General features: G+C 62.4%; 47 protein-coding genes. 20 read left to right on the top strand and 27 right to left on the bottom strand.

Annotation, left to right across the window (positions count from 1 at the left end; translation table 11 throughout):
• The first annotated feature begins 24 nt into the window (after positions 1-24).
• The 3 genes from thiC to pta (KUV72_RS03010) all read left to right on the top strand — a co-directional run bounded on the left by thiC (position 25) and on the right by pta (KUV72_RS03010) (position 5,655).
• The gene (gene thiC, locus KUV72_RS03020; RefSeq protein WP_261317298.1) at positions 25-1,977 is read left to right on the top strand and encodes a phosphomethylpyrimidine synthase ThiC; all 1,953 of its coding nucleotides are present in this window, start codon (positions 25-27) and stop codon (positions 1,975-1,977) included.
• Positions 1,978-2,281: 304 nt separating this feature from the next.
• Complete coding sequence (locus KUV72_RS03015; protein WP_222237388.1) at positions 2,282-3,496, top strand: acetate/propionate family kinase; 1,215 nt, start codon at positions 2,282-2,284, stop codon at positions 3,494-3,496.
• Positions 3,493-5,655: a phosphate acetyltransferase gene (gene pta / locus KUV72_RS03010; protein ID WP_222237387.1), complete on the top strand. Its 2,163-nt coding sequence runs from the start codon at positions 3,493-3,495 to the stop codon at positions 5,653-5,655. Before KUV72_RS03015 ends, pta (KUV72_RS03010) begins: the two co-directional genes overlap by 4 nt.
• A gap of 126 nt (positions 5,656-5,781) precedes the next feature.
• Here pta (KUV72_RS03010) and KUV72_RS03005 read toward each other — a convergent pair whose 3' ends face one another.
• Positions 5,782-6,843: a YeiH family protein gene (locus tag KUV72_RS03005; RefSeq protein ID WP_261317297.1), complete on the bottom strand. Its 1,062-nt coding sequence runs from the start codon at positions 6,841-6,843 to the stop codon at positions 5,782-5,784.
• 182 nt (positions 6,844-7,025) lie between these two features.
• A complete protein-coding gene (locus KUV72_RS03000) occupies positions 7,026-8,657 on the bottom strand; it encodes a GMC family oxidoreductase (RefSeq protein WP_222237386.1) in 1,632 nt (543 codons plus the stop codon).
• A 212-nt stretch (positions 8,658-8,869) separates the two neighbouring features.
• Between KUV72_RS03000 and KUV72_RS02995 the strand changes: the two genes are divergently transcribed.
• From KUV72_RS02995 to KUV72_RS02980, 4 genes are all read left to right on the top strand, one after another.
• A complete protein-coding gene (locus KUV72_RS02995; protein WP_222237385.1) occupies positions 8,870-10,102 on the top strand; it encodes a TRAP transporter substrate-binding protein in 1,233 nt (410 codons plus the stop codon).
• Entirely contained in the window at positions 10,102-10,689 is a 588-nt protein-coding gene (locus KUV72_RS02990) for a TRAP transporter small permease (RefSeq protein ID WP_222237384.1), read from the top strand. The genes KUV72_RS02995 and KUV72_RS02990 overlap by 1 nt, the downstream gene beginning before the upstream one ends.
• Before the next feature lie 10 nt (positions 10,690-10,699).
• Positions 10,700-11,974, top strand: coding sequence for a TRAP transporter large permease (locus KUV72_RS02985; protein WP_222237383.1), 1,275 nt, complete (start codon positions 10,700-10,702; stop codon positions 11,972-11,974).
• A 101-nt stretch (positions 11,975-12,075) separates the two neighbouring features.
• Complete coding sequence (locus tag KUV72_RS02980) at positions 12,076-12,852, top strand: IclR family transcriptional regulator (RefSeq protein WP_206942781.1); 777 nt, start codon at positions 12,076-12,078, stop codon at positions 12,850-12,852.
• A 158-nt stretch (positions 12,853-13,010) separates the two neighbouring features.
• Here the strand turns inward: KUV72_RS02980 and KUV72_RS02975 are convergent, their stop codons facing one another.
• The 4 genes from KUV72_RS02975 to KUV72_RS02960 all read right to left on the bottom strand — a co-directional run bounded on the left by KUV72_RS02975 (position 13,011) and on the right by KUV72_RS02960 (position 16,760).
• A complete protein-coding gene (locus KUV72_RS02975) occupies positions 13,011-13,553 on the bottom strand; it encodes a universal stress protein (protein WP_222161996.1) in 543 nt (180 codons plus the stop codon).
• Positions 13,554-13,714: 161 nt separating this feature from the next.
• Positions 13,715-15,055, bottom strand: a complete 1,341-nt coding sequence (locus KUV72_RS02970; protein ID WP_222237382.1) for a TRAP transporter large permease — start codon at positions 15,053-15,055, stop codon at positions 13,715-13,717.
• Positions 15,056-15,057: 2 nt separating this feature from the next.
• Entirely contained in the window at positions 15,058-15,660 is a 603-nt protein-coding gene (locus KUV72_RS02965; protein WP_224908234.1) for a TRAP transporter small permease, read from the bottom strand.
• 56 nt (positions 15,661-15,716) lie between these two features.
• A complete protein-coding gene (locus tag KUV72_RS02960) occupies positions 15,717-16,760 on the bottom strand; it encodes a TRAP transporter substrate-binding protein (protein ID WP_222237381.1) in 1,044 nt (347 codons plus the stop codon).
• A 279-nt stretch (positions 16,761-17,039) separates the two neighbouring features.
• Between KUV72_RS02960 and KUV72_RS02955 the strand changes: the two genes are divergently transcribed.
• The gene (locus KUV72_RS02955; protein ID WP_222237380.1) at positions 17,040-18,548 is read left to right on the top strand and encodes a PLP-dependent aminotransferase family protein; all 1,509 of its coding nucleotides are present in this window, start codon (positions 17,040-17,042) and stop codon (positions 18,546-18,548) included.
• Positions 18,549-18,707: 159 nt separating this feature from the next.
• Here KUV72_RS02955 and KUV72_RS02950 read toward each other — a convergent pair whose 3' ends face one another.
• From KUV72_RS02950 to KUV72_RS02940, 3 genes are all read right to left on the bottom strand, one after another.
• On the bottom strand, positions 18,708-19,757 hold the full coding sequence (locus KUV72_RS02950; RefSeq protein WP_222237379.1) for a CobW family GTP-binding protein: 1,050 nt from the start codon (positions 19,755-19,757) through the stop codon (positions 18,708-18,710).
• 189 nt (positions 19,758-19,946) lie between these two features.
• On the bottom strand, positions 19,947-21,599 hold the full coding sequence (locus KUV72_RS02945) for an amidohydrolase (protein WP_222237378.1): 1,653 nt from the start codon (positions 21,597-21,599) through the stop codon (positions 19,947-19,949).
• On the bottom strand, positions 21,596-23,098 hold the full coding sequence (locus KUV72_RS02940; protein ID WP_222237377.1) for a sodium/glutamate symporter: 1,503 nt from the start codon (positions 23,096-23,098) through the stop codon (positions 21,596-21,598). Before KUV72_RS02940 ends, KUV72_RS02945 begins: the two co-directional genes overlap by 4 nt.
• Positions 23,099-23,212: 114 nt before the next feature.
• Between KUV72_RS02940 and KUV72_RS02935 the strand changes: the two genes are divergently transcribed.
• On the top strand, positions 23,213-24,109 hold the full coding sequence (locus KUV72_RS02935) for a LysR family transcriptional regulator (protein ID WP_206942799.1): 897 nt from the start codon (positions 23,213-23,215) through the stop codon (positions 24,107-24,109).
• A gap of 171 nt (positions 24,110-24,280) precedes the next feature.
• On the opposite strand, the gene KUV72_RS02930 is transcribed toward KUV72_RS02935, so the two are convergent.
• The 3 genes from KUV72_RS02930 to thiO form a co-directional block, all read right to left on the bottom strand.
• Positions 24,281-25,753, bottom strand: a complete 1,473-nt coding sequence (locus KUV72_RS02930) for an NAD(P)/FAD-dependent oxidoreductase (RefSeq protein ID WP_222237376.1) — start codon at positions 25,751-25,753, stop codon at positions 24,281-24,283.
• 32 nt (positions 25,754-25,785) lie between these two features.
• Entirely contained in the window at positions 25,786-26,178 is a 393-nt protein-coding gene (locus KUV72_RS02925) for a nuclear transport factor 2 family protein (RefSeq protein WP_222237375.1), read from the bottom strand.
• Between the two features lie 119 nt (positions 26,179-26,297).
• Complete coding sequence (thiO, locus tag KUV72_RS02920) at positions 26,298-27,473, bottom strand: glycine oxidase ThiO (protein WP_222237374.1); 1,176 nt, start codon at positions 27,471-27,473, stop codon at positions 26,298-26,300.
• Between the two features lie 148 nt (positions 27,474-27,621).
• On the opposite strand from thiO, the gene KUV72_RS02915 reads away from it, so the two are divergent.
• Both KUV72_RS02915 and KUV72_RS02910 read left to right on the top strand, forming a co-directional pair.
• Complete coding sequence (locus KUV72_RS02915) at positions 27,622-28,626, top strand: AAA family ATPase (RefSeq protein WP_222237373.1); 1,005 nt, start codon at positions 27,622-27,624, stop codon at positions 28,624-28,626.
• Positions 28,623-30,374, top strand: coding sequence for a cobaltochelatase CobT-related protein (locus KUV72_RS02910; RefSeq protein ID WP_222237372.1), 1,752 nt, complete (start codon positions 28,623-28,625; stop codon positions 30,372-30,374). Before KUV72_RS02915 ends, KUV72_RS02910 begins: the two co-directional genes overlap by 4 nt.
• 90 nt (positions 30,375-30,464) lie before the next feature.
• Here KUV72_RS02910 and KUV72_RS02905 read toward each other — a convergent pair whose 3' ends face one another.
• Together KUV72_RS02905 and KUV72_RS02900 are read right to left on the bottom strand one after the other, a co-directional pair.
• Positions 30,465-31,721 (bottom strand): NAD(P)/FAD-dependent oxidoreductase, encoded by a 1,257-nt coding sequence (locus KUV72_RS02905; RefSeq protein WP_222237371.1) that lies wholly within the window; start codon positions 31,719-31,721, stop codon positions 30,465-30,467.
• Positions 31,722-31,908: 187 nt separating this feature from the next.
• A complete protein-coding gene (locus KUV72_RS02900) occupies positions 31,909-33,321 on the bottom strand; it encodes a sodium:solute symporter (protein ID WP_222237370.1) in 1,413 nt (470 codons plus the stop codon).
• 273 nt (positions 33,322-33,594) lie between these two features.
• Between KUV72_RS02900 and KUV72_RS02895 the strand changes: the two genes are divergently transcribed.
• Positions 33,595-34,527 carry a LysR family transcriptional regulator gene (locus tag KUV72_RS02895; protein ID WP_206942817.1) on the top strand — a complete coding sequence of 311 codons (933 nt, stop codon included), beginning with the start codon at positions 33,595-33,597 and terminating at the stop codon, positions 34,525-34,527.
• Positions 34,528-34,576: 49 nt separating this feature from the next.
• Here the strand turns inward: KUV72_RS02895 and KUV72_RS02890 are convergent, their stop codons facing one another.
• From KUV72_RS02890 to xsc, 4 genes are all read right to left on the bottom strand, one after another.
• The gene (locus KUV72_RS02890; protein ID WP_222237369.1) at positions 34,577-35,275 is read right to left on the bottom strand and encodes an aspartate/glutamate racemase family protein; all 699 of its coding nucleotides are present in this window, start codon (positions 35,273-35,275) and stop codon (positions 34,577-34,579) included.
• A 69-nt stretch (positions 35,276-35,344) separates the two neighbouring features.
• Positions 35,345-36,130 (bottom strand): TSUP family transporter, encoded by a 786-nt coding sequence (locus tag KUV72_RS02885; protein ID WP_222237368.1) that lies wholly within the window; start codon positions 36,128-36,130, stop codon positions 35,345-35,347.
• Between the two features lie 28 nt (positions 36,131-36,158).
• Positions 36,159-37,166 (bottom strand): phosphate acetyltransferase, encoded by a 1,008-nt coding sequence (gene pta / locus KUV72_RS02880; protein WP_222237367.1) that lies wholly within the window; start codon positions 37,164-37,166, stop codon positions 36,159-36,161.
• A 157-nt stretch (positions 37,167-37,323) separates the two neighbouring features.
• Entirely contained in the window at positions 37,324-39,144 is a 1,821-nt protein-coding gene (gene xsc, locus KUV72_RS02875) for a sulfoacetaldehyde acetyltransferase (RefSeq protein ID WP_261317295.1), read from the bottom strand.
• 228 nt (positions 39,145-39,372) lie between these two features.
• Between xsc and KUV72_RS02870 the strand changes: the two genes are divergently transcribed.
• Positions 39,373-40,215 (top strand): IclR family transcriptional regulator, encoded by an 843-nt coding sequence (locus KUV72_RS02870; RefSeq protein WP_206942826.1) that lies wholly within the window; start codon positions 39,373-39,375, stop codon positions 40,213-40,215.
• A gap of 84 nt (positions 40,216-40,299) precedes the next feature.
• Here KUV72_RS02870 and KUV72_RS02865 read toward each other — a convergent pair whose 3' ends face one another.
• Complete coding sequence (locus KUV72_RS02865) at positions 40,300-41,274, bottom strand: hypothetical protein (RefSeq protein ID WP_222237366.1); 975 nt, start codon at positions 41,272-41,274, stop codon at positions 40,300-40,302.
• 547 nt (positions 41,275-41,821) lie between these two features.
• Between KUV72_RS02865 and KUV72_RS02860 the strand changes: the two genes are divergently transcribed.
• Positions 41,822-42,949, top strand: coding sequence for an aminotransferase class V-fold PLP-dependent enzyme (locus KUV72_RS02860; RefSeq protein ID WP_222237365.1), 1,128 nt, complete (start codon positions 41,822-41,824; stop codon positions 42,947-42,949).
• Positions 42,950-43,123: 174 nt separating this feature from the next.
• Here the strand turns inward: KUV72_RS02860 and KUV72_RS02855 are convergent, their stop codons facing one another.
• The 7 genes from KUV72_RS02855 to KUV72_RS02825 form a co-directional block, all read right to left on the bottom strand.
• Entirely contained in the window at positions 43,124-43,729 is a 606-nt protein-coding gene (locus KUV72_RS02855) for a Yip1 family protein (RefSeq protein WP_206942832.1), read from the bottom strand.
• A 260-nt stretch (positions 43,730-43,989) separates the two neighbouring features.
• Positions 43,990-44,949, bottom strand: coding sequence for a heme o synthase (gene cyoE, locus KUV72_RS02850; RefSeq protein WP_222237364.1), 960 nt, complete (start codon positions 44,947-44,949; stop codon positions 43,990-43,992).
• Positions 44,907-45,233 carry a cytochrome o ubiquinol oxidase subunit IV gene (cyoD, locus tag KUV72_RS02845; RefSeq protein ID WP_206942834.1) on the bottom strand — a complete coding sequence of 109 codons (327 nt, stop codon included), beginning with the start codon at positions 45,231-45,233 and terminating at the stop codon, positions 44,907-44,909. The genes cyoE and cyoD overlap by 43 nt, the downstream gene beginning before the upstream one ends.
• Before the next feature lies 1 nt (position 45,234).
• Positions 45,235-45,864, bottom strand: a complete 630-nt coding sequence (gene cyoC, locus KUV72_RS02840) for a cytochrome o ubiquinol oxidase subunit III (RefSeq protein WP_206942836.1) — start codon at positions 45,862-45,864, stop codon at positions 45,235-45,237.
• Positions 45,865-45,866: 2 nt separating this feature from the next.
• Positions 45,867-47,849: a cytochrome o ubiquinol oxidase subunit I gene (gene cyoB / locus KUV72_RS02835; protein WP_222237363.1), complete on the bottom strand. Its 1,983-nt coding sequence runs from the start codon at positions 47,847-47,849 to the stop codon at positions 45,867-45,869.
• A 3-nt stretch (positions 47,850-47,852) separates the two neighbouring features.
• On the bottom strand, positions 47,853-48,842 hold the full coding sequence (gene cyoA, locus KUV72_RS02830; RefSeq protein ID WP_206942840.1) for a ubiquinol oxidase subunit II: 990 nt from the start codon (positions 48,840-48,842) through the stop codon (positions 47,853-47,855).
• Positions 48,843-49,637: 795 nt separating this feature from the next.
• Positions 49,638-50,405, bottom strand: a complete 768-nt coding sequence (locus KUV72_RS02825) for a DeoR/GlpR family DNA-binding transcription regulator (protein ID WP_222237362.1) — start codon at positions 50,403-50,405, stop codon at positions 49,638-49,640.
• Between the two features lie 443 nt (positions 50,406-50,848).
• Here KUV72_RS02825 and KUV72_RS02820 point away from each other — a divergent pair, with 443 nt between their 5' ends.
• From KUV72_RS02820 to cdd, 6 genes are all read left to right on the top strand, one after another.
• Positions 50,849-52,114: a NupC/NupG family nucleoside CNT transporter gene (locus tag KUV72_RS02820; RefSeq protein WP_222237360.1), complete on the top strand. Its 1,266-nt coding sequence runs from the start codon at positions 50,849-50,851 to the stop codon at positions 52,112-52,114.
• A 78-nt stretch (positions 52,115-52,192) separates the two neighbouring features.
• The gene (gene deoC, locus KUV72_RS02815; protein WP_206942846.1) at positions 52,193-52,981 is read left to right on the top strand and encodes a deoxyribose-phosphate aldolase; all 789 of its coding nucleotides are present in this window, start codon (positions 52,193-52,195) and stop codon (positions 52,979-52,981) included.
• Positions 52,981-54,321, top strand: a complete 1,341-nt coding sequence (gene deoA / locus KUV72_RS02810) for a thymidine phosphorylase (RefSeq protein ID WP_222237358.1) — start codon at positions 52,981-52,983, stop codon at positions 54,319-54,321. The genes deoC and deoA overlap by 1 nt, the downstream gene beginning before the upstream one ends.
• Positions 54,318-55,550 carry a phosphopentomutase gene (locus KUV72_RS02805; protein ID WP_222237357.1) on the top strand — a complete coding sequence of 411 codons (1,233 nt, stop codon included), beginning with the start codon at positions 54,318-54,320 and terminating at the stop codon, positions 55,548-55,550. The genes deoA and KUV72_RS02805 overlap by 4 nt, the downstream gene beginning before the upstream one ends.
• Before the next feature lie 95 nt (positions 55,551-55,645).
• Positions 55,646-56,389 (top strand): purine-nucleoside phosphorylase, encoded by a 744-nt coding sequence (deoD, locus tag KUV72_RS02800; RefSeq protein WP_206942852.1) that lies wholly within the window; start codon positions 55,646-55,648, stop codon positions 56,387-56,389.
• Positions 56,386-56,826 (top strand): cytidine deaminase, encoded by a 441-nt coding sequence (gene cdd, locus KUV72_RS02795; protein WP_222237356.1) that lies wholly within the window; start codon positions 56,386-56,388, stop codon positions 56,824-56,826. The genes deoD and cdd overlap by 4 nt, the downstream gene beginning before the upstream one ends.
• A 312-nt stretch (positions 56,827-57,138) precedes the next feature.
• On the opposite strand, the gene KUV72_RS02790 is transcribed toward cdd, so the two are convergent.
• Complete coding sequence (locus KUV72_RS02790) at positions 57,139-57,414, bottom strand: glutaredoxin family protein (protein ID WP_222161975.1); 276 nt, start codon at positions 57,412-57,414, stop codon at positions 57,139-57,141.
• Between the last annotated feature and the right edge of the window lie 47 nt (positions 57,415-57,461).

Raw genomic sequence — 57,461 nt, 5'->3', positions numbered from 1 at the left:
CACCGCCGTGAGAGGAAACCACCTATGTCACTCGACCACCCCTCGTCTCATCCGAGATCCCGCCATGACGCCCACTTCCTGGCCGAGACGGCCAGGGTCGACCAGGCCGCCGTCACTCCCCTGCCAGGCTCTCGCAAGGTCTATGTAGAGGGCTCCCGGCCCGACCTGCGGGTGCCATTTCGCGAAATCACCCTGTCGCCGACGCGCACCTCAGGCGCCGACGAAGCCAATCCACCGCTACTGGTGTACGACACCTCAGGCCCCTATACCGACCCGGCGGTACAGGTCGACCTGCGCAAGGGACTAGCCGAGTTGCGTAGGCCCTGGATTGAGGAGCGCAACGATACCGAGTGGCTCGACGGTCCCACCTCCGAGTACGGCCGCCGGCGTGCCAATGACCCGCTGCTGGCCCCCCTGCGCTTCGAGCTGACGCGCACACCACGCCGCGCCACCAGGACCGCCGATGGCCGCCCGGGCAACGTCACCCAATTGCATTACGCGCGGCGCGGCATCATCACACCGGAAATGGAGTTCATTGCACTTCGCGAGAATCAACGTCGACAGGCCCTTCAGGACCCTTATCGTGGCAGTGACGAGGTCGAAGCGATACTTGGCCACCAGCACCCCGGCCAGTCGTTCGGAGCCCGTTTGCCGGATGAGATCACCCCCGAGTTCGTGCGCCAGGAAGTGGCCGCCGGACGCGCCATCATCCCGGCCAACATCAATCATCCCGAAGCCGAGCCGATGATCATCGGGCGTAACTTTCTGGTGAAGATCAACGGCAACCTAGGCAACTCTGCGGTGACGTCCTCCATCGAAGAGGAAGTGGACAAGATGACCTGGGGGATTCGCTGGGGGGCGGATACGATCATGGACCTGTCCACTGGACAGAACATCCATGAAACCCGTGAGTGGATCATCCGCAACTCACCGGTGCCGATCGGTACCGTGCCACTCTATCAGGCGCTGGAAAAGGTCAAGGGCGTGGCCGAGGACCTGACCTGGGAGATCTTTCGCGACACCTTGATCGAGCAGGCGGAACAGGGGGTGGACTATTTCACCATCCACGCCGGTGTGCTTCTTCGCTATGTGCCGCTGACCGCTGGCCGAGTCACCGGCATCGTCTCGCGGGGAGGCTCGATCATGGCCAAGTGGTGCCTCTATCACCACCAGGAAAGCTTCCTCTACACCCACTTCGAGGAGATCTGCGAGATCTGCAAGCAGTATGACGTGGCCTTCTCGCTGGGCGATGGGCTGCGCCCGGGATCCGTGGCAGATGCCAATGACGAAGCTCAGATGGCCGAACTCAAGACCCTGGGCGAGCTGACCCACATTGCCTGGAAGCACGACGTGCAGGTGATGATAGAAGGGCCCGGCCACGTGCCCATGCACCTGATCAAGGAGAACATGGACAAGCAGCTCGAGTACTGCGACGAGGCGCCCTTCTATACCCTGGGCCCGCTGGTCACCGATATCGCTCCCGGCTATGACCACATCACCTCAGGCATCGGCGCGGCGATGATCGGCTGGTACGGCTGCGCCATGCTCTGCTACGTCACCCCCAAGGAGCACCTGGGCCTGCCCGACAAGGACGACGTCAAGACCGGGATCATCACGTACAAGATCGCCGCCCACGCGGCGGATCTGGCCAAGGGGCACCCCGGCGCTCAGCGCCGGGACAATGCGCTGTCCAAGGCACGCTTCGAGTTCCGCTGGGAGGACCAGTTCAACCTGGGCCTGGACCCGGACACGGCCCGCGCCTACCACGACGAGACGCTGCCCAAGGACGCGGCCAAAGTGGCCCACTTCTGCTCCATGTGCGGACCCAAGTTCTGCTCCATGAAGATCAGCCAGGAAGTCCGCGACTATGCCCGCGACAACGGCCTGGACGGCGACAGCGAGGCGGTCATGGCGGGCATGGAGGCGCAGGCACAAGCCTTCCGCCAGCAAGGCGGTGCCCTGTACAAGGAAGTCTGACGCAAGCCCATCACGGCCACCTTCCCGCCCACGGCCCCGCGGGCGGGGAGGTGGCTGCCGTAAAGCCACTGCTGCGGCGGTGGTTCAGGGCCGCCGGCAGCCTTCACGCTGCACCGCACAAATTACTACCAAAGTCTAACCTCTTTGCCCTATCGCTTGATGGTCGTCACAAGCTGTGCTGTTCCCCCAGCAACTGACTCTCCCTACCTCCCCAGGACAATTATTTGACGCCAGGCTCGGTGCTAGATTCGCCGCCATCCCCCCGTTTACACGCCCTAACAAGGCGTCTTTCTCTGGAGATGGCATGAAAGCCCCGATACTGGTGATCAACTGCGGCTCCTCCTCGATCAAGTTTGCGCTGGTCGATCAGACCCCTGGCGCACCTCGGATATCAGGCATTGCTGAGCGCCTGGGCAGCCACGATGCCTGCCTGAAGCTGGAAGAAGAGCACGGCAACCGGCGTGACATTTCGCTACCTCGAGCCACCCACGCCCTGGCGCTCAAGACCATCCTCGACCACCTGGGTGATCAACGTCCCGTCGGCATCGGGCACCGGGTGGTCCACGGCGGCGAGCGCTTCACCTGCGCCACGCTGCTGGACGACACGGTAGTCCGCACCATTCGCCAGACCGTCAGCCTGGCACCCTTGCATAACCCGGCCAACCTGGATGGCATCACCGCCACCCGACGACTGTTCGAGCACCTGCCCCAGGTGGCGGTATTCGATACCGCCTTCCACCAGACCCTGCCGGCCCACGCCTACCGCTATGCGATTCCCGAAGACCTGTATCAGCGCCATGGCATCCGGCGCTACGGCTTCCACGGCTCCAGTCACGCCTACGTCAGCGAGCGCCTGGCCGAGGTCAGCGAGCGGGGACACGGAGGTTGGCTGATCGCCCATCTCGGCAATGGCTGCTCCGCAACCGCAGTCTGGGAAGGCGAAAGCCAGGATACCAGCATGGGCATGACGCCCCTGGAGGGGCTGGTGATGGGCACACGCAGTGGCGACGTCGACCCGGGCCTGCACCTCCATCTGGCCCGCCAGCTGGGGATGTCACTGGAATCGATTGACCTGCTGCTCAACCAGAAGAGCGGCCTTCTCGGCGTATCTGGGCTGACCAATGACATGCGCGAGCTGGAGCAGGCCGCAGGCGCAGGACACCCTGGCGCGACCCTGGCCATCGAAGTGTTCTGCTATCGCCTGGCCAAGTCCCTGGCCGGTCTCGCCTGCGCGCTTCCTCGGGTTGATGGCATCGCCTTCACTGGCGGCATAGGAGAAAACTCGTCGCTGATTCGGGCCCGCACGCTGGGCCACCTAAAGGCGCTGGGCGTGCATCTTGATAGCGCAGCCAACAGCGCTCTTGCGCGCGGCAGCGAAGGTGCCATCCATGACGCCAGCGAGTCCGGTTCGCCGGAAATCCGCGTCATTCCCACCGATGAAGAAGGCTATATCGCCAGCCAGACCCGAGCACTGATCACCCGTCTGGCACTGGCCGACAGGTCCGAGGAAGCCGTATGAGCCTGCAACCCCGTACCCTGCTGTTGATCCCGGTGGATGAGGGGGTCGCCCTGACCTCTGCGGCGCTGGGAATGCTGCGCGCGCTGGATACCCTGGGCCTGGAGGCAGGCTTCCTGCAGCCATTCAGCCAGGCAGAGGGCATCGATGACGATAGCAACAGCGCCGAAAGGGCTCGCTCGCTGGTCGCCAGCACCCTGGGCATCGGCTCGCCTCGTCCAGTGCCCCGGGAAGACGTGGAGCACTACCTGGGCAGAAATGACAGCGACGGTCTGCTTGAGCTTGCCGTCGAACGCCACTCACGGGTCGCCAAACCGGCGACCGGCAAGCGGCCGGCCTTTATCGTCGTGGAAGGCATTCGCCCCCTGCGCAAGAACGCCTACGCCCTGGATCTCAATGTACGTCTTGCCAGCGCCCTGGACGCCCAGGTGATTCTGGTCGCCGATGGCCAGACGAGCGACCTTAAGGAGCTGGCCAAGAGCCTGGCCTTCCATCGCCAGAGCATCGACGCGGTAGGTTCCAGGCGCACCCTCGGCACCATTCTGATGCGCCTGCCCGGTGACGGCGATGACTCGGCCAGCGATCAGACCCTGGCCTCCGTCAGTGATCGTGAAGCCAGCGTCCACCGCCAGCACTGGCAGGACCAACTGGCAACGGCATCCGAGCAGAGCCTGCCGGTAGTGGCCGCGGTACCCTATCGCGCCGCGCTGACCGCGCCGCGGACCCTGGATGTGGCCCGCGCCCTCGGCGCCAGGATCCTGCATCACGGTGATGCTGATAGACGTCGCGTCGCCCATACCACCCTGGGTGCCCGCAGCGCCGAGCATCTGCTGTATGCATTGCGCCCGGGCGAGCTCATCGTGTCGCCTGGTGATCGCGACGACACCCTGCTGGCTGCTGCCCTCGCCACCATGAACGGGGTGCCCCTGGCGGGCCTCCTGCTCACCCACGGCGAAACCCCCAGCAAGCAGCTGATCGACGTCTGCCAGCCAGCGCTATCCTCCGGCCTGCCTGTCCTGTCCGTCGATACCGACAGCTTCACCACGGTGGCCAAACTGACCGACATCCCTGGTGGGATTCCGGTGGATGACCAGGAGCGGGCGGAGGCCATCAGCGCCTTTGTGGCGGATCACCTCGATCGAGAATGGCTGCTGACATTGATGGACGACGAGACCCAGCGCCGACTGTCTCCCGCGGCCTTTCGCCATCAATTGGTCAGCATGGCCCAGCAAAAACGCCAGCGCATCGTGTTGCCCGAGGGGGAGGAGCCACGCACCCTGGAAGCAGCCATCTTGTGCCAACGCCGCGGCATCGCCAACTGCGTCTTGCTGGGTAAGCGCCAGGCCATTGTGGAAGTGGCAAAGGCCCGCGGCCTTGAATTGCCCGATGATCTGCAGATTCTCGACCCCGACAGCGAACGTTGCCGCTTCATCGCCCCCATGGTGGAACGGCGCAAGGGCAAGCTGACCCCCTTGACCGCCGAGGCCCAGCTTCACGACAGCGTGGTTCTGGGCACCATGATGTTGGCGGAAGGAGAGGTCGACGGGTTGGTATCAGGGGCGATACACACCACCGCCAACACCGTTCGACCGGCCTTTCAGCTGATCAAGACCGCCCCCGGATATGCTCAAGTGTCGTCGGTTTTCTTTATGCTGCTGCCCGATCAGGTGGTGGTCTACGGCGACTGCGCGGTCAATCCTGACCCGGACGCCGACGCGCTGGCCGAGATTGCCTTGCAGAGTGCGGCCAGCGCCGAGGCCTTCGGCATCGAGCCCAGGGTCGCCATGATCAGCTATTCCACCGGCGAGTCAGGCACCGGTGCTGACGTTGACAAGGTCCGAGAAGCCACCCGCATCGCCCGCCAGAAAGCCCCGCACCTGCCCATCGATGGTCCTCTGCAATATGACGCTGCGGCGATCGCCAGCGTGGCCCGGCAAAAGGCACCGGATTCGCCGGTGGCAGGGCGCGCTACGGTGTTTGTCTTCCCTGACCTCAATACCGGCAACACCACCTACAAGGCGGTCCAGCGCAGTGCCCGGGTGGTCAGCATCGGCCCCATGCTGCAGGGCCTCAACAAGCCGGTAAACGATCTGTCACGGGGCGCCCTGGTCGAAGACATCGTCTACACCATTGCGCTGACGGCGATACAGGCTGGGCAATAGCGGCCCGCCGACGTTTCCCGTCACGCCAATGCCGCCACTGGCGTCCTGATCGCCGCATCTCGGCGCTGATACAACCTAGCCCCGGCGTTGCCGGGGCTAGGTTGTCTGCCACGCCTGCCTCCACGGTCACCACTCGGCGATACCGGTGTACAGGCACACCAGCACCAGGCCAAGCAGGAACAGCGTCTCGGCAATCATCAGAATGACCGGTTTCCACCCCACCACGGCCAGCTTCTGGAACGACGTCTTGATCCCCAGCGCGGCGATCGCCGTCACCAGGCACCAGCGCGACAGGTCCGTCATACCCTCCACCATCACCGGGGGTATCACGCCGAGACTATTGATCAGTACCAGCACCACAAACGCAATCAGAAAGCTCGGGAACATGGGGACCTTGGCGCCATCCGCACCGCCTTCGGCCATCCGGGCACGCCGAAACAGCAGCATGAAGACCATCACCGCCGGCACCAGCATAGCGACCCGCAGCAGCTTGACGAAGGTCGAGATATCGCCCGTTTCGTCCGAGATCATATAGCCAGCACCGACGACCTGGGCCACATCATGTATCGTGCCGCCCAGAAAAATACCCGCCTGGGTGTCGCTCAGATCCAGCGCTCCCACCAGCAGCGGATACAGCACCATGGCCGCCGTGGATAGCGTGGTCACGCCAACCACCGTCAGGATGGTATTGCGCTCGGCCACCTCGTTACGAGGCATCGCCGCCGACAGCGCCAGCGCTGCCGATGCACCGCAGATGGCGACCGATCCCCCGGTCAGTAGGCCCAGGTCATTGCGCAGGCCAAGCAGCCGCGCCAGCACCCCACCCGCGACGATGGTCAGGATGACCCCGGCCACTACCGTTACCACCGGACCGATGCCAAGCTCGGCCACCTGTTCCAGCGTGATCCGCACGCCCAGCAAGGCCACGCCCAGGCGCAGGATGGTGCGAGCCGCGAACTCGACGCCCAGGAGACAGGGGCCCTGCTCGCTGAGAAAGTGCAGCGTCATGCCGAACAGCAGCGCGTACAGCAGGGTTGGACCACCATAGTGATCAGCGATGAAGGTCGTCGCGAGGGCGATGGTGATACAGATCAGTACGCCGGGCATACGCGCCCTGGCGGGCTCCAGATGCCGCCTCCACCCACTGTCTGGGGCGTCGCTAGGGGCGTGGGTCGTTGGCTGGGACATGACGTGTCCTCTGTTGTCGTTGATATCGCCACGTCGTGGCAGCGTCTTATGGTGTGAGCAATACGGGGACCGCTGCGGCCGGCACTGCATGCAGCACATGCTGTCCCAGGCGCTGCGGTGGAGTTAGGACCAGCGCCGGGCCTTGCATGAGTCCAGCTAGGCGCCCTGGCGGCGCGCCGTACTCAGGCGACCTGTGTCCTTGCCTGGCGGTCGGCCTTGATCATGTCCGCCGCGCGTTCGGCGATCATGATGGTCGGTGCATTGGTGTTCCCCGACACGATGATGGGCATGATCGAAGCGTCGACGACCCTGATCCCCTGGAGCCCATGCACCTTCAAGCGATCATCCACCACCGCCAGTGAGTCGTTGCCCATCTTGCAGGTGCCCGCCGGGTGGTAGATGGTCTGGCTATAGCGGCGAGCGGCGTCCAGCAACTGCTCATCGCTTTGATAGGCACGTCCGGGCACGTACTCGTCAGTAATCACATCGGCGAGGGGAGCCTGCTCGGCGATACGCCGGGCGACCTTGATGGCGTCTACTGCCACTCGGCAGTCCTCGTCGGTGCTGAGGTAGTTGGGCTGAATGGAGGGATAGACCGCCGGGTCCGGACTGGTGATACGGATGCGTCCGCGACTCGTCGGCCTGAGCTGACACACCGATGAGGTGAAGGCCGAGAACGGATGCACCCCCTCCGCCGGCTTGTCGGCGGACAGCGGCTGCATATGAAACTGGATGTCAGGGCGGTCCAGCCCTTCCCGCGACTGGGTGAAAATGCACACCTGACTGGCGGCCAGGGTCAGCGGCCCGGTGCGGGTCAGCGCATACTGGGTGCCCACCGCCAGCTTCTTGAGTGGATGGCGCACCTCATCATTGAGCGTTCGGCAACGCGTCTTGAACACCAGGCGTATCTGCAGATGGTCCTGCAGGTTCTCCCCCACACCAGGCAACTCGTGAAGGCAGTCGACGCCGACATCGGCCAAGTGCTGTGGGTCACCGATACCCGAGCACTGCAGGATCTGCGGCGAGCCTATGGCACCCGACGACAGCAGCACCTCAAGAGTGGCGCTGGCCCGACGAAGCACATTGCCCTGGCGGTACTCGACGCCGACCACCCGCTTTCCTTCCAACAGCAGGCGCTGGCAATGGGCCCGTTTGACCAGGGTTAGGTTGGAGCGCTTCAACGCGGGGCGCAGGAATGCCTTGGCCGTGGAGCAGCGAAAGCCCTTGTACGATGTCTGCTGGAAGTAGCCGACTCCTTCCTGGGTCTCGCCATTGACGTCTTGATTCTCGGGGATACCCGCCGCCTTGGCGGCCTCGATAAAGCGCTCGGCGATCTCGCGACGCAGTCGCAGGTCTGACACCTTGAGCGGCCCATCGGTGCCATGAAAGGCATTGGCCCCGCGCTCCTGGCACTCGGACTTCTTGAAATAGGGCAGCACCGAGGCGTAATCCCACCCCTGGTTGCCCATGGCCGCCCAGTCGTCATAGTCCTGACGCTGCCCTCTTATATAGAGAAGACCGTTCAACGAGCTCGATCCCCCCAGGACCTTGCCCCTGGGCCACTGCAGCCGCCGACCATCGATGCCGTCATCCGGGTCCGTCAGGTAGCACCAGTCGGTCGCCGGGTTATGCATGGTCTTGAAGTAGCCTACCGGCACGTGAATCCAAGGGTTCCAGTCCGATCCCCCTGCCTCCAGCAGCAGTACGGAAACCTCCGGGTCTTCGCTGAGACGGTTCGCCAGTACGCAGCCGGCTGAACCGGCTCCCACGACGATGTAGTCGAAGACGTCTGACGATGGTGTTGTCGTTGTCATGGCTCTCACTCAAACGAGACGTTTTGTCTCAAAACATCGTAGACCCATTTCTAAAAATATCAACATCGAGACAAATAGAATCAATTTTATTGCCAACACCCAAAAGGCGATCTATGGTGTGGTCAAGGCCGAAAAACGGCCCGGAGGCATTGCGCCGCCATGGCCTGCCTCCTTCTGCATCCCGACACCAACCACAACATTGGGAGCAACACATGAGTTCACGCCTTTTCCCCTCACGTCTGTCTCGCCGTGACTTCCTCAACATCTCCGGTCGCTTCGGCATGACGTCTACCCTATTGGCCGCCAGCGGCCTCGGCGCGGGCCTGACCGCATCGAGTCTTGCCCGCGCTGCGGAGTCCGAGCAGCAGCGCCGCTACGCCAGCGAGCCAAAGTTCCAGCTACGCTTCGGCGCCTCCGGTTTCAATGAGCGCAACCTGGATATTCAGAAATCCGGTCAGCTGTTCTTTGCCCGGGACCTCGAGGAGCGCACCGACGGCGCCATTCGCGTCGAATTCATGGGGTCCAACGAGGTCTGCAACCAGCTCGACTGTGTCAGCAAGGCACAACAGGGCATCGTCGACATCTTCTCGGCATCGACCCAGAATTCCGCTGGCGGCGCGCCCTACCTGAACGTGCTGGACTTCGCCTACATGTTCCCGAGCGTCGCCTCGATGTTCCATTTCTTCTACGACCACCGCAGCGAGGCCCTGCTGCGCGAACCGATGCGCCAGCGCCACAACCTGCAGTTCCTGTTCACCCACTGCGACCTGCGCGGACTGATGATGGGCCAGAGCTGGGCGGACCGTCCGCTGGTCGACAGCCTGGAAGTGCTGCAAGGCACCAAGAACCGGGTGACAGGCACTCAGCTCGGTCGTATCGCCATGGAACAGCTTGGTCTCAATCCGGTTCCGGTGGCCTGGGAAGAGACCCTGGACGGACTGCGGCAGGGGCTGCTGGATGGCGCGGAAACCTGGATGAGTGCGGTGGCCTACGCGGGCATGGCGCCGGTGGTCTCCCAAGCGGTCGACCTGCGCTTCTTTGCGGGCACCGAGCATACCGCCATGAATCTGTCCAAGTTCGAAAGCCTCGGCGCAGAACTTCAGCAGCAAGTGATGGAATCTGCCTATACCGCGCAGATCTTTACCCAGGGCATGAACGAGGCCGGTCGCTACCAGATTGTCGGCGCCAGTGAACACCCTGCCGCGGGCACCGTCTTTGCAGAAAACAATGTGAGAGTCGCGCCGCTATCCGATGAGATTCGCGCCCAGGCCGAGCAGCTATGTGCGCCAGAGTTCAACCCGGGCCCCTGGGAGCAATGGCGTGAGCGCTTGAATGGCTGGGCGGGCGACATCGATATCTACCAGGAGATTCACACCATTGCTCGCGAAATCCCCCGCGATATGGCGGCTGTCAATGTAGCGCCGAAGCGCTGGTGGAGGGCGTAATGACCGATCACAAGGCCACCGCGGCTGAGGCGACGTCGTCTGACGTCGCCAACCGCTCGACTCCCGCCTGGCTGCTGCCTCTGAAGTGGATCGATGCCAACCTGGAGAAGGTCATCATTCTGGTGTCCTACAGCGGAATGGCAGGCATCATCTTCGTCGAGGTCATCCGCCGCTTCTTCTTCAGCCTGCAAGCCCCCTGGAGTACCAGTATTCCGGTGCTGCTGTTCCTGTGGCTGACCTGGTTCGGCGCGTCGCTCAACGTCAAGCAGCGTACCCACCTCTCGCTCAACGAGATTCGCATGCGCCTGCCCTACTCAGGCCAGTTCGCCTGTCAGGTCCTCGATGCGGTGCTGTGGATCGCCTTCGGCGCCCTGGTCATCCATTTCACCCTCATCCAGGTGCAATTGGCGCACATGAACTTCGCCATCGTGCCCGGCACCGACAATGTCATGCAGTGGTGGTTCTACCTGGCCACGCCGCTGGCCTGGGTGCTGATCATCTACCGCGTCCTCCAGAATCTGGCGACCGACGTCGCACGTTTCCGTCGAGGCGAACCTTTCAACCTGCAACCGTCCATCATGGACTAGGAGAAGCGTGATGACAGACGGCATGCTTATTGGCCTGGTCACGGCGGGCTGTACCACGATCTTTCTGCTGGGGGTCCCGATCTTTCTGGTGATCGGGCTATGGGTGGTCGGCACCAGCCTGATCATCGACTTCACCCTCGCCAACGTTGGCGTCACCCTGTTTCAGGGGCTCAGCTTCTTCGGGCTGTTGGCGCTTCCCTTGTTTATCCTTACCGGCGACCTGATCAATGCCGCGGGCATTGCCAAGCGGCTGTCCGACTTTGCCTACTCGGTACTGGGTTGGCTGCGCGGCGGCATGGGCATGGCGACCCTGGGCGCCTGCGGCCTGTTTGCGGCAATCTCGGGATCCAACGCCGGCACAACGGCCACGATTGGCTCCATCATGCAGCCTGAGATGGTCAAGAACGGCTATGACGAGCGCTTTTCGGCGGCCACCGCGGCCTCCGGCGGCACCGTAGGTATCATCATCCCCCCCTCGATCATCTTTATCGTCTACGGCTTCATGATGAACCTGTCGATCAGCGATCTGTTCATCGCCGGGATGATTCCCGGAGCGATGATGGTGCTGGGCATGATGGTGGCCTGCCACCTGGTCGCACGGCGCCACGGCTGGGGCACGCTGATTCCCTTCAAGGGCGGAGACAGCGCTCGCTTCGCACGCCGCGCCTACCTGGGCTTCGCGACTATCGGGGTGGTGCTGTACGGCATCTATTCGGGCAAGTTCTCGCCCACCGAGGCGGCAGCGATCACGGTCGGTTTCACCTTGATTGCCGGGCTGCTGATCACCCGCGAGATCCGCTTTACGGCACTGCCGTCGATCATGCTGCGCTCCGGCCAGATCGCCGGCATGCTGGCACCGCTGATCGCCATTTCGGTGGTCATGCAGCAGCTTCTGTCGGTGTTGGGTGCGGGGCAGGCGCTGGAGACCCTGCTCAGCGGGCTGGGCAACTACTACGTCATCCTCGGCGCATGCATGCTGATGATCCTGTTGGCGGGCATGATTCTCGAGAGTCTGCCGGTGACCATCATCCTGGCCCCGATTCTTGCGCCAATCGCCCAGAATGCGGGGGTCGATCCGATACACTTCGCGGTGATCTTCCTGGTCGGTGCCGCCATCGGTTTCGTCACGCCGCCATTCGGTCTCAACCTGTACGTCGCCAGCAGTATCACCGGCATTCCCTACCTCAGACTGGTGAAGTTCGTTATTCCCTACTTTATTGCGTTGATCAGCTGCTGGATTGCCATCTCGCTATGGCCTGCCCTGTCGCTGATGCTGGTGGGATGACATCGCTTGAACCGGTGCACGCTGACGCGGCAAGCCTCTCCGGGCTTGCCGCGTTATCATGAACGTCAGGTTTTTCATTTCGACGTCGCCAAGGATCGCCTATGCCGACCAACGACAGCTCCCGCAACACGACCAATTCCACGCTGCAACGGGGTCTGATGCTGCTCGAGAGCATCGCCACCGCCGTGCATGGCGTCAGTGCCGCCGACCTGGAACGCCAGCTGGACATCCCCAAGCCGACGCTCCACCGACTGCTCAAGCAGCTCGAGGAACAGGATCTGATCGTGCGGGACCCAGAGGGCCGTCACTTGCTGCCGGGAGATCGCCTGCATCAGATGGCCATGGGGGTCCTCGCCAACGAGAGCCTGAAGGCTCCGCGCCGGATGCTGCTCAAGCGTCTCGCCGAAGACGTCAACGAGACCTGCAACCTGACCCTGCTGGAGGGTCACGAGGTGCTCTACTACGAGCGGGTGGAGACCAACTGGCCGGTACGCATCCAGCTGCCCCCTGGCTCTCGCATCCCGCTGCATTGCACCGCCAGCGGCAAGCTGTTTCTTGCCCTGATGGGCGCCAACCAACGCCGCCAGCTGCTCAAGCACTTGCCGCTGGAGGCCTACACGCCCTACACCGCCACCGACGCCGACGAACTCGAACGCCGCCTTGAGAATATCGCCGCCAACGAGCTGAGCACCGACAACGAAGAATTTATTCAGGGCATGGTGGCTATCGCGGTGCCCATCTACGACACAGCGGGCCGTATCCAGGCGACGCTCGCCATCCACGCCCCGCGACTGCGCCACACCATTGATTCGCTGATGGAGTGGGCCCCGCTGATGCGCCGTATCGCCGGCCAGCTGCAAGAAACGTTTCAGCGCTGAGAAGCGGTCCAGCAGCGCCCCATCAAGCGTCTCATCTTGAGAGGCCCTGGGCTCGAGGACATGAAGAGCCCGACGCTGCGCGGCGTGACGTGACGTTGCACCGGGCTCTTTTAAAGGGCTCTTTTAACGAGCTCTTTCAACAGGTTGTTTCCACAGGCTCACACCGGTGGCACCACCACCACGGGAACGCTGGCACGCTTGATCACGCCCTTGGTGACCTTGCCGGCGTAGGACGCGCTGAACCCCCGTTTATTGGTGGCCATGACGATCATGTCGCAATCATGTCGGGTGGCATAACGGATGATTTCCGACGCCGGATATCCCTCCACCACGGCACGAGCGGTGATCAGGCTCATGTGGCTCGGCGCGTCGGCGGATACCTTGTCACCGCGCTGTCGGCCGCTTTGTTCGCTGTCTGCTGGGTGACTCCCCAGCCAATCCTGCTGAAGCGCCTCGATAAACTCATCGAGGCGCTGTGCCGCCTGTGCGCGTCGCTGTTCCATCAACGCATCCAGAGTGCGTCGCTCGCGAATGTTGGCCTTGAGAGTCTGCATCACATCGTCCGAGAGTGACTTGACGGCGTGCAACACGTGAACCTCTGCCTGGCAGGCGCTGGCGAGGCTGAGGCTATGGGCCAGGACCTGACGGCAGTCGTCCTTGAGCCCAAGGCAACACAGCACACGTGAGATGGTGGTAGGCATGGCAACCTCTCTATGGGGTGTCAGGCCGGGACGCTGGCGTGGCGGTTCCCGGCGAGGTTCAGAGGGCGAGTTCAGAGGGCGAGTTCAGAGGGCTAGTTCAGAGGGCGACACTCACACTGGCGCCCGCGACGCCGCCATGACCCGGCGGCACCTGCACGACGTCAATAGCCAAGAAGCCCGGGTAGCCACAGCGACAGCGCCGGGAAGTAGGCGATCAGGAACAGCGCGAATACCGATGCGGCAGCAAATGGCAGCGCCTTCAGCGAAATTTCCTCGATCGACGATCCTCCGATACCTGACGCCACGAACAGGTTCTCCCCCAGAGGCGGCGTCTGGAAGCCGATGGCCAGCGCGCACACCACTACGATGCCGACATGCACCGGATCCATCCCCAGCATGTACATGATGGGCAGCAGAACGGGCGTCAGGATCATGATGGCCGCCAGGGTTTCCATGAACATGCCGACAAACAGCAGGAAGGCGATCACCATGGCCCAGATGAGATACAGATTGTCGGTCAATCCCAGCATGCCCTCGGCAATGACGGCAGGAACCCGCTGCTCGACCAACAGTCGTCCAAAGACGGTCGCGGTGAACAGGATCAGCAGCACCCGACCAGTGATCCAGGTAGTCGTCTCCAGAGTCTTCAGCGTGGGTTTCCATTTCAGCTCGCGGTGCAGGAAGATGCCGACGATCAGGGTGTAGGCAATGGCCACCACGGCGGATTCCGTGGGGGTAAAGAGTCCACTGTAGATACCTCCCAGAATGATCAGCGGTGCCAGAATCGACCACACACCGCGCTTCAGACTGCGGCCAATGGTCTGCCAGGACCAGGTATCACTGAGCCCCGAATAGCCGCGGCGTCTGGAGATCACATAGTTGATGGTCAACAGGCAACCGGCAATGACCATGCCGGGCACGATACCGGCGATGAACAGCTTCGGAATCGACAGACTCTGGAAGGCGCCATGCTGCGCCACGGCCTCGGCCGGGGGCTGCAGCCCCATCCCCGAAATCCCGAAGATCACCATCGGAATCGACGGCGGAATGACCACTCCCAAGCCACCGGACGAGGCGGTGATGGCGGAACCATAGCCGCGGTCATAGCCACGATTGGCCATGGCAGGGATCATCAGCATGCCCACCGCAGCGGTGGTAGCAGGCCCCGATCCGGAGATGGCACCGAAAAACATGCAGGCAAATACCGTGGCGGCGGCAAGCCCCCCCGTCACCGGACCCGCGAAGGCTTCCGCGATATCGACCAGGCGTCGGGATATGCCGGCGGCCTCCATCAATGCCCCCGCCAGTATGAAGGCTGGCAATGCCATCAACGGAAATGAGCCTACCGAGGTAAAGGCGATCTGGACGAAGGCCATGGGGTTTTCCCCCAGCCACAGGTACGTCGCCAGGGCGGCGACACCCAGCGACACCGTAATCGGAGCCCCCAGCAGAAGCAGCAGAAAGAACACGCCAAACAGCACGTAGATCAGGCTGGTTTCCATCGCTACTTCTCCTCGGCCGAGGGTGACAGTGCGGCCATCCGTGCTTCCTCGATGGCTTCGGCCTCCGGGTCTTCCGGCTCCCGATGCTGAACAAAGCGCACATAGTTGTTCTGCACGATACGTAGCGTCATGAGCACGAATGCCAGCGGCAGGATCAGGTAGAACACCTTCATCGGCACCCCAAGGGTCTGGGATTTCCAGAAGTCGTTCATCCGATGGAACACGAAGTCGTAACTCAGCCAGATGAACACCAGATTGAAGCCGACCCAGATCAGGTCGGTCAGCACACCACAGGCAAGCCCCACCCACCTGGGCAGGAAGCGAAACTGAAACGTCACCCGGTTATGGGCAGACTTCTTGGCGGCGTACACCGCGCCCAGATAGGCAAACCAGACAAAGGCGTAGGTCGCCAGCTCATCGGCCCAGGGCAGCGAGTAGCTGAACAGATTGCGCAGCAGAATCTGCGCGAAAAGGAGAACAACAAAGGTCACCAGCAGCAACTGACACAGCCAGTTCTCGAGATTGTCCACCACCTTCCAGACACATTTCATCACGACGACCTCCGAGCAGTCGCCGCCGACCCTGCCAGTGGAGTCAGCGGCCATGGTGCCCGACACCGGGCACCAGGAGGGTTCAAGGACATTCAGGCGAGGGACGCTATTCAGGGAGCGGGTTCACGTCCTAGAGCGGCCAGGGCGGCATCCAGTTTTTGCTTGCCGCCAATGCTGTCGTAGAAGTCAGGCCAGATGGCAGTGGCCTGTTCGATCCAGGCTTGTTCGCCATCGGCAGGCTCGGTGATTTCCATGCCGTGCTCTTCTACCAGGCGCGTCTTGATGGCGTCTTCCTGGGCAAGCAGATAGTCATAGCTGTGGTCGGTGGCCTCCTGAGCCGCTGCCAACACCCACTGCTGCTGTTCTTCGGGCAGGCTCTGGAACTTGCCTTCGCTGATGATCAGCGGCTCCATGGAGAACACATAGCAGCTGTCGGTCACATGATCCTGGACCTCGTAGAACTTCATCGCATCAATGGTGATGTAGGGATTGTCTTGACCGTCGACCACGCCCTGCTGCAGCGCCGTGAAGGTCTCCGACCAGGCCAGAGGATTGGGGTTGATGCCCCAGGACTGATAGGCCGCGATCATGATCTCGTTCTTGGGCACGCGAATGACCAGCCCATCCAGATCGTCCGGGGTTGCTACCGGATGGGACGAATTGGTCAGCCGTCGGCATCCCGAATAGGCCCAACCGAGGATGCGCACGCCAGCATCGCGAATGGTGTTCTCCACCATTTCCTGGCCGATCGCGCCTTGGGTCAGGGTGCGGGCATCTTCGGGGCTCTGAATGACATAGGGGAGTGTCATTACCCCCACCGTTGGCGAAAAGGGGGTGATATTGTTGATCGCCAGCACCGACAGGTCGAGCAGCCCCATGCTGGCGTTGTTGACCGTATCTTGCTCGCTGCCAAGCTGACCGTTGGGGAACAGGTCGACGTTGATCTCACCCCCTGACTTTTCCTCGATCAGGCTGGCAAAGGTCGATCCAAGCTCATATTGGGTGCCACCGGCGGCATCACCCAGCGCCATCTTCCAGGTCGCCGCCTGGACAGTGGTCCCAGCGCTCAGCAGCGCCAGTGACAAGCCGGTAACCAGCCCGCGCGGCAGAACGCGTGAGGACTTGGGGTGCGTATAGGGTGCCTGGATATGCATGAGGAACTCCCATCATTGTTGTACCGCATCGAGCGGAATATTGTGTCGGGTGTTTCATTTCAGGGGCGGTCGGCGGCATGTTGGCTTCGCCGCCTCACCATGATGCTTACTCTCTATCGACAAACGCGCACCCCATAGGACCAACGCGCCGCCATCGTTTGGGCCAGCCCCCCGGCTCCTCTCGACAGCGTGCGTTGTCTGTAGGATCGTAAGCAGCGGTAGCGAATCTCTTCGTCGCCCCACAATGCCAATAATGACTATCAGGAATGCACCAGCGGAATGAGCGCCCCCCTGTTTCGACTCAACGCCGACCGTAAGGAAAGCCTGCAGTGCCAGCTGCGCGAGCAGATCGCCCGCGCGATCATCGAAGGCCATCTGCCGACTGGAGAAGCGCTTCCCTCCAGCCGTCGCCTGGCCAAGGAGCTGGGCGTCGCGCGCAATACCGTCATGCTGGCCTATGACCAGCTGCTGGATGATGGCTATCTGGTGGCCCGAGAACGCAGCGGCTACTTCGTCAATCCTGACATTCTGGCCGGGCGCGTCGCCGCCACCGGGGCCGACAATCACGCTGCCGCACGCACTGCGGCCGCACCCGAGCTGCCCTGGGAATCACTGCTGACGCGCCGGCTCGCCCAGCAGCCCTGCATCACCAAGCCGACCGACTGGCTCGACTACGACTACCCATTCCTCTACGGTCAGATCGATCCCAACCTCTTCCCCACCCAGCATTGGCGCGAGTGCAGTCGTGACTCGGTGAGCGTGCCGGCGATTCGCCGCTGGTCTGCCGACCACCTGAGTGAAGACGACCCCTTGCTGGTCGAACAGATTCATCAACGCCTGCTGCCACGCCGCGGCGTCTGGGCACGACCCGAGGAAATCCTGGTGACGGTGGGCGCGCAGCAGGCGCTGTGGATCAGCGCGATGCTGACCCTGGGGCCTCAGCGACGCTTTGCCATGGAAAACCCCGGTTACGTCGACATGGTCAATATTGCGCGCACCTTTACCGACGATATTCTGGCGGTGGACGTGGACGACCAGGGGCTGGTGATCGATGACCGACTTGCCGGCTGCCATCTGGCCTATGTGACGCCTAGCCACCAATCCCCTACCGGCGTCACCCTGCCGCTGGAGCGTCGCCGACAGCTGTTGGAACGCGCCGACCGCGACAATTTCCTGGTGATAGAAGACGACTACGAGAGCGAGACCAATTTCATCGACAACCCGACCCCCGCCCTCAAGAGTCTGGATACCAGCGGTCGGGTCATCTATGTGGGGAGTCTGTCCAAGACGCTGGCGCCAGGCTTGAGGCTTGGCTACATGGTGGCGCCCCCTGCCTTCATCGCTGAAGCGCGCGCCCTGCGTCGCCTCATGCTTCGCCATCCAGCGACCAACAATCAGCGCAGTGTGGCGCTGTTTCTCGACCGGGGCTATCACGACGCTCTGCTGCGCCAGATACGCCAGACCTATCAACGTCGCTGGCACTTGATGCGGGATGCCCTGGAAGCGCACCTTCCTCAGTTCCAGATCCGCTCCACCTTTGGCGGCTCGTGTTTCTGGCTGGAAGCGCCCGAGAACACCGACGTCGGGCTGCTCAAGCGTCTGGCCCAGGAGCAAGGCGTGCTGTTTGAAGCGGGAGATGTGCATTTCCTTACCCAGCCGACGCGTCCCACGCTGCGCCTGGGGTTTTCTGCCATCGACGAGTCGCGCATCGAAGCCGGCATCGAGCGTCTGGCCTCACTGCTGCCCTCACTGCGGCAAGCGGCAAGCACACCGGTGCATCGCAGCTGAACGCACATCCGCTTCAGCGTCGGCTCCACACCATCGCCCCTTAGGGCAGCGCTGAATACACCAGCCGAGCAGTATGAGGCGCTAGGCGCCCGCAACGCAGCGAATCGGCGGCGCAGCCATTCATGCAGGTGTCCCCTGGCGGGCTGGCCGCGTGGCGATCTACGGATGGTCGATCAGATGTTCAAGCGGCTCTTCGAGCTGTTCAATCTCCTTGATCAGACCGTCAAATGCCTCGCTCTGGCGGCCGATACAGACCAACACCGCTCCCGTCACCGGACGGCCATGGGGGTGCCAACGACCTCGCGATCCGCTGTATTGGAGGCTGTACCAGCCCCCTTCGCCCCCGGCCTGCCTGAGAAATCCCTTGGCCCGATACAGGCAGTCGCGGTAGCGCTCCAGCACCGTCACCAGTCGATCGGCCGCCACCGCTCCGGTGAAGTGCAGGGTACGCTGCCTCAGCCCGGAGTGATCTGTGTGGCCCCCTGACGCGTCGGCGCCCGCCGGATGCTCAGAAGGCCCCGCCAGCGTGCGGTCAAGCTGGCTGTCAGCGCCGCCACATGACTGAGCGGCGACATCACCATCGTCCCAGGCCCCGGTTTCCGATACCAGGGTGGCTCCTGGCGCCAGCTTTCCCAACCAGGCCAGCAGGCGTTCTCTATCCCCTTCGTCCCGAGGTAGACGATTCACCAACAAGCGCCGCGCCGACGACAACTGAGCGTGCCAGAGATCGCTGACCTGAACGTCTTGGGCCAGGCGCCGCGCCTGGCTGGCATCGACCAGCACCACGGTATCGGAAAGGCTCAAGCCCGGCGCCAGTCGAGCGATGTCGCCGATGCGCCAGGGGTTGGCGACCCCGCTGGCCTCGATCAGTATCTCACTGGGCCTGGCCTTCAGCCGCAACGCCTGGGACAGCTGCTCTGCCAGGGTCCCGCCCAGGGTGCAGCAGACGCAGCCATTGGCCAACGACAGAACGCGATCGTTCCGGTAGTCGATCGATGCCACATCCACATTGACCTTGCCGACGTCGTTGACCAGGATCAGCGCATCCACCACGTCCCCCGCCGCCAGGCGTCGATTGATGTAGGTGGTCTTGCCTGCCCCCAGGAACCCGGCGATGACCGTGACCGGAACCGCCTCGAGCGCACTGCGCTGCGCTGGGCCCCGCGGATGGATGCTTGCGGGCTCCAGGCTGTCCCTGGCGGCTTCCATTACCTCAGCCCGCACTATTCCCTCAGTCCGAACTATTCCCTCAGCCCGTTCTATCCTCTCAGCCCCTATGGGACCACTTGCCAGATCGTCATGGACCATCTCATCTACCTTTGTTGATGCCCATTGCAGGCGGCCGTATCCATCGCACTCTCTTGCCCTTTGCCGGGCACCCTGTCGCCAGCGACGGAGTCAGCAACCTTCATCCTGTGTGGTGTGGCTTGCCTTGCGTTGGTGGATACGCCCGCCCAGCATGGTGGCATGTACCCTGATGTCTCGCAGGGCTTCGGCCGGTTGTTCAAGCGGGTCCTGATCCAGCACGGCCATGTCGGCAAACTTGCCCACTTCCAGGCTGCCCACGCGATCATCCATCCCCAGGGTGAAGGCGGCACCCAGGGTGATCATCTCAAGGGCGGCCTCAACGCTGACGGCCTCCTGCTCACCAAGCTGACGGCCGCTGGCGGTAGTGCGGTTCACCGCGCACCAGGCAGTAAACAGTGGCCCCAAAGGGGTCACCGGCGCATCGCTATGGATCGCGGTCATGATGCCCAGGCGGCGCGCAGACGCCAGTGGCTCCAGTCGCTGGCAGCGCGACGGACCCAGGGTGCGCTGCAGATGGATGTCGCCCCAGTAGTAGATGTGGTTGGCAAACATGTTGAGACACAGCTCAAGCCGGGCAGCACGTCGCAGCTGAGCATGGTCGATGACCTGGCAGTGCTGCAGGGTATGGCGATGATCGGGGCGCGGCCACAGCGTCAACGCCTGGGTCAGAGCCCCCAGCATTAGTTCGACGGCCTCATCTCCATTGGTATGGATATGCAGCTGCAATCCCGCCTGATGGTACGCCTGTACCAGCTCCGTCAAGGCGGCGGGGTCGGCATTCCACATGCCATTGGCGTGGCCGTCATGGTAGTGGGGCCATTTCAGGCGGGCGGTGTAGCCCTGAATCGAGCCATCTGTCATCAGCTTGGCCGGGCCGAACACCAGTCGGTCATGACTGTAGGTCTTGGCACGCTGTAGACGCGCGATCCCCTCCTCCGCCGACCAACCCAATACCCCCATGGCAGGCACCAGCCGTACCGGAAAATCGGCGGCCTGGGTCGCCTCCCGCATGGCCTCGATGGCCTCGTCGGTCATCGGGTTGTAAAGATCGGTGATGGTGGTCACGCCACAGGCACTGGCGATCGTCCCGTATCGCTTGAGCGCCTGGGGCGAGGCCACCGCATTGAACAGGTTATTGCCGATGGCATCGAACACCACGAACATGGCCGCCATTTCCTGCAGCTCACCGTTTGGCCGTCCCTGGTCATCCAGTCGTACCCCTTCCACCCTCGGGCCTTGCTCGATCCCGCTCAGCTCCAGCATCACACTATTGACCGTCATGCTGTGAAAGCTGGCGTGGAGGATCACCAGCGGCCGGTCTGCGACGGCCTCATCCAGCTCTCGACGACTCAGTCGCTGCCCTGGAAAGTAGACCGGGTCGAACCCCCATGCGATCAGCGGCTCCCCCTCGTCCAACGTGGCCGCATGCTGGCGCAGGCGCTGCTGCACCTGGGCGATGGTCTCAAGGCCGCTCCATTGCTGGCCAAGATGATCCTGTCGCGGAAAGAATCCAAGGTACAGGTAGTCCCACATCGCGCCTTCCAGGGCATGGCTGTGGCCTTCCACGAAGCCCGGCAGGATCACCTTGTCGGCAAACTGATCATCGGTGCGGGCATGGCTCGGCATATCCTCGGCGCCGCCCACCGCCAGGATTCGGTCATCATGCACGGCGACGTGGGTGGCCCGGGGCTGGGATGGATTCATGGTCAGCACGCGGCGAGCAGGATAGACAACGATACTCATGAGCGAGACGCTCCCTTGGTCACGGTCGATGAAAGGCTGGCGGGTGAGCTGGTGTATGAAGGTTGGTCGACGCTGGCGGCCCAACCTGACGATGGCGAACTATCTCGCCCGTGGCGGCCCCACATCAGCATCAGCGGGATACAGGCGACCAGGGCCAGCGCCGTGCCACCAAAGGCCAGCAGATAAGTGCCTGCTCCCAGAGACGGCGCGATCGGCGCGAAGATCATCAGCAGGTGCAGCGTCGCCAGCACGATGGCCAGGTTGAAGAAGGCCAGCTCCTTGGGCACGGAGGTGGAAAAGTCGGCGTCCATCATTCGCAGCAGAAGCAGCCCGGTACCGGTTGAACCACAGCAGCAGCCAAAGGACGTCACGGTTCGCTCCGGCCCTAGCTCGCCACTTAGCCGACCCATGACCAGACACCCCAGCAGCGTCGACAAGGTGACGGCCACCGTGACCAGCAGGATGGGCACCAGCAGCGCGTAAAGCACCGCAAACTGGATGCTCATCAGGGTGCCCACGACCATGAAATCCACCGAGCTGCCAGTAATTCTTTTAAGCGTCTCATCATCGACCCGATGAGCGAGGCCAAGACGGTCAATGAGCATACGCATCAGCACGCAGACGCCCAGGCCGTGCAGGAAGAACAGGTTGTGACTGAACAGCACCCCCACGTTGATGCCGAAGGGTGTGGCGTCACCGATCACCCCCTGGATAAAGGTCAGCCACAGGTGCGTGACGACATAGGCAATCGCCAGCAGACCAAGGTGATAGGCCAGGGAGTCCAGATTGCCAGGGTGGGAGATCATGCGCCCCATCGATGGCAAGGAGGTCGCGTCGGCCGCCTCGCCGGCACGGGTGAAGAAGCCGCGACGGAAGTTGTCGTCCAGGCGTGAGGCGCGGTTGGCGTTCAGCCCCTTGGACAGATAGCGTCGCGCCAACGGCACGCCCAGTGCGAAGGCCATCAGGAATCCAAGCGAAGCATAGATAAGTCCCACCTGGGCGGCATTGGCGATGCCGTACTCGCTCTCCCAGATAGTGCCGTAGGTCAGTGCCTGTCCGGGCCCCTGGGTGAAGCCATGGGTGACGATGGCACCGAGAAAGGCGCTGACCTCACTGCCGGTCACCGCGTCGTAGCCGCTGACCACGAGGAAACCTATCACGCCCTGAAGGCCCAGGCTGATACTCCAGGCAAGGGTCATCCACATGCCGCCGCGAAAGATGCTGCCACCGCTGGCCTCGCTCTGGCGCCCGCTTCCGGTCAGGCACAAGGACATGAAGCTCAGGGTAAAAAAGTGAAAGGTCAGCGCGGTGAAATCTCCTGGCTCATAGCCAGGCAGCAGGCCCAGCGACAGCGCCAAGAAACCCAGCAGACCACCGACAATGCTGGCGGGAACCAGCGAGGCTCGCAGCCAGCCAAGGCGGCTGCGCAGCTGACTGCCAAGCCATAGCATCAAGGCCAGCAGCGCGAAGGCAATTACCCCATGAAAGGAATCTTGCATGATGGACTCACCCGACGGTTGTTATTGGAAGTGAAGCGGATGTTCTCAGCCTAGGACCACCGTCGTTGCTCGTATAATATCAATTAGGTTTCATGCGATACCGATGAGGCATCAATGCGCATAGAACTTCGCCACCTCTCCGCTTTTGTCGCCGTGGCTGACTGCCTGCACTTTCGTCATGCCGCTGAGCGGCTCAACGTTGCACAGCCTGCTCTCAGCCGCACCATTGCTCAGCTGGAAGAGGCCATCGGCGAGACCCTGCTGCTACGCAACAACCGCCAGGTCAGGTTGACCGAGCCCGGACGCGTCATGCTGGAGGAGAGTCGCCAGATCCTGCGCCATCTGGACGAGGCGGTGCTCAAGACACAGCGAGCGGGACGGGGGGAGCTGGGACGCCTTGCCATTGGCTACACCGACTTTGCCATCACCGGGGAACTGCCGGCATTGCTGGATGACTTTCGCCGGCTGCACCCGGATATCCACTTTGACCTGCACTTCGGTTCAACGGCATCACAGCTACAGGATCTGACGGATTGCCATCTGGATTTCGGCTTCGTCACCGGGCCTGTGCTGACCCCAGGCCTGTGCTCACGTCCTATCCAGCGCGACCGCTTCATTGCTGCGGTCAGCGAGCATCATCCCCTGGCACAGCGCCGGAGTATCCGCCTGGAGGAGCTCGCCCACGAGCCGTTCATTCTCGGCGCACACAGCATGTGGCACCACTTCCGTCAAAAGCTCGAGTTGATCTGCCGCGAGGCGGGATTTGAGCCCAAGGTGGCGCAGGAAACCTTCAACAGTGAGACGATCTTCGCCTTTGTGGCCTGCGACTTTGGCGTCACCGTGCATCTGGAGTGCGCCAGCAACTACCTGCGCAAGGGGGTCACCATGGTGCCCCTGGAAGGCGTGCAGCACAGCCTGGTCACGGAGGTGGCCTGGCGCGAAGGGGAGCTGACGCCGGTACAAACGGCCTTTCTGCAGCGGCTCGACAAGCAGCTGCCGCCAGAGCATTGAGGGTTCGACGCCTTACACGTCCGACCACTCTAGAGCGAACGGGATGGCGAGTCCGCCGCCCCACATCACAACGACGTCCAGGCCGTCCCGATGGGCACGGCCTGGCTCCCTTGACCCAGCGAGGCAACAGCGCACGTTACAAGAGCGTGGTACCGGCGTCGCCGAATGGCGTCATAGCAATTCGTCCTTGACGTAGTAGTAGCGGTAGAGAAAACGCTGGCCAGCGCGGCGGAAAGGGGCAAACGCCTGCGACTCGATGCGCTCTCTCAGATTGGGAAACGGAAGCTTGGACGTAAAGATCGGCAACTCCAGGGTAGCGCCCTCACCTGCGATCCACTGTGCCAGCCGCTTGCCGGCCTGGGCCGAGTACATCACCCCATTTCCACCGTAACCGAGAGCGTAGTACACGCTTTCCCGGGGATCAGGCTGGTGAATCCGCGGCATCATGTCGTGGCTGACATCGACCCAGCCCCACCAGGAGTAGTCGATCTCGATACCGGCCAGCGCCGGAAACTTGCGCTCAAGATCGGCCTTGAGCATGGCGGCGTAGCGTTCTTTCGGCGCATCACGACCTGAAATCGCGCTGCGACTGCCAATCTGCACCCTATTGTCGGGCAACAGTCGGTAGTAATGGCGCAGGATGCGCGTGTCGGTGAGCACCTGGCGCGTGCGAAACCCGGTCGCCTCGATCTCGTCGGACGTCAATGGGCGAGTGACCATGGAATTCGACAGGATCGGCAGCAGCCGATTATGCAGCGAACGGTGGAGCTGACCGGTGATATAGCCCCCGGTGGCAATCCCGACCGCCCGCGCCTTGACCAGACCGCCCGGTGTGCGCAGGTAGTGCGTGTCGCCGCGGGTCTCCCAGCCCAGAACCGGACTTGCCGGGTGTACCTTGACGCCCAGAGCACGTGCCTTGCGGTGGTAACCAAAGGCCAGCTTTGCCGCATGAATACCGATGCCCTCAGGCTCATGCATGGCGCCTGCCGCCTCACTGTCCCCCACCCACTCACGCTTGACGGTGTCGCCATCGATGATCCGCGCATCGTAGTCGAAGGTGTCTCGCAGCAGTCGCGCCTCTTTCTCCAGGCCCGGCATCATCCGATCCTTGTGGGCGATATACAGATGCCCGCCGGGCTGTGGATCGCAGTCAATGTCGGCGATCAGGGACTTGAACGTCTGCATGCCCTCGACGCATTCCCGATGCAGCTTGAGCGCCGTATCGAGACCGTAACGTGCAATCCACTGGGAGCGCTTGAGGCGCCCTGAGGCGCACTGAGCCTGGCCACCGTTGCGCGTGCTGCAGCCCCAGCTCACCCGATTGGCTTCCAGTACCGTGGCCTTGATGCCATAGCGCTCCGCCAGGAAGATCGCCGCGGTCAGCCCCGTGAAACCCGAGCCAACGATGACCACGTCGGCATCGGTATCGCACTCAATGGGGCCGTCGTCGGCAGGTGGCTCGCCGGCGGTGGCGACCCAGTAAGTGGGCGCATAGTCACAGCCGGTACCCACCTGCTTCGCCGTCAGCGGGTCATAGGCAGGATCATAAGGGGCGCGCGCAGACGTCGCCGCACCTTTGCCTTGCAGCGGCCCCTGGCCGGTGGCATCCAACGCTCGCTGCTCCGCGGTCTTTAGCTCCAGCATGTCGCTCCTCCCGGATCGCGAATGGGGTACCCTCAGCCCTGACGAGTCGGCGTGGCCGGCCGCTGCTTGCGGAAGGCATTCTTCACCGCAATCTTGCCGTCGCGGAAGGTAAAGGCATCGATCATGCGAGCCTCGGAGCGCATACCATCGGCCGTGGTCCCACAGTAGGTGCTCTCGCTGTAGCCGCGATCTCCAATCACCTGATGCACCCCGTCAAGCCACTGGGCATCCGGGGCATTTTCCCAGGCCGCCCTGAGTCCAGCGCGAACCTGCTCCTGACCATGAAAGGTCTTGCCCAGCAGTTCTGGGCCAGCCACGGCATGGAATTCGCAATCGTCGGTCATCATCGACATCACCGCGTCGATATCGTGACGGTTGAGCGCATCGGCGAAATCGGCGAGAAACTGGGCGTCGGGTTGGCTCATGGAGGTTCTCCTTGTTGTTCACAGCGCGACTGAGCGCCTAGAGCAGTATCGTTATTGTGTTGGCGAGGCCCTCTTGGCCTCGTCTACCCCCGAGCCTAAAGGCCCCGAGCGCTCGTCCCTTAGCACCAGTTGCTCGCTGTCGATTGGGCCAGCCCTGCGGGTGACGCCGAATCCTGCACATGGTGTGCGTCGTGCCCAAGCCGATAGGGTGCCGGGTCCACGCAGGGTCGCTCACCCAACAGCAACTCCACGCCGAGTCGAGCCGCCGCGGGCGCCAGCACCAGACCATTGCGGAAATGGCCGGCATTGACGTGGAGTCCAGCCCAGCCAGGCACCTCCCCGATAAAAGGAATGCCGCCAGGAGAGCCAGGTCGCAGGCCGGCCCAGTGATGCTCGATACTGGCCCTGGAAAGCGCTGGCAACAGCCGCACCGCACTGCGGTACAGCGACACCCGTGCCGCGCTGGTGGTGGTCTTGTCGAAGCCTTGATGCTCCAGGGTGGACCCCACCAGAATGCGTCCATCCTGACGCGGGATCAGGTAACGCCCATCCGCCAGCACCACCCGTGAGAGCGGTCGAGTACCATAGGGGGGCTTGAGCACCATCATCTGTCCCTTGACCGGGTTGACTGCCAGGCCAACCCCGGCTCGCCGCAGCAGTTCGCCGCTCCATGCCCCGCCACAGACCAGTATGCGCCCCCCATCGATGCGACCCTGCACGGTCTCTACCCCGACCACGTCATCGCCTCGACGCCTGAATCCAATGACCTCACAGTCCTCCCGGACTTCGACCCGGCGATCCCGTTCCAGCCGCGCACGCAGGGCACGCCCCAGGCGCGGGTTACGCAAGCTGCCGAGTGTGGGCATCCACAACCCGCCCTGCTGCCGACGCAGCCAATCGGTCTCGGCGAGCCCTGGCTCGAGGCCGCAAATGGCATCGGCGTCGATGTCCTCCAATGGCTTGCCGAAGCGCTGCGCCCACTGTCGCGCGTCCTCGGCATCGTCCACCGCGAGATACAACAGGCCATGCCGGGTGAACTGCGGGTCGACCCCGGTCTCGTCATATAGCTGGCGGCACAGCGCCGGGTAGACGCCTTCAGACAACGCTGACAGCGCAGAGACAGGCGCGCTGTAGCGCCATGGATACAGCGGCGAAACGATGCCACCACCGGCCCAGGAAGCCTCTCCGGCACAACGACCCCGTTCTACCAGCGTCACCGTCAGGCCGGCTTGTGCCAGACGCCAGGCACTCATCATGCCGATGACGCCTCCACCCACCACGATCACATCCCGCATGTGCTTCTCCCCCTTGTTCACGGCGCCCCACACATCCCAAGATGGCCAGAAACCATTGAAATCTCATTTTTCGATACAATTTGCGTTATTTTTTAAAACACGTCTATAGTGTCATCACTTTCACAGCAGCGCACCAGGACACACGACCATGGCCGATGCCCCTTCCCTGCTCGATGACAGCCTCCCCGCCCAGCAATGGCACAGCGCCCGGGAGATCTTCGGTATCGATTCGGACCTCAAGGTGCCGGTATTCACGCAGCGAGACGATCATGTGCCCGCCATGGATGAGGCCTATCGCTTCAACCCGGACGTGACCCTGGCGATCCTGGCGGGTTTTACCCGCAACCGTCGGGTGATGGTTCAAGGGCTTCATGGCACCGGCAAGTCGACCCATATCGAGCAGGTCGCGGCGCGCCTCAACTGGCCCTGCGTGCGCGTCAACCTGGACGGTCACATCAGTCGCCTCGACCTGGTGGGCAAGGACGCCATCGTGATCCGAGACGGCGTGCAGGTCACAGAATTTCAGGAGGGCATCGTGCCCTGGTCACTTCAACGGCCGGTCGCCCTGATCTTCGATGAGTACGACGCGGGCAGACCCGACGTCATGTTCGTCATCCAGCGCATCCTCGAGCGCGATGGCCAGTTCACCCTGGTCGATCAGAACCGGGTCATCCGTCCGCACCCGATGTTTCGCCTGTTCGCCACCGCCAATACCGTGGGCCTGGGCAACCAGGACGGCCTCTATCAAGGTACCCAGCTGCTCAACCACGCCCAGGTAGATCGCTGGAACATTGTCGCCAAGCTCGACTATCTGCCGCGGGACGAGGAAGTGAACATCGTGCTCGCCAGGGTGCCGAGCAAGGACAACGCGCGTGGCCGGCGCCATGTCGACGCCATGGTGGCGGTGGCCGAACTTACCCGAAAGGGCTTCGCCAACGGCGACCTGTCGACGTTGATGTCGCCACGCACGGTGATTACCTGGGCCGAGAACTGCGAGATATTCCGCGATCCTGCGCTGGCATTTCGTCTGTCGTTTCTCAACAAGTGCGACGAGCACGAACGCGCCCTGGTTGCGGAGTTCTACCAACGCTGCTTCGATGAGGAACTGAGTGAGTCCATCGCCAGCGGCGACGGTGGCAGTGCAGCATCATGACGACCCCAGGCGATGCGACCCACGCCAGCGCCTTGGCCAGAACACGGCGCCAGCAATATCTCGAAGACATCGAGGCGGCGGTACTGCGGGCCCATACCGGCGACAGCCGCTGGTTCTACGCCAGCCGTCGTCTCTACCACGGGCAACGACGAGTCCCCCTGCGGGCCCCTCACCTCAAGCTTGCCGATGACTGCCTGTCGATTACCGGCTATCGCGCGGTCAGTGATGCCCTGGCCCTGCGCGAGCGCTTCAGCGACGACGCGCTTCACCAGCACCTACGGCCAGCAGAGCCCGAACCACGGCTGATCTACGACTGGCTGGAGCAGTGCCGAGTGGAAGCCTTGCTGGGCCCCGGGGCACCGGGCATGGCGAGCAACCTCGAACAGCGCTTCCGACAGTGGTCGCTGGACTACCATCACGCGCAATTCACCGAAACTGCCCTCGGACTGTTGCTGTTCTGCGTGATTCAGATCAGTCGCTCGCGGCTGATGGCGGCACCGATGCTGGAAGCGTTCGAGGACATGCTGGAGGCCACCCGGGCCAATATCGTACCGGCCCTCGGCCACGCCCTGGCGGGACTGCGACGCGAGCGTCACGATCAAGCGGCCTTCCAGCGTCACGCCCACGCCATCGCCGATTGGATAGCTGCCCAGCTGGAAGGCCTTGAGCCTCAGCAGGATCGCGAGCAGGAGGACAAGGATCCTCGCCGTGCCCTGGCCCTGCTGCTGGACAGTGAAGATGACCTGGAGGAAGAGATCCCGGTCGCGCTCAGCGGGCAAAGCCGTCTACTGGAAGATGACGCCAACCGCTACCGCGCCTTCACCACGGCTTATGACAGCGAAAGGCGTGCCGACAGCCTGGTCCGGCACGCACTGCTGGTGGAGTACCGCGACCGTCTGGATCAGCGGCTCGCCGCCCAGAAGGTCAACGTGCGCCGGCTGGCCCGGGCCTTTCGGCGTCATCTGTCGGTGGTGGAGAGAGATGGCTGGAACGACGGCGAAGAAAGCGGCGTGATCGACGGGCGCCGACTGTCGCAGATCGTGACATCGCCCCAGGAGCGCCGCGTCTTTCTCCGCGAACGCCATCGACCCGTCAGCGATGCTCAAGTCAGCCTGCTGATCGACTGCTCCGGTTCCATGAAGGTCCACGGTGAAGCCATCGCTACCCTGGTGGAGCTATTGGCCCGGGCGCTGGACATGGCGGGGGTAAGCAGCGAGGTGCTGGGCTTCACCACCGGCGCCTGGAATGGGGGCCGTGCCCAACGGGACTGGCTCAGGTCAGGCAGACCCGCGGCCCCGGGACGCCTCAACGAGGCACGCCATCTGATCATCAAGGACGCCAGCCAGCCCTGGCGCCGCGCCCGGCTGGGACTGGCGGCCCTGCTCAAGGCCGATATCTACAAGGAAGGGATCGACGGCGAAGCCGTGCAATGGGCCTGTCAGCGGCTGATGAGCGCCGACGTCAACCGCCGCCTGCTGGTCGTGATCTCCGACGGCAGCCCCTCGGATAGCGCCACCAACCTGGCCAACGATCGTCACTACCTCGACCACCACCTGCGCTCGGTGGTGGCGACGTACAGCGGCGGCAACGGTCGTCGTTCCGGCCCCATAGATATCGTTGGCCTCGGCGTCGGTCTCGACCTGAGCCCCTACTATCCGAGACACCGAGTCATCGACATCGGTCAGACCCTGGACAATACCCTGCTGGATGACGTGGTGGAGCTGATGCTGTCTAAACGAAGGTATTGAAGGAGTGTCACTCGCCACAACCCTTGCCTCATCCCCCGCCTATGAATCGGCATCCTCTGTTCTCGGCCATCTCTACTCGGCCCTCTCCTCTCAGCCCGCTCGTCGCAACCTAGTAAAACGCGCCGGCGACAGCCGTTGTGCGTAGTCAGGCAGCGGGCTGCCATCCATCATAGCGCGGATCAACTCACCGGTCTGGGCGGATAGGGTCAACCCCAGGTGAGCGTGCCCGTAGGCCAGATACAGCCCTTCCCTGCCGGCCACGGGACCGACCACCGGCAAACCATCCGGGGTGGAATGACGAACGCCCATCCAGCGCTCGCTCAGCGTCAGAGAGCGACCGAACATGGCGTCTCCCCACCCCTTCAGGCGGTCCCAGCGGCGCTGGTCGGCACGCCGTTCCGGCGCGGTAAACTCGGTGGTGCCCGCCAGGCGCACGCCGCCCTCCATCGGTGTGGCGTAAAAATGGTGGGCCAGCCAGCCCGCAGGTCGTGTCAGCGAGACCGACGTGTCGAGCCGCACGTGGTAACCACGCTCGCTGACCACCGGCAGCGACATCCCCAGCCACTTCATCAGCGCCTGGTTAGCCATGCCCGCGCACATGACCACCTGATCGGCATGGTGCTCCCCCAGAGCACTGACCAGACGCCACCCGCCATCGACACAAGGCGCCAGTCCCTCGATGCGCGCACGGTGCAATACCGCTCCGGCACGCTCCAGTCGGCGCCACAGCGTGCGACTGACGGCCAAGGGGTCCTTCAGGTGACGTGTGGAGGGGAAGAACAAGGCACCTTCCAGGCGCTCAGGGCTGAGCTCAGGCTCCAGGTCGCGAACGTCAGCGGCCGTCAGCGCGCGACAGTCGACGCCATCGGCCCGCTTGGCCGCGGCTGAGGCCTCGAGCGACCGAGACAGCGCATCCCCACGATACGCCAGCTGCAGGCAGCCGGTATCCGCGTACAGGCCCGGTGCGTCAAGCGATTCGAGCAAGCGGTGTTGCGCCTTGACGGCGTCCTGTATCAGCGCTACCAGATCCGCCTTGTGGCGGGCAAAGCGGGAAGGTGTGGCGGCCTGGATAAAACGCGGCCCAAAACTGGCCAGCCGCGACAGATAGCGGGGATCAATCGATAACGATGCGTCACGCCGAACCAGCTCCCTGGGCAGGGCCTTCAAGGTCTCGATACTGGCCATGGGCGAGGTCGCGTAGTTGGCAATCAGTCCTGCATTGCCAAGGGAGGTGCCCTCCCCCGGTGCTCCCGGATCGAAGAGCTGCACCTGGTAGCCGGCGTCAACGAGCGATCTCGTCACGGCCAGACCGACAATGCCTGCCCCCACAACGGCGATGGTGTTCATGCAATGTCTCCTTGGGGACACTGACGTCCGGCCCGTGGTTCAGGCCGGACGCGCGTAGCGTGGATAGCGGGGATTCAGTTATCGCGGTAGAAGCGCCAGGAGGCGATCCCCACCCCTACCGCGGTAAGGATGCTGACGGCACTGACGGCATACAGGGCAAGAGCGTACAGGGTCATGGGAGTCTCCTTTATTGAGTCTTGGCGACGACGGGAGCATCGGGAACCGACCGGAACAGCTGGTAGACCAGTACAAACACCGAGACATTGGCGATGACACCGGCGATCAGAGCGGTCAAGCCAGTAGCCGCCTGCAGGTCAAAGGGCCCCCACTTCCACAGGATCGTGACCGACGCGCCCGCCAGCATCGCCGCCACAGCTGAGCGGGTGCAGCGCAAGTTGAACAGCACGGCGAACACGAACGGCAGCAGAATGGTCGGCGCCCACAGCGCATAGCTGAGCAGCAGCGCATCGATGATCGAGGTCGCGTACAGGGCGAACACTACCGCACCCAGGCCGATCAACAGGTTGACCAGGCGCTCGATCCACAGCCGCTTCTGCTCACTGACCGTGGGCTCGATGAAGGGCTTGTAGATATCACTGACGAAGATCACTGCGGCGGAGTTCAGGTAGGAGTCGGCGGTCGACATCACCACCGCCAATAGCGATGCCAGTACCAGCCCCGTAATGCCCACCGGCAGGGCATCACGAATCAGCGTCGGCATGGCCTGATCAGGTGAGATCGTTGGATAGAGCACCAACGCCACCAGCCCGATGGTGGCACTGACCAGATAGAACAGGAAACCGAAGCCGCCGGCCACCGAATAGCCGATCCGTGCATGGCGGGAGTCCGGCGCCGACAGGGCTCGCTGGGTGTAGGGGGGAACCAGCGTTTCGCCCAGCAGGAAGGCAATGAAGATCGACAGGAACATGCCCAGCGAATAGTCACCCATCAGGCTTAAGTGGCCTTCCGGCAGGCGCTCGATCAATGCCTGAGGTCCCCCCAGGTCATGCAGCCCAATCAGCATGGTGACCGGCAGGAAGATCGCCAACATCAGAAATTGCACTACATCGGTCTGGATGACCGCCCACATTCCACCGATGGTGGAATACACCAGCACCACGGCCATGCCGATCAAGATACCAGTGGCAACGTCGATGCCGAGTATGGCGTTGAACACGGTGCCCACGGCCAGGGCCTGAGCCCCTAGAATGCCGACGCAGAACACCAGCGAGAAGATCCCGGTAAACAGGCGAGCACTGGCGCCAAAGTGCTGGGCCATGATGTCGCCAACCGTATGGGCATTGACGTAGCGCTTGAGCCTGGGCGCGATAAACAGTCCGGCAAGCACCGTGGCAATGGGAAACGCAGAAGCGGCGAACATGAAGGCATAGCCTTCATCAAAGGACTTGCCGGCACGGCCCATTGAGGCACCGCCACCAAGAAAGGACGCCGCCAAGGTGGCGAACAATACCGGCCAGATGATCTTGTTGCCGGCAACCGCAAAGTCAGCGCTGTCAGAGACTTTCTTGGCACTGCGATAGCCGATGTAGATCAGTATCGCGAAGTACAGCAGCAGTCCGCAGAGGTCGATCGGATTCATGCAACTACCCTCGTTATGGTTGTAGGGGGTGGTGTCAGCTTCGACGACCCTTGTCATAAAAACAACTTTGATCTACCTATGAACCTATAGATAAAACTTAGACCATATCGCGTGCACTTTAGCGGCACTCGCCTCCCGCGGAAGAGCCCAAACCATGTCGCCGCGAACGACGCCCCAGACAGCACCGCAGACAGCAGTGCAAGCGAAGCCACATCGGCCCATGCCGCATCGCGGCGAAGCCTGTCCTCCACCACCCTACCCAGGAGTCCCTGAATGAAGCTGCGCTACCCTCTTCGTCAGCTGCAGATATTTCGCGAGGTCGTGCACACCGGCAGTCTCAGCAAGGCCGCACGACGACTCGATCTCAGCCAGCCGGCGGTGAGCTCCGCCATCGCCAACCTGGAGCAGGAGGCCGGCTTTCTACTGTTCCGTCGCAATAACTACGGCACCGAGCTGACGCCGGAGGCTCGCTACCTGATGGAGGGCGTCGACAGGGTGCTGGCGTCGGTGTCACATCTGGACGAACTGGCCGAAGGTCTGCGCCAGGGCCGCGCCGGCAAGCTGATTGTCGGCTGCATGCCGGGGCTCTCACCGAGCGCCCTGCCCCAGATCATGGCGGACTATCTCAGTGACTTTCCCGATACGCGGCTGTCCCTGCAGACCTTCAGCTCAGGCAAGATTCGCGACTGGGTGGCCGAAGGCCAATTCGATGTGGGCGTCATTGAACGTCAGGATGATCTCAGTGACCTGGAGGTCAAGCATCTGACCCTGCGCATGCATCTGGCGGTACCGGCGAACAGCCCATTGGCTACCGCCACCGTGGTCGGGGCCAAGGACCTTGACGGGATGCCGCTGATCACCCTGGACGAGCACCACCAGAGCACGCTCAAGCTGAAGCAGGCACTACGCCAGGCCGATGCCCGCTGGCATGTCGCCGCCGAGACACACCTGTTTCCGTCTGCCATCAGCCTGGTGCGCGCTGGCATCGGTCATGCGCTGGTGGACCCGGTTTCTGCCGCGGGCTTCCTGCTGCGCCGGGACTGTGACGTGGCCATCGTGCCCTTCGAGCCGGCCATCGACCTGGAGATCGCCATCATCACCCCGCGCTTTCATCCAAGCTCCCGTCAATGCCAGCGCTTCCTGCCCTATCTCGAGAAGGGGCTGGCCCACTGGCATAAGCGCGCCCTGGCGCCCCTTCACGCTTGAGCAGGGACACCGTGGCGTGCCGGAACGGTGCACACCGGGCTAAGCATCTTCACCTGCTGCCGCCACAGGCCCGAATGACCAGATCGAGCGCCGGGACAATATCGTAGACCGGGCAGCGCGCCTCCCGGCGCACCACGTCCGCAAAGGCGCTCAGGTCCGTGCACTCAAGCACGATGGCATCCAGCGTGGTCTTGCGCATCAGCCGTCGTGTGGCAGTCGCGACCTCTTCCGCCATCGCCGCCATGTCGAGATCATCACGCTGTCCCTCAAGGATCACCTGCCGAAACTCGCTCCCGTCCTGGAGACCTTCAAGCGCGGGAAGAGCCCCCTGCCAGCCCGCTCCCAGGAAATGTTGCGCCTTCAATGCCCCTGCGTCGGCCGTCAGCACCCCAACCCGCCCAAGGCCCCCGTGCACGACGGCAAGCCAGGGCAACAAGGTCAGGCTGGAGAGCACCACCGGCACCGACACTGCCTCGGCGACCTGAGCCTGATACCGCGCCATGAAGCCGCAGCTGCCCGCAATGGCGCACACCCCCTCCGCTTCCAGCTGGCGTGCCTGCTCAAGCAACAGGTCGCGCAAGGCGTCGCCGGGCGCGTGCAGCAGCCTGGGAATATCAACGCCCTCGAGCACGTGGTAGCGCACCGGATGGCGGAAGCTATCGGGGTGGCGCAGGTGTCCCAGGGGCTTGGTAAAGGACGAATCCAGGCACAGCACCCCCAGCGGCGCCTCTTCTCTATTGGCTCTCACAGGCCAGCTCCAGATGCATTCGATAGATGTATGGATGCCGTCAGCTCAGGGCAAAGCTCTGGCATCGATTCAGTACTGCCATAGCGCCATGGCGCCATCGATCACCAGCCCAGTGCCGATGATCATCAAGGTCAGCATCGCGACCCGTCGCAGCAGTTCAGCACTGCAGGGTGGTGGATAGCGGCGCCCTGCCCAGGTGGCCAGTGCCGCCGCTGGCAGGGTCCACAGCGCCAGCAGCCACACCTGAGCGTCGAGCCCGCCGCCGGCACCGACATACAGGGTGCGCACCCCGGATGTCATGGCGAAACACGCGATCAACAGCAGACGAATCGTCTCGCGGGGCAACGGCTGGCGGTAGCAGTGGTAGATGATCGGTGGCCCCGGCATGCCGAACATGCCCCCCAGCAGACCCGTCATCGCACCGCTGACCGCGAAGCCGGCAGGAGCCGAGACCTGTGCGCGCGGACGGGGCCTGAGGCCAACGCTAAGGCCGCCGTAAAACACCAGCGCCCCCAGCATCAGCATCAGTAGAGCTTCAGCGCTGACGCTCAGCCAGTTCAGCGCCCACACGCCAAGTCCGATGGACGGTACGATGCCAAGACCCAGCGCCAGCACGTGGCGCCCATCCAGGTGATGCAGTTTGCCAGGTAGCGCCACTGCGCTGTTGACCAGGGTAATCAGGCTGACAACGGCCACCAGGGTGGCAACGCTGACAAGTTCCAGACCGCTGGCCACTCCGATGATGATCATGCCGATACCAAAGCCAGCCACGGTATGCAGGTAGCCGGCCAGCAAGGTGATCGATACCACCGCCGCAAGACTGGACAGCGCCATTCCCTCAGGAACCAGTGTCATCTACCCTCCTTGGCCGTCCCCATACCGTTTACGCTACCGACAGGCGCTGGGCCTGGACGGTGGTCACCGCAATGACGTTGACGATATCTTGCTCACTGCAGCCTCGCGACAGGTCGTTGGCAGGCCGCGACAGTCCCTGCAGCAGCGGCCCGATGGCCTCGGCCCCGCCGATGCGTTCCGCCAGCTTGTAGCCGATGTTGCCTGCCTCAAGGTCTGGAAAGATCAGCACATTGGCATTGCCCTTGACCTTGGACTCCGGCAACTTGCGCTCGGCGATCTCCGCCACGATGGCAGCATCGAGCTGCACGTCTTCATCGATGGCCAGGGTCGGACGCGCCTGCTTGACCCGACGCGCCGCCTCGACAACCTTGTCCACCGCCGCATGATGGGCACTGCCACTGGTAGAAAAGGACAGCATCGCTACCCTGGCCGGCTCGTCCAGCAGGGCTTCGGCGCTATCGGCGGCCGCCATGGCGATCTCGGATAGCGCCCCGGCATCCGGGTCCACCACCAAGCCGCAGTCAGAGAAGATCATGCCGCCCTTGAGGCTGTGGAACTCCTTGCACAGCATCATCAAGAAGAAGCTGGATACCAGGGTGGCGCCAGGGGCCATGCCGATCAACTGGATCGCGGCGCGAACCACATCGGCGGTGGTGTGGACGGCACCAGCCACGCTGCCGTCGGCAAGCCCGGCGCGCACCATCAGGTTGGCAAAGATCAACGGATCCCGCGCCCGTGTGGCGGCATCCTCAGGGGTCATGCCCTTCGCCCCTCGCAGCTCCAGCAGTAGCGCCACCAGGCCCTCGGTGTGCTCGGAATCCGCGGGGTCAATCAGCTCTATCGCATCCAGCTCAAGCCCTTCGGCTTCGGCCCGGGACTGGATGACCTTATGCTCGCCCACCAGCTGAATGCGCGCGTAGCCTGCTGCGCTCGCTGTCAGGGCGGCCCTCAGCACTCGGGGGTCATCGCCTTCACACAGGACGATGCGTTTCGGGTCCTGCCGGGCCATCTCACGAATATGGTTCAGCGCTTTCATCGCAACCGCTCTCCCAGGGGTAAAGGGGTCGACAGACTCGGTCGTGGCGCATCACGAACATGAAAAAAAGCCCTGGCACCAGGCCAGGGCAATGTCGTCATACCGGACGAGAGAGTCGTGTTTGGCGATCAGACTCCAGGGTCCGCCGCCTCCGGTATCAGACGTAGTCCTGGTACTTCTCGAGCAGACGGACCGGCTTCTTCAAGGCGTCGCGGCGGAAGGGGTCACCCAGCTCGCGGGTACACATGATCTCGATGATGCAGGTCTTGCCTTCATTCATCTGCATGTCGACCGCTTTCTTCAGGGCCGGGCCTACATCTTCCAGGCGGTCCACGGTGATACCCTCGGCGCCCATGGCACGGCCGATCTCGGCAAAGCTCTCGTTGTCGAGCTCCCCGGCGACAAAGCGACGGTTATAGAAGTCGACCTGGTTCTTCTTCTCGGCACCCCACTGGCGGTTGTGGAACACCACGGCGGTCACCGGAATACCGTGACGCACGGCGGTCATGGTTTCCATCAGGCTCATGCCCCAGGCGCCGTCACCGGCGTAGGCAATGGCCGGACGATGAGGCGCAGCGGTCTTGGCTCCGATGATAGTGGGCAGCGCATAGCCGCAGTTACCAAAACTCATGGGGGCAAAGAAGCTGCGTGGCTTCTCGAAGCGCAGGTAGCTGTGGGCCACCGAATTGATGTTGCCGATGTCGGTGGAGACCATGACATCTTCCGGCATGGCCTTTTCCAGCTCACGCAGGACCTGACGCGGATGCAGATACTCGCCGCCGGAGAAAGGCTTCTCGTCCTTGGCTTCTTCGATGGCATCCAGGCTGAACGGATCACGCTCGTGGGTCCACTCGTCGAGCTCTTTCTCCCAGGCTTCCTTCTCGGCCTTGATCTTGGCCAGGCGCTCGTCCTTGGACGCATCGCAGGCCAGGTTGCGGCCTTCAAGGCGCTGGCTCAGTTCGATGGCAGCAGCCTTGGCATCGCCGCAGATGCCCACGGAGATCTTCTTCACCAGCCCCAGCATCTTGTGATCGGCATCGACCTGAATGATCTTGGCGTCCTTGGGCCAGTAGTCCATGCCATGCTGCGGCAAGGTGCCGAACGGGCCAAGGCGAGTGCCGAGGGCCAGCACCACGTCAGCCTGGGAGATCAGCTTCATGCCCGCCTTGGAGCCCTGATACCCGAGCGGACCACACCACTGCGGATGACTGGCCGGGAAGGAGTCGTTGTGCTGGTAGCTGTTGACCACCGGTGCACCGAGACGCTCGGCCAGGGCCTTGCACTCTTCCACCGCGTCGGCCATGACCACACCGCCACCGGAGACGATTACCGGGAACTTGGCCTCGGCCAGCAGCGCAGCCGCCTCATCCAGCGACTGGGCGCCACCGGGACCGCGATCGATACGCCGGGGCTCGGGAATCTCGGCTTCGATCTCGCCATAGAAATAGTCGCGCGGAATATTCAGCTGGGTCGGGCCAATTTCGGCCATGGCGCGATCGAAGCAGCGACCGGTGTACTCGGCCATGCGCGCAGGATGGGTCACATGGCCCTGGTACTTGGTGAACTCCTGGAACATCGGCAGCTGGTTGCACTCCTGGAATCCGCCCAGGCCGATGCCGGTGGTGCCGGTTTCCGGGGTGATCATCACCACCGGGCTATGGGCCCAGTAAGCCGCCGCGATGCCCGTCACGCAGTTGGAAATACCGGGACCGTTCTGGCCGATGACCACGCCGTGGCGTCCAGAAACGCGAGCATAGCCGTCAGCCATATGGGCGGCACCCTGCTCGTGCACCACCGGAATCAGGCGGATCCCGGCCGGGGCAAAGATATCCATGGCGTCCATGAAGGCCGAGCCCATGATGCCGAACATGTCGGTCACGTCGTTGGCAACGAGGGTTTCGACGAAGGCTTCCGAGGGCGTCATTTTCTGCTTGCCCTTCACAACCTGGCGGTTTTGGGTGTTGTCGTTGTGACTCATGGAGCTCCTCCAGGGAACAGAATGGGTGCTGGCGGCCTTGGCGGCCTGTGTCTTGGCTCGAGGCTCTGGATAGCCAAATCAAGCTTTTCGATACGATAAGTTCCGTTTTCTAGAACTTGAGGCAAAGGTAGCCGCCGAGTGGTGAGGAGTCAACACGAATTTCAAAAAACGGTACGAATTGCGTTCTTTTCAGAAACAGATAAACTTCACGGCATAGGGAGGCCAGCCATGACCACACTCGGCGTCGACACGCGCATCATTGAAGGCGATACCCCGGCTCAGCGCCTGCTGGCACTGCTCGAGGTCATCGCGGAGAAAGACCAGTACTTCACCCTGCAAAGCCTGGTAGATGAAACAGGTCTGCCCAAGCCGACGCTGCATCGCATGCTTCAGCAGCTGGAGAACTCCGGCATGTTGCAGCGGGAGGCAGACAACCGTCACTACAGCAAGGGCTCTCGCCTACGCCGTCTGGCCGAAACGCTGCTGCTGAACGACACGGTCCAGGGGGCTCGCCACGGGGTGCTGGCCGAGCTGGTAAGGGAGGTGGGAGAAAGCTGTAACATCACCGCCTTGTCCGGCAGCGAGGTGCTCTACCTGGATCGCGTCGAGACCTCTGCACCGCTGCGTTTCTACCTGCATCCAGGTTCACGGGTGCCGGCCCACTGCTCTGCCAGCGGCAAGCTGTTTCTGGCCCAGATGGGCGCATCCCAGCGACGGCGTCTGCTGGCCGATGCCACCCTGGAGGCCTTCACCCGTAACACCCTGACGGACATCGATGCCATCGAAGCCGAAATCGAACAGGTCAAGCGTGACGGCTACGCCTTCGATGATGAGGAGTTTCTTCCAGGTCTGCTGTGCATCGCGGTGCTTGCCCCGAACCCGGCCGGGGTCTCCAATGTGGGATTGGCCATTCAGGCCCCGGTCATGCGTATGGACCGCCAGCGTGCTCTGGACTGCCTTCCCGCCCTGGAGCGCGCCGCCGCCGCCATTGCCCGCATCAATCAGGGCGCCTTGCCGGAGTCGGACGCCACCGGCGAGGACACCACAGAGCACCGACAACCGATAGCCTGATGGTGAGCGATGTCGGCTTTGGACAAGCCCGCCAGCAAGACGCTGGACATCCTAGGTGGTGCCCAGCGTTGTGGGGCTAAGGCGTCAGTTGAAGAAGAAACTGACACAGCGAACAAAGCTGCTGCCGCCGCCGGTCACGCAGCGATGGCGAATCCAGCGATCACGCTTGGACAAGCCTTCGTAACGGGTCCACTGCCAGTACCCTGAAGCAAGATGCCAGGTATGCAAGTGCCTCCAGTTGCCGAAGGCATTCTTGTAATAGTGCAGGGTGGCTGCCGGTCCGTGGCATGCGCTGGTGACGCCGACAGAGTTGCGGCGCTTGTGATTGGAGGTCCAGCGGTCCCGATGATAGTAATGGGCAGCGGGATCACACCACCACCAAGTATTGCTCGGAAAGGACACCGTCTCGCAGTTGTGTTGGCGGAAGAGGTTATAGCCGTCCCCGGGCACGCAGTAGGCCTGGCCGGATCCGCCGCCGGCTGTGGGGCCCGCGCGAGCAACCCCCGAGGCGATACCCAGCTCGTCCAGATCCGCCTCTATGGTGTCCTCGACCCTCTCTACCGTGCGATGCTTGAACGCCTTGCGCTCAACCGCAGGGTTCAGTTCCAGCAACATTTCGGGTACCGGGGCATCCTTGGGGGCAAGTCGCAGATAAAGTTCCAGCGCCGTCACGTCCCTCTCGGCAGCGAAGGTCGCGCCGGTGGCACGCTCGGACTGTCCGAGCTCGCGCATGCCTACTTCAGGTTCCTTGCTGTCACCGCGCAGTCCGACAAACTCGATGGTGTTGCCGTTGCTCAGCTCGATACGAGCCAGCGGCATAGCGTCGGGTGATGCGCCGACCAGCGGCGCTCCGTCAGGCCCTAGCCCAACGGCCGCCAGATCTTCAGGCGGCGTTGCTCCCTGCAGGCCCTGTTCGCCCGTCGATGTCTGCTCGCCCATCTTGGCCAGCAGCCATGTCGCCTGCTCAGGGTTTCGCCGTCCCCACTCCACCCATTGTCGTTCCAGCGCCTCCCACGACGGATCGCCGTGGTCACAGGCGCATGTCAGTGTCTCGTTCATGATCGACATCCTCGATCTGATGCGTCCACTTCATCGGCATCGTCATGCTTTTCAGCGGTACCGACGATCCTGGTCTTGCGCAGGCCAAAGGAGGAATACGCGCCAAGCGAAAAGTAAGAGCTCTTCGGGCCATCGCCATCGCACTATGGGTGACGCTTGTGGGGCCGCCGCTGGACTCACACTCATTCCCGCTCATCCCCGCTCATCCCCCTCCACGGCCTCATTGAGCATGATCAAAGTTTGCTTTGGTCGCCAGTCGCACCCTGCCCAGTGCCCGGCCCCGAACGGCAAAGCAGCTGATAACTCGACGGAAATCCCTGCTAGACCGATAGGCAGAATAAAAAGCACGGGATGGAATAACCGTGCCTGAATCACTGCGCACGGTCGGTCGCCATGGGCCTCTGCGGTGCCTGTGGCCACTGGTCGTCGACCCGCTTTGACCGTATGCTGTGAAGAATAATGAGCACCGGAGCATCGTCGACCGGTGCCGCTACCGGAGGCTCCCTGCGCCCCGGCTTGTTCAACGCCCACTCAAAGGATGTGCCTCATGCCTGGCCTGCTCCCAGACGTCGATCCCGATGGCCTGCTGGAATTTTCCGTGGTCTACACCGACCGCGCCCTGAACCATATGTCGCAGAGTTTTCAAGGCGTGATGCGCGACATCTCGACCACCTTGAAACAGGTATACAACGCGCATAGCGCCGTGATTGTGCCCGGAAGCGGGACCTTCGGCATGGAAGCGGTGGCACGCCAGTTTGCCCAGAACCGCAGCGCTCTGGTCCTCCGCAATGGCTGGTTCAGCTATCGCTGGCATCAGATCCTGGAGATGGGCAACATCCCGGCAGAGCTCAACGTGCAAAAGGCCCGCCGCCTCGACGACAACGACCCTACCTCACCGTTTGCACCGGCCCCGATCGAAGATGTCGAGCAAGCCATCGAGCGGATGCAGCCCGATATCGTCTTCGCACCACACGTGGAAACATCGTCAGGCATGATTCTGCCGGATGACTACATTCGGCGCGTCGCCGATGCGGTGCACGCCTACGGCGGCCTGATGGTGCTGGACTGCATCGCCTCTGGAACGGTGTGGGTGGATATGGAAGCCACCGGGGTCGACCTGCTCATCAGCGCGCCTCAAAAGGGCTGGAGTGGCTCCCCCTGCTGCGCCATGGTCATGCTCTCTGCCCAGGCGCGGGAAATCATCGAGGAGACCCAGAGCACCAGCTTTGCGGCAGACCTGAAGAAATGGCTGACCATCATGGAGGCCTACGAAAAGGGCGGCCATGCCTACCACGCCACCATGCCGACGGACAGCCTGCGAGGCCTGCGCGAGATCATGCGCGAGACCGACGCCTATGGCTACGACAAGGTCAAGCAAGAGCAGTGGGCCCTGGGCAAGAGCGTTCGCGCGCTGCTGGCCGAGTATGGTTTCAAGAGTGTTGCTGCCAACGGCTTCGAGGCTCCCGGCGTCGTCGTCTGCTATCACGATGACCCGGCCCTGGTCAGTAAATTTGCCGACGCTGGCCTTCAGGTCGCGGCTGGCGTGCCTCTGATGTGCGATGAAGGCGACGACTTCCAGACCTTCCGTATCGGCCTGTTTGGCCTCGACAAGTTGCACCGGCCCGAGCGCAGCATCGCCAGCTTGCGGCAGGCCCTCGACAGTATCAAGGGATAGGGCTTGGCCCACGGGTCAGCCATCGCTCATCTTCTTGGCTTTCCCGACAGGACAACGCAAGAGGGCAACGCAAGAGGGCAACGTAATAGGGCAACGCAAGAGGGCGACGCCGCCGCGTCGCCCTCTTGATGCTGCTCTCTATTGTGCTCACTGCGGTCTTGCACGGGTCGACTCTCAGCCGATCAACGACAGGATGATGCGCTCGCCGTAGCCCCACAGCAGTACTGTCATGCCAAGCAGCGCTTCCAGCACCAGCACACCGACGGCGAGGGTGGTGCTCGAGACCACGAAGCCTTCCTTCCGGCTGATGTCGAGAAAGGAGGGAATCCCCAGATACAGCAGATAGGCGGTGTAACACAGGCCAATCACCCCGGCCAACAGACACAGCCAGATGATCGGATAGACCGCGACGATACCGCTCAGGAACATCGGTGTCGCCACATAGCCGGCAAAGATGATGCACTGGCTTTGGCTTGGGGTCTTGGGAAAGCGCTTGGCCGAGTAGCGTATCGTCTTGCCGACGATGTACACCGCCGCCAGTATCACGATGTAGAACGCGATACCCGCCCCCAACGCATCCAGGTAACTGAGCTTGATGGTGGTACCACCTCCAAGACTCCATCCCACCTGCGTCGTACCAATGTACGAACAGATCACCGGTATGGCGGCCAGCAACAGGACGTGATGCGCATACAGATGCGTTATCGTCTCCCTCTCTTCTTTGATCTGTCTCCATTCGCGATTCGGATGGGCCATCAATCCCCAGACATGTGTCAGCATACTGACTCCCCCCTGCTACCGCTGAAATGAGCCCCGGCATCGGTGCTCGATCCACGGGTCTCCGTTGTCCATAACTTGCAGTATAGAACCGAATTTTCGGTTCGCTACTCGATCAACGGTACATCCTGTACACATGCTGTACAAGTTGTGGCTAATATTTTTCTTCTTCCATCAACGACAATGCCCCGCATCACTGATGTGATGCGGGGCATTGAGACGTACATAAGGACCGGTGTCAGCCCTTGGCTCAGAGGATCGCTCTAGCCAGCCAGCGAGGTCCACATGGGCGTGCTGGGCATCAGCGTGGCGTCCAGTGACATCATCAGACTCAGCGCCGTGATGGTCAGGATCGAGATGCCGAAGACCTGCCTGGCCCAGCGCACGTTGTCGTCCGTGCGGTAGCCCTTGGCCGCGATGTACAGCCAATAGACCCCCAGCACCAGTGCCACGATGAAGTAGCCAGGCCCGGCATAGCCGGCAAGACTCAACGACAGCGCCGCGCCGATGAACGCCAGGATATAGCCAAGAATGTGGTGCTTGGCTGTACCGATACCGCGAACTACCGGCAGTACCGGAATATTGGCCGCCTTGTAGTCTTCCATGCGGAAGATCGCAATCGCATAGGAATGCGGCATCTGCCACAGGCTGAAGATCACCAGCAGCGTCAGGGCGCCGGTATCGAAGCTACCGGTCACCGCGCAGTAGCCCACGACCGGTGGTACGGCCCCGGACAGGCTGCCGACCAGGGTGCCGAATTCCGAATTACGCTTCATGTAGAGGCTGTACGCTCCTACATAGATAACGAAGCCGAAAGCGGCAAGACAGACCGTCAGCGCATTGGTCCCCAACGCCAGCAGGCCGAACCCGGCCAGACCCAGCAAGGTGGCAAAACGCAGCGTGGCCGCCTCGCTCACCCGCCCCTGAACCAGGGGTCGGGTGCGGGTGCGCTCCATCAAGGCGTCGATGTCCTTGTCGATAACGTTGTTGTAGGCACAGCCCGAGGCAATGACCAGGGCCAGGCCCAGCAACGCTGACAGAAACACCACCACATCGAACTGGCCCTGGGCGGCCAGGAAGTAGCCGCCCAGTACCGAGATCACGTTGCCGCCGATAATGCCCGGCTTGGTGATCGTGAGGTAGTCCTTAAGAGTGTCCCTGAACATCATGGGTGTCGGCGTCAGCCGATCATCATGTTGTGATGCAGGTGGTACATGATCCATAGGGAACCTCCGATGACCAGAACCAGGATCGCCACGGTGAAGACGAAGGACATGAAGTTCCAGCCTTCATCGGCCTTGGTGTTCATGTGCATGAACAGCACGAGCTGCACCAGCACCTGAGCCACCGCGGTACCGACGATCAGGATCAGGGTCGCCCCGGTGTCGAAAGCACCGGTCATCACCGCCCCGAAGGGGATGATAGTCAGCACGATGGACAGGATCAGGCCAATCACATAGGACTTGACGCTGCCATGGCTGTGATGGTCGTTGGCGTGTCCGCTCATATCACAGGACTCCCATCAGGTAGACGAAGGAGAAGACGCAGATCCAGACGATATCCAGGAAGTGCCAGAACAGGCTCAAGCACATGATGCGCGGGCGCACCATATCGTCGAGACCGCGCTGCTTCACCTGAATCAGCATCACCAGAATCCAGATCAGACCGAAGGTCACGTGCAGACCGTGGGTACCGACCAGGGTGAAGAAGGCGGACAGGAAGCCCGACCGATCAGGACCGTAGCCGATATGGATCAGGTGAGCGAACTCGTAGATCTCCATGCCTACGAAGGCCGCGCCCAGCAGGAAGGTGATCCCCAGCCACTTCAGCACTTTCTGGGTCTGGTTGGCGTTCATGGCCAGTACGGCCATGCCGTACGTGAAGCTCGAGAACAGCAGCAGGAAGGTCTCGACCAGAATGAACGGGAGCTCGAAGATCTCGCCCGGCGTCGGACCATCCGCCGTGCCCCGAAGGAGCACGGCATAAGTGGCGAACAGTGATCCGAAGATCACCAGGTCGCTCATCAGGTAGACCCAGAAACCGAAGACCTTGGTGCCCGCGGCATCGTGATGATCGTGGTCGTGATCATGGTCATGCCCGGAGGCATGACCTTGCTGATTGAGTGTATCGGTAGCCATGGTTATGCCTGCATCTCCACACGGTTCTGGTGTTCGCGCTCAATACGCTCGACTTCCGCAGCGGGCACGTAATAGTCGACGTCAGTGTTGAAGACACGCGCGATGAAGGTAGCGAACATGCCCAGTGCGGCCACGATGGCCAGCCACCAGATATGCCACACCAGAGCGAAGCCGAAGACCGCGGAAATCAGACCGATCACCGGACCTTCCCAGGTGTACTTGGGCATGTGAATGTCCTTGTACGGCCCCTTGGACACGCCAGCCTTGCCACCGTTGGCCTGCTTCTGGTTCCAGAAGTCATCGATGTCCTTGATCTCCGGCAAATGCGCGAAGTTGTAGAACGGCGCCGGAGAGGAAGTTGCCCACTCCAGGGTACGTGCGTCCCAAGGATCACCCGTGACGTCCTGATTCTTCTTGCGATCACGAATACTGACGTAGAACTGGATCACGGTGCAGGCAATGCCACACAGGATCAGCACGGCGCCGACCCAGGCAATGATCATCCACGGCTGCCAAGCACCATTGTCGTAAGACTGCATGCGACGCACGGCACCGAAGAAGCTCAGTACGTACAGCGGCATGAAGGCGACATAGAAGCCGGTGATCCAGAACCAGAAGGAGCGCTTGCCCCATTTTTCATCAAGAGTGAATCCGAAGGCCTTCGGGAACCAGTAGGTCAGACCTGCCAGCATCCCGAACACCACGCCGCCAATGATGACGTTGTGGAAGTGCGCGATAACGAACAGGCTGTTGTGCAGCACGAAGTTGGCTGCCGGCACCGCCAGCATCACACCGGTCATGCCACCCAGGGTAAAGGTGATGATGAAGCCGATGGTCCACAGCACTGGAGAAGTGAACTCCAGGCGACCGCGGTACATGGTGAACAGCCAGTTGAACACCTTCACCCCAGTAGGGATGGCAATGATCATCGTCATGATACCGAAGAAGGCGTTGACGTTGGCCCCTGCCCCCATGGTGAAGAAGTGGTGCAGCCAAACAATGAACGACAGGAAGGTGATGGCGATGGTCGCCCACACCATGGTGCCGTATCCAAACAGACGCTTGCGCGCAAAGGTCGCGATCACCTCGGAGAACACACCGAAGGCCGGCAGGATAAGGATGTACACCTCAGGATGGCCCCAGGCCCAGATGAGGTTGACGTACATCATCATGTTGCCGCCGAAATCGTTCGTGAAGAAGTGCATCCCCAGGTAACGATCCAGCGTCAGCATCGCGATGGTGGCGGTCAGAATCGGGAAGGACGCGATGATCAGCACGTTGGCGCACAGCGACGTCCAGGTGAAGATGGGCATACGGAACAGGGTCATGCCCTTGGTACGCATCTTCAGAATGGTGACGAAGAAGTTGATGCCCGTCAGGGTCGTGCCGATCCCGGATATCTGCAATGCCCATATCCAGTAATCCACGCCGACGCTTGGACTGTACTCTATCCCCGATAATGGCGCGTAGGCCAACCACCCGGTCGCGGCAAACTCACCTACCACCAGCGATACGTTGACCAGAATGACGCCGGCAACGAACAGCCAGAAGCTGAGGTTGTTCAGGAACGGGAAGGCCACGTCGCGAGCACCGATCTGCAGCGGCACCACCAGGTTCATCAGGCCGATGACCATGGGCATGGCGACGAAGAAGATCATGATCACACCATGCGCGGTGAAGATCTGATCATAGTGGTGAGGCGGTAGATACCCCTCGGCCCCGGCAGATGCCATGGCCAGCTGGGTCCGCATCATGATGGCGTCGGCGAAGCCGCGAATCAGCATCACCAGGGCCACCAGGAAATACATGATGCCCAATTTCTTGTGGTCGACGGAGGTGATCCATTCGCGCCACAGATAGCCCCACTTCTTGAAGTAGGTCAGACCGCCCACGACGGCAATGCCGCCCAGAGCAATACCGATCGCCACCACCATGATGATGGGTTCCTGGATCGGAATCGAATCTAACGTCAGTTTTCCAAACATGATTTACTCCGCTGCCTCCGCGCTGCTGGACTCACCATGCGACTCGCCATGGGACTCGTCCTCATCGCCGTGACCACCTGCGCCATGACCATGAACAACGCCGCCGTAGGTCTCGACGAACTCGGCGTGCTTGCCGCCCGCCAGGAAGCTCTTGATGATGCGCTCGTAGAGCGCCGGGGTGATCTCGGAGAAGTACTCGACCTCGTTGTCCTCGCTGGGCGTGGCCAGGTCGTAGTATTCCTCTGGGAAGGTCAGCGTCTGAGAGGATGAACGTACCTTCTCGACCCACTCCTCGAAGTCTGCTTCAGAGCCCACGTGGGCATCGAAGGTCATCCCGGAGAAACCTGCACCACTGTAGTTGGTGGAGCGGCCGGGGTAGACGCCCTGCTCTTCGGCGATCAGGTGGACATCGTTATCCATACCCGCCATGGCATAGATCTGACTGCCCAGGCGCGGAATGAAGAAGGCATTCATCACCGAACCCGACGTCACCCGGAAGCGCACGGGGGTATCTTCGGGGAAGGCCAGCTCATTGACCGTGGCAATGCCCTGCTCCGGATAGATGAACAGCCATTTCCAGTCCAGCGATACTGCCTGGATTTCCATGGGTTCATTCTGACCTTCCTTGGCCTCGAGGGTCTTGTGCGGGTCGAGGCTATGGGAGGTGTACCAGGTCAGCAGCGCCAGGAAGACGATGATGACGCAGGGAATAAACCAGACGATGGCCTCAATCTTGGTGGAATGAGCCCAGTCCGGTGAATAGGTGGCATCGGTGTTGCCACGGCGGTAACGCCAGGCAAACCAAAGAGTGAGTACGATGACCGGAATCACCACGATCTGCATCAGACCGAAGGCGGTGAGGATCAAGGTACGCTGTTCACGGCCGATCTCCCCTTTCGGGTCGAGCAGCGCCGACTCACAGCCCGCCAACAGCAGGGGCAGCGCCAGCAACAGCACTAGGCCGAGCACGCGCAGGTACGACTTTCTTCTCATGTAGCAACCTCGTCAGGGCGGCGGAAGACCATAGGTAGCGAGCCCAGGCTCGCAGGACATGCAGGCCCGACGAGGAGAGACATTGCATGCATCTTTCACAAAAGCCGCATGAAATGTGCCGATCCGCAATCGAAACCCGCAGAAACTCGCGCTCCCCACTCATCCGAGTACCACGACACGAGATCGTTACGAGGACAAAAAAGGAGATGGAACGCGACCGGTGCGTATTGTCGACAGCAGAGCCCGACTTGAGAAGCGACGATTTGCCGCAGGGTGTCGCACCTTTCCTTGATGCAGTTCAGGGTCATGTCTCGAGGCCACGGCCTTCGGGCCATAGCCTTGACGAAGATCACAGAGGATGCGACCTCACGTCACAGGCCTCAAGGTGCCCGCGTAAGAAGGCGAGAGAGAACGCGCGCAAGAAGGCGAGAGAGCAGGCGAGTAAGAAGCCGAGAGCCAAGGCCAGCGAGAAAGGCTGCTACGAAGACCAACGCGCGTGACCGCAAGGTGCCGTGAAAGTGACAGCGGAAAGGCGTTAATGGTTCCACCACGGCGGGCAGGTGTCATCAGGGAGGCCATCTGACGGGACCCGCTGTCCGATGTCCTTTGGCCCTGACTCTTACCCCTGCCTTTACCCCTACCCTTACCCTCTACCCTAACCCTCGCACTCGTACTTGGTACTTGCCGAGTGCCACCTGCGGCACACTAAGCCGACACCTACCAGTCCCGAGGCTGGCGGCAGCGGATGCCGTTGGCTGGCGAAGGCGTCGACGCTGCGTGGTGGAGCATGGAGGATTAGCGCGGGCTGTCGACTCGCGCCGCGATCTCCGGGGATGCCGACGCTGCGGCAGCAGCTTCCCCGTGGGTGACAATGATATCGGCATCGGACAACGTCCCGAAGAATGCCGGGCGAAGAACGCCCCACTTGCTGTCATCGAACACTAGAATGCGCTGCGCCGCCGTCTCGATGGCCGCCTGCTTAGGAGCTATTTCATGAAAGTGGAAGCAGCTGAGCCCCCGCTCGAGGTGCACGCCGGCGGCCGACAGAAAGGCGCGATTGATGCCTAGGCTGCGTATCTGGCGGGCCACATCCTCACCATCGAAGGATTGCGAGACGCCCTGATAGAGCCCTCCCAGCAGAATCAGCCTGACGCCGTCGAGGTGGCTGACCGCGTTGGCCACGTTCAAGGCATAGGTGACCACGGTCAGATGGCGGCGTTGCCCCAGCTCGGCCACCATAGGTACCAAGGTGGTGCCACAGTCAATAAACAGGGTATCGCCATCCTGGACATAGCGGCTGGCACGCTGGCACAGCCGGGTCTTGATATCGACACCGCGATCCCGCTGGGTCTCCAGGTCGTATACGGGAGAGAAGTGGGGATCGTCACGACGCACCAGATGCCCGCCCATCAACATCAAGGGGCTGCCCTTGGAGGAGACGTCTCGACGCAACGTCATTTCCGAAACGCCACACAGCATGGCCGCGTCGGCCAGGCGAAGGCTTCCACCGCCAGCCAGCGCCTGCAGCAAGCGCTCCTGCCGTTGCACACTACGTTGATTCATTACGTTTGCCCCCGCGCGGACCGTCATCGTGCCCTTCTGTTATGGTTTTTCAATAAGCATGCACTGAACTACAGGGTTCAGCCAGCGATCGGCGTTGAAGAAAACGCCACTGCACAAATGTTAATTTTCTCACATTAAATGTTAACATGATCCCATTGACAGCCAGATCGCTGCAGCGACGCCTGGCCAATCCATCATCATGCATCGCGAACTTCTGGACTCAGGTGCGGCAAGCGGTGACCCAGGTCATTTCTTCGCCCCCATGGCAATGGCATGCCAGGGCCCTTCAGGGTACTCATGACCTGCATCTGTCTCAGCGGCAAACACACGCCCGTGACGGCCGGTGCGATGATCTACTCTCTATGGAAGGCTCGAGAGTTAGGACAACGACCGCTCCTTTCCATCGCGCTGTCCAAGTCACATTTTCCAAGGCGTAAACACCTATGACATTGCTCATGAGCCTGGTCGGCATGATCACGCTGATTGCCATCGCCGTTGCGTTCTCCCACAACCGTCGAGCCATCCGACTGAGAACCGTCGGTGGCGCCTTCCTTATCCAGGCGGGCCTCGGTGCCTTCGTACTGTATGTCCCTGTGGGTCAGAAGGTGCTGAAGACGATATCCGACGCCGTTAGCCAGGTGGTGTTGTATGCCAATGACGGCATCGCCTTCCTGTTCGGCGGGCTCGCCAACGTGGACAGCGTGGGCTTCGTGTTCGCGGTCAAGGTGCTGCCGGTCATCATCTTCTTCTCATCATTGACCGCGGTTCTCTACTATCTCGGCATCATGCAGTGGGTCGTCCGGCTACTGGGCGGTGCGCTGCAGAAGCTCTTAGGCACCTCACGCACTGAGTCGCTGTCCGCTACCGCCAATATCTTTGTCGGCCAGACGGAAGCGCCGCTGGTGGTCCGCCCCTTCATTGCCCACATGACAACGTCTCAGCTGTTTGCCGTCATGTGCGGTGGACTTGCCTCGGTCGCGGGCTCCGTGCTCGCCGGCTATGCCGCGCTTGGCATTCCAATGGAATACCTGGTGGCCGCCTCCTTCATGGCCGCCCCAGGCGGCCTGCTGTTTGCCAAGCTGATCATGCCCGAGACAGATCCCAATGCGGACAAGGCGGACAGCGTGTCCGACGTCATCGAAGAAGACGACAAGCCCGCCAACGTGCTTGACGCTGCTGCCGGTGGCGCCTCGTCCGGCTTGCAGCTGGCCGCCAACGTGGGGGCCATGCTGCTGGCCTTCATCGGCTTGATTGCCCTGCTCAACGGCATCCTGGGTGGTGTCGGTGGCTGGTTCGGGATGAGCAGTCTGAGCCTCGAGATGATCCTTGGCTGGCTGTTCTCTCCGCTGGCCTTACTGCTGGGAATTCCCTGGGAGGAAGCGACGCTGGCAGGCTCCTTCATCGGCCAGAAGCTGGTGGTCAACGAGTTCGTTGCCTTCATCAATCTCGCGCCATACATCGACGGCGAGCAAATGGTCGCTGCCACCGGCGAGGCCATGAGTGCCCACACGGCGGCGGTACTGTCCTTCGCCTTGTGCGGTTTCGCCAACCTGTCCTCCATCGCCATTCTGCTAGGGGGCCTGGGCAGCATCGCGCCCAGTCGGCGCCACGATATCGCCCGCCTGGGCCTGAAGGCCGTCCTCGCCGGCACCCTCTCCAACCTGATGTCGGCCTGCATCGCCGGCTTCTTCATGACGTTGGGCGCCTGACGCCTGGCGGATCCTCTCCCTTCATTCATGCCCCGACCGCCGCGATGGCGGTCCTGGTGGCTTCAGGAGCACGTTTTCATGTCCACCCCGACCTTCAACCCCCATCTTGTTGCCCGTCAGGCCCTTTCCCTGATGGACCTGACCAGCCTGAATGATGACGACACCGATGCCGTCGTCGAAGCCCTGTGCCAGCGTGCCAAGACGCCACTGGGCAATGTGGCAGCGGTCTGCGTCTACCCCCAGTTCGTGGTGCCGGCACGCCGCGCCCTGACTGCCCACAACCTCAGCGGGCAGGTCAAGATTGCTACCGTGACCAACTTTCCTCATGGCGGTGACGACATCATGGCGGCTGCACGCGCCACACGCGAAGCCGTCGCCTCAGGCGCTGACGAAGTGGACGTGGTCTTTCCCTACCGCGCGCTGTTGGCAGGCGACGACGCGATCGGCCAGGAGCTGGTGGAAATGTGCAAGGCGGCCGCCAGTGACCGCACCCTCAAGGTCATCCTCGAGACCGGTGAACTGAAGGACCCGGCCCTGATTCGCCGAGCTAGCGAGCAGGCCATCGCCGGCGGAGCCGACTTCCTCAAGACATCGACGGGCAAGGTCACCGTGAACGCTACGCCTGAAGCTGCCAAGGTCATGCTTGAGGCGATCCGAAGCGCCGACCGCCCAGTAGGCTTCAAGGCCGCTGGCGGTGTGCGCACCGTGGAAGACGCCGCCGTCTACCTGGACCTCGCCGCGGACATCATGGGCCCGGGTTGGGCGACCCCGCAGACCTTCCGCTTCGGCGCATCAGGCCTGCTCGATAACCTGATGATGACCGCCGGGGTTGGCGTCGATGACGGAGGCCAGGCTGGGGGCTACTGATGCTGCTACAAGACATCATCGCGGCCAAGCGAGATGGACAGACCCTGTCGCGGGAGGCGATCCGGCACTTCGTGATGGCGATCGCTGACGACAGCGCCGGCAACGAGCAGATTGGCGCCTTCGCCATGGCGACCTACCTCAACGGCATGTCACTGGACGAAACCGTTGCCCTCACCGAAGCGACCCGTGACTCGGGGAGTCGTCTCGATTACCGCAGCCTGGACCTTCCGGGCCCGGTACTCGACAAGCACTCCACTGGCGGCGTCGGGGATCCCGTGTCGCTGATTCTCGGGCCCTGGCTGGCCGCCTGTGGCGCCCACGTGCCGATGATCTCCGGCCGAGGTCTGGGCCACACCGGCGGCACCCTGGACAAGCTGGAGGCCATTGGCGGCTATAACGTCACGCCTGAGCGAGCGACCTTCGAGCGCCTGCTGAAGGACGTTGGCGTCGTCATCGTCGGCCAGAGCGGAGACCTGGCGCCCGCCGACAAGCGCCTGTATGCCGTGCGCGACGTGACCGCCACCGTCTCTTCGCTGCCGCTGATCGTCGCCTCCATCCTCGGCAAGAAGCTCGCCGAGAACCTTGACGGCCTGGTCATGGACGTCAAGATCGGCAACGGGGCCTTTCTGGAGAGCGATGCACACACCCGGCAACTCGCCAGTACCATCGCGGACGTCGCTCGCCAGGCAGGGACGCCGACCACCGCGCTGCTGACCGACATGAATCAGACTCTCGCCGAGAGCGCAGGCAACGCCATCGAAGTGCACGAATGCCTGGCGATCCTGCGTGGCGAACGTCGCGACTCGCGCCTGCTTCAGCTAACGCGCAGGCTGGCGGTTGAAACCCTGTTGGTGGGCGGCATCGCCAAGGACCGGGAAACGGCCGCGGCACGCTTGGATGCCTGTCTCGCCAACGGTCAGGTGGCTGAGCGCTTCGAGCGCATGGTGGCGGGCCTTGGCGGCCCATCAGACCTGCTCTCGCAGGCGCCAGCGCATCTTGTTGGTGCCCCCGTGGTGCGTGACGTCTTTGCCCAGCAACCGGGCGTGGTCAGCGCCCAGGACGTCAAGGCGATTGGCATGGCCGTCGTTGCGCTGGGGGGTGGCCGTCGCCGAGCAGGCGATGCCATCGACCACCGCGTCGGTATTGACCAGATCGCCGGCATCGGCCAGGCCGTCGATGATCATCGCCCGGTGGCCAGAATCCACGCCGCCAGTGATGATGATGCACAGCGGGTGGCCGCGCAGCTGCGTGACGCCTTTACCGTCGCCGACCAGGCCCCCGCGTTGCCACTGGTGCATGACACCTTGCCCGACCCTTCCCTGGCAGGAGACCTCCGATGACACGCGCTATCGTGCTGGTAATGGATTCCTTCGGTATCGGTGCGGCGCCCGACGCCGATCGTTTTGGCGATGCAGGCGCCGATACCCTGGGCCACATCGCCAGGGCTTGCGCCAGAGGCGAGGCCGACGACAGGGGGCGCACCGGCCCGCTCGTGCTTCCCCACCTGGCTCGCCTGGGGCTGTTCCATGCGCATCAGGAAGCCACCAACGAGGTTGCCGAGGGGATCACGCTGGGAGACGTCGATGGTGCCTACGCCCACGCCGCAGAGGTCTCCTCCGGCAAGGACACTCCCTCCGGCCACTGGGAAATTGCGGGAGTGCCGGTGCGCTTCGACTGGGGTTACTTTCCCGACCACAGCAACAGCTTTCCCGAGGACTTGCTTGACGCCTTGATCAGCGAGGCCGGCCTTCCCGGTGTGCTCGGCAACTGTCACGCGTCAGGCACCGAGATCATTGCCCGGCTGGGGGAGCAACACTGCGAGAGCGGCAAACCCATCGTCTACACCTCCGCCGACAGCGTGTTTCAGATTGCCGCCCACGAGCATCACTTTGGTCTGGAGCGCTTGCTTGAGCTGTGTGAAACGGCGAGGCGTCTACTCGAGCCGTACAACATCGGCCGGGTGATCGCGCGGCCTTTCGTCGGCCAGGATGCAGCCAGTTTCCAGCGCACCGGCAATCGCCGCGACTACAGCGTCGAGCCCCCCTCTCCCACCGTGTTGTCAAAGCTGCACGACAGCGGCGGGGAGGTCGTCGCCATCGGCAAGATCGCCGACATCTACGCTCACTGTGGCATCAGCCGTCTGGTCAAGGCCTCGGGACATGACGCCTTGATGGCCGCCACCCTGGCGGCCATGGATGAGCCCACCAGCGCCGACGATCGACGGCTGATCATGACCAACTTCGTCGACTTCGACATGGTCTATGGCCACCGCCGCGACGTATCCGGCTATGCTGCTGCCCTGGAAGCCTTCGACCGTCAGTTGCCGGAGCTGCTCTCCCGACTGACGGAGGATGACCTGCTGGTGATCACTGCCGACCATGGCTGCGACCCAAGCTGGCATGGCACGGATCACACTCGCGAGTACATCCCGGTGCTGAGCCGCGGCGCGGGCCTGAGGTCGGGTTCGCTGGGTCGTCGTCACAGCTTTGCCGACATTGGTCAAAGCCTGGCCGACCATTTTGGTCTGGCTCCCATGGACGACGGTGACAGCTTTTTGCCAAACCGCTAGCGCCGCGGTCCAACTGACCAGCGCCGCCAGCTCGACTCCGCCCCAGCGGGCGCCATCCCGCTGGCGACGTCGCTTCGACAGTACAAGGAATCCTGATGGCTACTCCCCATATCAAGGCCGAACCCGGTGATTTCGCCGACACCGTATTGATGCCTGGCGATCCGCTGCGCGCACGCTACATCGCCGAGACCTATCTGGAAGACATCCGCCTGGTCAACGATGTGCGCAACATGTACGGCTACACCGGACGCTACCAGGGCCGCGACATCTCTGTCATGGGCCACGGCATGGGCATCCCGTCGGTATCGATCTATGCCAAGGAGCTGATCACCGAGTTCGGTGCCAAACGCCTGATCAGGGTCGGCTCCTGCGGAGCCGTTCGCGATGACGTCAAAGTCAGGGACCTGATCATTGGCCTGGGCGGCAGTACCGACTCCGGCGTCAACCGCTCGCGCTTTCGCGGACTGGACTTTGCCGCCATTGCGGACTTCGAGCTGACTCGCGCTGCGGTCGACACGGCCGCACGTCACGGGGTGCCAGTCAAGGTCGGTAACATCTTTTCAGCGGATCTGTTCTACCACCCCGATCCGGCGCTGATCGACTGCCTGCGTAACTTCGGCATCGTCGGTGTCGAGATGGAAGCCGCCGGTCTTTACGGCGTCGCCGCCGAATTCGGCGCCCGAGCCATGACGATCTGCACCGTTTCCGATCACATCGTCAATGGTGACAGCCTGTCCAGCGACGAGCGGGCCACCAGCTTCGATGACATGATGCGCATTGCCCTGGACGCCGTGCTCGAGGACGATCGCCGCCACGCCCCTCAGGAGACACACTCATGACGGATCACGCCCCAGAAGCCGCCGTCCCCGCCGACATAGTCGCGGCACTTATCGAGGTGCGGGGACGCGCCTACGTCCCGTATTCCGATCATCCGGTGGGTGCCCTGCTGATCACTCAAGCCGGCACCCGCTATGTCGGCGCCAACGTCGAAGTGGCCCACTACAAGGGACTCTGCGCCGAAGCATCCGCTATTGCCGCCATGATCTCCGCAGGCGAAACGCGACTGCAGGAGGTCTATGTCATTGGACCTGGGTCACACCTGTGCACGCCCTGCGGCGACTGCCGCCAGCGGCTGCGGGAATTTGCCTCTCCCCAGACTGTCATCCGCGTGGTGGATGCCGATGGTCAGCTGCTCAAGCGCTATACCATGGATGAGCTGCTGCCCGACTCCTTCGGCCCGGAAAATCTCGGCAAGGGCTCCGCTTACGGGAGCTGACAACCGCCGCCTTTGGGCTCTGCATCACCCACTCGAACGGATATCCAGACCAAAAAAAGGGCCACTCCAGGTGGCCCCAATCACTAGCTTGCTGAAAGTCACGTCAGGCTTGATGCAATAGCTTCACCTCTTGCACTTCATCTCTCTTGAACTTCACCTCTCTTGAACTTCACCTGTCTTGAGCTTCATCTCTCCTGCAATGCAGTTTTCTGCCCAATCCGGTAACACCATCGTAGTTTCCAGGGGCGCACTGGGCGGTCGACCTGCACGCCACCCACGCTACGCCTGAGCCACACCTACACCACACCTAAATTACGCCACCTTCTCCTTGCCGAAGCGCTTTTTCAGATACGCCACGATGTCCATGGACTCGTAAAGCCAGGTTTCGCTGCCATCATCACCGGTGATCAGCAGGCACGGCACCTGAACCTTGCCGCCGCCTTCCTTCAGCGCCTTGCGATGGGCGGGATCCGCCCCCGCATCCCGGATATCAACCTGGACGCCAAGCTTGTCGAGTTCACGCCGTACAAAGGCGCAAAACGGGCAATGGGCAAAGTGGTAGAGCGCGAGATCCTTGGCAATCGTCATGTCTTATCCCTCTGGTGGTGCGCTAGGCACACTGTTATCACCGGACG

The sequence above is a fragment of the Halomonas sp. DP4Y7-1 genome, from assembly GCF_019800705.1.
GTDB classification, from domain to species: Bacteria; Pseudomonadota; Gammaproteobacteria; order Pseudomonadales; family Halomonadaceae; genus Halomonas; species Halomonas litopenaei_A.
The sequence above is the reverse complement of the archived record's forward strand: the minus strand, read 5'-3'. Positions and strand labels throughout refer to the sequence as shown.

What these genes read in the sequence shown, in the direction of transcription:
- thiC (WP_261317298.1), top strand. Translation starts at nt 25, where the DNA reads ATGTCACTCGACCACCCCTCGTCTCATCCGAGATCCCGCCATGACGCC.
- KUV72_RS03015 (WP_222237388.1), top strand. Translation starts at nt 2,282, where the DNA reads ATGAAAGCCCCGATACTGGTGATCAACTGCGGCTCCTCCTCGATCAAG.
- pta (WP_222237387.1), top strand. Translation starts at nt 3,493, where the DNA reads ATGAGCCTGCAACCCCGTACCCTGCTGTTGATCCCGGTGGATGAGGGG.
- KUV72_RS03005 (WP_261317297.1), bottom strand. Translation starts at nt 6,843, where the DNA reads ATGTCCCAGCCAACGACCCACGCCCCTAGCGACGCCCCAGACAGTGGG.
- KUV72_RS03000 (WP_222237386.1), bottom strand. Translation starts at nt 8,657, where the DNA reads ATGACAACGACAACACCATCGTCAGACGTCTTCGACTACATCGTCGTG.
- KUV72_RS02995 (WP_222237385.1), top strand. Translation starts at nt 8,870, where the DNA reads ATGAGTTCACGCCTTTTCCCCTCACGTCTGTCTCGCCGTGACTTCCTC.
- KUV72_RS02990 (WP_222237384.1), top strand. Translation starts at nt 10,102, where the DNA reads ATGACCGATCACAAGGCCACCGCGGCTGAGGCGACGTCGTCTGACGTC.
- KUV72_RS02985 (WP_222237383.1), top strand. Translation starts at nt 10,700, where the DNA reads ATGACAGACGGCATGCTTATTGGCCTGGTCACGGCGGGCTGTACCACG.
- KUV72_RS02980 (WP_206942781.1), top strand. Translation starts at nt 12,076, where the DNA reads ATGCCGACCAACGACAGCTCCCGCAACACGACCAATTCCACGCTGCAA.
- KUV72_RS02975 (WP_222161996.1), bottom strand. Translation starts at nt 13,553, where the DNA reads ATGCCTACCACCATCTCACGTGTGCTGTGTTGCCTTGGGCTCAAGGAC.
- KUV72_RS02970 (WP_222237382.1), bottom strand. Translation starts at nt 15,055, where the DNA reads ATGGAAACCAGCCTGATCTACGTGCTGTTTGGCGTGTTCTTTCTGCTG.
- KUV72_RS02965 (WP_224908234.1), bottom strand. Translation starts at nt 15,660, where the DNA reads ATGGCCGCTGACTCCACTGGCAGGGTCGGCGGCGACTGCTCGGAGGTC.
- KUV72_RS02960 (WP_222237381.1), bottom strand. Translation starts at nt 16,760, where the DNA reads ATGCATATCCAGGCACCCTATACGCACCCCAAGTCCTCACGCGTTCTG.
- KUV72_RS02955 (WP_222237380.1), top strand. Translation starts at nt 17,040, where the DNA reads ATGAGCGCCCCCCTGTTTCGACTCAACGCCGACCGTAAGGAAAGCCTG.
- KUV72_RS02950 (WP_222237379.1), bottom strand. Translation starts at nt 19,757, where the DNA reads ATGGAAGCCGCCAGGGACAGCCTGGAGCCCGCAAGCATCCATCCGCGG.
- KUV72_RS02945 (WP_222237378.1), bottom strand. Translation starts at nt 21,599, where the DNA reads ATGAGTATCGTTGTCTATCCTGCTCGCCGCGTGCTGACCATGAATCCA.
- KUV72_RS02940 (WP_222237377.1), bottom strand. Translation starts at nt 23,098, where the DNA reads ATGCAAGATTCCTTTCATGGGGTAATTGCCTTCGCGCTGCTGGCCTTG.
- KUV72_RS02935 (WP_206942799.1), top strand. Translation starts at nt 23,213, where the DNA reads ATGCGCATAGAACTTCGCCACCTCTCCGCTTTTGTCGCCGTGGCTGAC.
- KUV72_RS02930 (WP_222237376.1), bottom strand. Translation starts at nt 25,753, where the DNA reads ATGCTGGAGCTAAAGACCGCGGAGCAGCGAGCGTTGGATGCCACCGGC.
- KUV72_RS02925 (WP_222237375.1), bottom strand. Translation starts at nt 26,178, where the DNA reads ATGAGCCAACCCGACGCCCAGTTTCTCGCCGATTTCGCCGATGCGCTC.
- thiO (WP_222237374.1), bottom strand. Translation starts at nt 27,473, where the DNA reads ATGCGGGATGTGATCGTGGTGGGTGGAGGCGTCATCGGCATGATGAGT.
- KUV72_RS02915 (WP_222237373.1), top strand. Translation starts at nt 27,622, where the DNA reads ATGGCCGATGCCCCTTCCCTGCTCGATGACAGCCTCCCCGCCCAGCAA.
- KUV72_RS02910 (WP_222237372.1), top strand. Translation starts at nt 28,623, where the DNA reads ATGACGACCCCAGGCGATGCGACCCACGCCAGCGCCTTGGCCAGAACA.
- KUV72_RS02905 (WP_222237371.1), bottom strand. Translation starts at nt 31,721, where the DNA reads ATGAACACCATCGCCGTTGTGGGGGCAGGCATTGTCGGTCTGGCCGTG.
- KUV72_RS02900 (WP_222237370.1), bottom strand. Translation starts at nt 33,321, where the DNA reads ATGAATCCGATCGACCTCTGCGGACTGCTGCTGTACTTCGCGATACTG.
- KUV72_RS02895 (WP_206942817.1), top strand. Translation starts at nt 33,595, where the DNA reads ATGAAGCTGCGCTACCCTCTTCGTCAGCTGCAGATATTTCGCGAGGTC.
- KUV72_RS02885 (WP_222237368.1), bottom strand. Translation starts at nt 36,130, where the DNA reads ATGACACTGGTTCCTGAGGGAATGGCGCTGTCCAGTCTTGCGGCGGTG.
- pta (WP_222237367.1), bottom strand. Translation starts at nt 37,166, where the DNA reads ATGAAAGCGCTGAACCATATTCGTGAGATGGCCCGGCAGGACCCGAAA.
- xsc (WP_261317295.1), bottom strand. Translation starts at nt 39,144, where the DNA reads ATGAGTCACAACGACAACACCCAAAACCGCCAGGTTGTGAAGGGCAAG.
- KUV72_RS02870 (WP_206942826.1), top strand. Translation starts at nt 39,373, where the DNA reads ATGACCACACTCGGCGTCGACACGCGCATCATTGAAGGCGATACCCCG.
- KUV72_RS02865 (WP_222237366.1), bottom strand. Translation starts at nt 41,274, where the DNA reads ATGAACGAGACACTGACATGCGCCTGTGACCACGGCGATCCGTCGTGG.
- KUV72_RS02860 (WP_222237365.1), top strand. Translation starts at nt 41,822, where the DNA reads ATGCCTGGCCTGCTCCCAGACGTCGATCCCGATGGCCTGCTGGAATTT.
- KUV72_RS02855 (WP_206942832.1), bottom strand. Translation starts at nt 43,729, where the DNA reads ATGCTGACACATGTCTGGGGATTGATGGCCCATCCGAATCGCGAATGG.
- cyoE (WP_222237364.1), bottom strand. Translation starts at nt 44,949, where the DNA reads ATGGATCATGTACCACCTGCATCACAACATGATGATCGGCTGACGCCG.
- cyoD (WP_206942834.1), bottom strand. Translation starts at nt 45,233, where the DNA reads ATGAGCGGACACGCCAACGACCATCACAGCCATGGCAGCGTCAAGTCC.
- cyoC (WP_206942836.1), bottom strand. Translation starts at nt 45,864, where the DNA reads ATGGCTACCGATACACTCAATCAGCAAGGTCATGCCTCCGGGCATGAC.
- cyoB (WP_222237363.1), bottom strand. Translation starts at nt 47,849, where the DNA reads ATGTTTGGAAAACTGACGTTAGATTCGATTCCGATCCAGGAACCCATC.
- cyoA (WP_206942840.1), bottom strand. Translation starts at nt 48,842, where the DNA reads ATGAGAAGAAAGTCGTACCTGCGCGTGCTCGGCCTAGTGCTGTTGCTG.
- KUV72_RS02825 (WP_222237362.1), bottom strand. Translation starts at nt 50,405, where the DNA reads ATGAATCAACGTAGTGTGCAACGGCAGGAGCGCTTGCTGCAGGCGCTG.
- KUV72_RS02820 (WP_222237360.1), top strand. Translation starts at nt 50,849, where the DNA reads ATGACATTGCTCATGAGCCTGGTCGGCATGATCACGCTGATTGCCATC.
- deoC (WP_206942846.1), top strand. Translation starts at nt 52,193, where the DNA reads ATGTCCACCCCGACCTTCAACCCCCATCTTGTTGCCCGTCAGGCCCTT.
- deoA (WP_222237358.1), top strand. Translation starts at nt 52,981, where the DNA reads ATGCTGCTACAAGACATCATCGCGGCCAAGCGAGATGGACAGACCCTG.
- KUV72_RS02805 (WP_222237357.1), top strand. Translation starts at nt 54,318, where the DNA reads ATGACACGCGCTATCGTGCTGGTAATGGATTCCTTCGGTATCGGTGCG.
- deoD (WP_206942852.1), top strand. Translation starts at nt 55,646, where the DNA reads ATGGCTACTCCCCATATCAAGGCCGAACCCGGTGATTTCGCCGACACC.
- cdd (WP_222237356.1), top strand. Translation starts at nt 56,386, where the DNA reads ATGACGGATCACGCCCCAGAAGCCGCCGTCCCCGCCGACATAGTCGCG.
- KUV72_RS02790 (WP_222161975.1), bottom strand. Translation starts at nt 57,414, where the DNA reads ATGACGATTGCCAAGGATCTCGCGCTCTACCACTTTGCCCATTGCCCG.